This is a genomic window from Pseudoclavibacter sp. 8L, assembly GCF_902506465.1.
Taxonomy (GTDB): Bacteria; Actinomycetota; Actinomycetes; order Actinomycetales; family Microbacteriaceae; genus Pseudoclavibacter.
Genome location: NZ_LR733185.1, coordinates 1,379,595 through 1,434,840 on the forward strand (window position 1 = coordinate 1,379,595; position 55,246 = coordinate 1,434,840).

General features: G+C 68.1%; 47 protein-coding genes and 1 tRNA gene (1 of these 48 running past the window's edge). 31 read left to right on the plus strand and 17 right to left on the minus strand.

All coding sequences use genetic code 11. The annotated features are described in order from the left end of the window. Positions 1-14: the final stretch of a hypothetical protein gene (locus GV007_RS06495; protein WP_160071470.1), read on the plus strand. It extends 514 nt beyond the left edge of the window; the window shows 14 of its 528 coding nt (coding positions 515-528); its start codon lies off the left edge, out of view; it ends in the stop codon at positions 12-14. A gap of 246 nt (positions 15-260) precedes the next feature. Here GV007_RS06495 and GV007_RS06500 read toward each other — a convergent pair whose 3' ends face one another. Genes GV007_RS06500 through GV007_RS06520 form a run of 5 tightly spaced genes read right to left on the minus strand, consistent with a single transcriptional unit; the run spans position 261 to position 5,879 of the window. Next, positions 261-1,568 carry a DUF58 domain-containing protein gene (locus tag GV007_RS06500; RefSeq protein WP_160071471.1) on the minus strand — a complete coding sequence of 436 codons (1,308 nt, stop codon included), beginning with the start codon at positions 1,566-1,568 and terminating at the stop codon, positions 261-263. Positions 1,569-1,626: 58 nt separating this feature from the next. After that, the gene (locus GV007_RS06505; RefSeq protein ID WP_104240388.1) at positions 1,627-2,580 is read right to left on the minus strand and encodes an AAA family ATPase; all 954 of its coding nucleotides are present in this window, start codon (positions 2,578-2,580) and stop codon (positions 1,627-1,629) included. Continuing rightward, positions 2,570-3,868, minus strand: a complete 1,299-nt coding sequence (locus GV007_RS06510; RefSeq protein ID WP_160071472.1) for a DUF4350 domain-containing protein — start codon at positions 3,866-3,868, stop codon at positions 2,570-2,572. Before GV007_RS06510 ends, GV007_RS06505 begins: the two co-directional genes overlap by 11 nt. Further along, on the minus strand, positions 3,865-4,542 hold the full coding sequence (locus tag GV007_RS06515) for a DUF4129 domain-containing protein (RefSeq protein WP_160071473.1): 678 nt from the start codon (positions 4,540-4,542) through the stop codon (positions 3,865-3,867). Before GV007_RS06515 ends, GV007_RS06510 begins: the two co-directional genes overlap by 4 nt. Next, on the minus strand, positions 4,542-5,879 hold the full coding sequence (locus GV007_RS06520; RefSeq protein WP_160071474.1) for a glycerophosphoryl diester phosphodiesterase membrane domain-containing protein: 1,338 nt from the start codon (positions 5,877-5,879) through the stop codon (positions 4,542-4,544). The genes GV007_RS06515 and GV007_RS06520 overlap by 1 nt, the downstream gene beginning before the upstream one ends. A 118-nt stretch (positions 5,880-5,997) precedes the next feature. On the opposite strand from GV007_RS06520, the gene mtrA reads away from it, so the two are divergent. The 6 genes from mtrA to secA all read left to right on the plus strand — a co-directional run bounded on the left by mtrA (position 5,998) and on the right by secA (position 15,270). Beyond that, positions 5,998-6,687 (plus strand): MtrAB system response regulator MtrA, encoded by a 690-nt coding sequence (gene mtrA / locus GV007_RS06525; RefSeq protein WP_104240392.1) that lies wholly within the window; start codon positions 5,998-6,000, stop codon positions 6,685-6,687. A 1-nt stretch (position 6,688) separates the two neighbouring features. Continuing rightward, positions 6,689-8,812 (plus strand): MtrAB system histidine kinase MtrB, encoded by a 2,124-nt coding sequence (gene mtrB / locus GV007_RS06530; RefSeq protein ID WP_236558361.1) that lies wholly within the window; start codon positions 6,689-6,691, stop codon positions 8,810-8,812. Continuing rightward, positions 8,809-10,527: an LpqB family beta-propeller domain-containing protein gene (locus GV007_RS06535; RefSeq protein WP_160071475.1), complete on the plus strand. Its 1,719-nt coding sequence runs from the start codon at positions 8,809-8,811 to the stop codon at positions 10,525-10,527. The genes mtrB and GV007_RS06535 overlap by 4 nt, the downstream gene beginning before the upstream one ends. Before the next feature lie 77 nt (positions 10,528-10,604). Continuing rightward, complete coding sequence (locus GV007_RS06540) at positions 10,605-11,393, plus strand: ComF family protein (RefSeq protein WP_160071476.1); 789 nt, start codon at positions 10,605-10,607, stop codon at positions 11,391-11,393. 111 nt (positions 11,394-11,504) lie between these two features. Next, the gene (gene hpf, locus GV007_RS06545; RefSeq protein WP_160071477.1) at positions 11,505-12,173 is read left to right on the plus strand and encodes a ribosome hibernation-promoting factor, HPF/YfiA family; all 669 of its coding nucleotides are present in this window, start codon (positions 11,505-11,507) and stop codon (positions 12,171-12,173) included. 142 nt (positions 12,174-12,315) lie between these two features. Continuing rightward, positions 12,316-15,270 (plus strand): preprotein translocase subunit SecA, encoded by a 2,955-nt coding sequence (secA, locus tag GV007_RS06550; RefSeq protein ID WP_160071478.1) that lies wholly within the window; start codon positions 12,316-12,318, stop codon positions 15,268-15,270. An 88-nt stretch (positions 15,271-15,358) separates the two neighbouring features. On the opposite strand, the gene GV007_RS06555 is transcribed toward secA, so the two are convergent. Further along, complete coding sequence (locus tag GV007_RS06555; RefSeq protein ID WP_160071479.1) at positions 15,359-15,826, minus strand: Rv3235 family protein; 468 nt, start codon at positions 15,824-15,826, stop codon at positions 15,359-15,361. Positions 15,827-15,964: 138 nt separating this feature from the next. On the opposite strand from GV007_RS06555, the gene GV007_RS06560 reads away from it, so the two are divergent. Next, on the plus strand, positions 15,965-16,561 hold the full coding sequence (locus tag GV007_RS06560) for a hypothetical protein (protein ID WP_160071480.1): 597 nt from the start codon (positions 15,965-15,967) through the stop codon (positions 16,559-16,561). A 72-nt stretch (positions 16,562-16,633) separates the two neighbouring features. Here the strand turns inward: GV007_RS06560 and GV007_RS19390 are convergent, their stop codons facing one another. Next, a complete protein-coding gene (locus GV007_RS19390; protein ID WP_160071481.1) occupies positions 16,634-16,966 on the minus strand; it encodes a helix-turn-helix domain-containing protein in 333 nt (110 codons plus the stop codon). Between the two features lie 125 nt (positions 16,967-17,091). Between GV007_RS19390 and GV007_RS06570 the strand changes: the two genes are divergently transcribed. From GV007_RS06570 to GV007_RS06580, 3 genes are read left to right on the plus strand one after another with little or no spacing between them, the layout of a single operon-like run. Continuing rightward, entirely contained in the window at positions 17,092-17,718 is a 627-nt protein-coding gene (locus tag GV007_RS06570) for a hypothetical protein (RefSeq protein WP_160071482.1), read from the plus strand. A gap of 1 nt (position 17,719) precedes the next feature. Further along, positions 17,720-19,237, plus strand: coding sequence for a MinD/ParA family ATP-binding protein (locus tag GV007_RS06575; RefSeq protein ID WP_160071483.1), 1,518 nt, complete (start codon positions 17,720-17,722; stop codon positions 19,235-19,237). Positions 19,238-19,246: 9 nt separating this feature from the next. Next, on the plus strand, positions 19,247-20,749 hold the full coding sequence (locus tag GV007_RS06580) for a sensor histidine kinase (RefSeq protein ID WP_104240402.1): 1,503 nt from the start codon (positions 19,247-19,249) through the stop codon (positions 20,747-20,749). 48 nt (positions 20,750-20,797) lie between these two features. Here GV007_RS06580 and GV007_RS06585 read toward each other — a convergent pair whose 3' ends face one another. Next, positions 20,798-21,046 carry a WhiB family transcriptional regulator gene (locus GV007_RS06585; RefSeq protein ID WP_068476994.1) on the minus strand — a complete coding sequence of 83 codons (249 nt, stop codon included), beginning with the start codon at positions 21,044-21,046 and terminating at the stop codon, positions 20,798-20,800. A 179-nt stretch (positions 21,047-21,225) separates the two neighbouring features. Between GV007_RS06585 and GV007_RS06590 the strand changes: the two genes are divergently transcribed. Beyond that, complete coding sequence (locus GV007_RS06590; RefSeq protein WP_160071484.1) at positions 21,226-21,642, plus strand: hypothetical protein; 417 nt, start codon at positions 21,226-21,228, stop codon at positions 21,640-21,642. A 32-nt stretch (positions 21,643-21,674) separates the two neighbouring features. Here GV007_RS06590 and bcp read toward each other — a convergent pair whose 3' ends face one another. Beyond that, positions 21,675-22,154 carry a thioredoxin-dependent thiol peroxidase gene (bcp, locus tag GV007_RS06595; protein WP_160071485.1) on the minus strand — a complete coding sequence of 160 codons (480 nt, stop codon included), beginning with the start codon at positions 22,152-22,154 and terminating at the stop codon, positions 21,675-21,677. A gap of 89 nt (positions 22,155-22,243) precedes the next feature. Between bcp and GV007_RS06600 the strand changes: the two genes are divergently transcribed. Beyond that, a tRNA-Lys gene (locus GV007_RS06600) sits at positions 22,244-22,316 on the plus strand. Between the two features lie 210 nt (positions 22,317-22,526). Then, positions 22,527-23,834, plus strand: coding sequence for a D-arabinono-1,4-lactone oxidase (locus GV007_RS06605; RefSeq protein WP_160071486.1), 1,308 nt, complete (start codon positions 22,527-22,529; stop codon positions 23,832-23,834). Positions 23,835-23,870: 36 nt separating this feature from the next. Here GV007_RS06605 and GV007_RS06610 read toward each other — a convergent pair whose 3' ends face one another. Then, positions 23,871-25,124, minus strand: coding sequence for an MFS transporter (locus tag GV007_RS06610; RefSeq protein WP_228503262.1), 1,254 nt, complete (start codon positions 25,122-25,124; stop codon positions 23,871-23,873). Positions 25,125-25,268: 144 nt separating this feature from the next. Between GV007_RS06610 and GV007_RS06615 the strand changes: the two genes are divergently transcribed. Further along, positions 25,269-26,057 carry a DsbA family protein gene (locus GV007_RS06615; RefSeq protein WP_160071488.1) on the plus strand — a complete coding sequence of 263 codons (789 nt, stop codon included), beginning with the start codon at positions 25,269-25,271 and terminating at the stop codon, positions 26,055-26,057. A gap of 12 nt (positions 26,058-26,069) precedes the next feature. Then, positions 26,070-26,717, plus strand: coding sequence for a vitamin K epoxide reductase family protein (locus GV007_RS06620; RefSeq protein ID WP_160071489.1), 648 nt, complete (start codon positions 26,070-26,072; stop codon positions 26,715-26,717). 101 nt (positions 26,718-26,818) lie between these two features. Here the strand turns inward: GV007_RS06620 and GV007_RS06625 are convergent, their stop codons facing one another. Beyond that, on the minus strand, positions 26,819-27,328 hold the full coding sequence (locus GV007_RS06625; RefSeq protein ID WP_160071490.1) for a hypothetical protein: 510 nt from the start codon (positions 27,326-27,328) through the stop codon (positions 26,819-26,821). Positions 27,329-27,581: 253 nt separating this feature from the next. Continuing rightward, complete coding sequence (locus GV007_RS06630; protein ID WP_104240410.1) at positions 27,582-27,773, minus strand: hypothetical protein; 192 nt, start codon at positions 27,771-27,773, stop codon at positions 27,582-27,584. Between the two features lie 178 nt (positions 27,774-27,951). On the opposite strand from GV007_RS06630, the gene GV007_RS06635 reads away from it, so the two are divergent. From GV007_RS06635 to GV007_RS06645, 3 genes are read left to right on the plus strand one after another with little or no spacing between them, the layout of a single operon-like run. Continuing rightward, positions 27,952-28,548 (plus strand): TetR/AcrR family transcriptional regulator, encoded by a 597-nt coding sequence (locus tag GV007_RS06635; protein WP_160071491.1) that lies wholly within the window; start codon positions 27,952-27,954, stop codon positions 28,546-28,548. 29 nt (positions 28,549-28,577) lie between these two features. Next, entirely contained in the window at positions 28,578-31,538 is a 2,961-nt protein-coding gene (locus GV007_RS06640; protein WP_160071492.1) for an MMPL family transporter, read from the plus strand. Continuing rightward, the gene (locus GV007_RS06645; RefSeq protein WP_160071493.1) at positions 31,535-33,757 is read left to right on the plus strand and encodes a YhgE/Pip domain-containing protein; all 2,223 of its coding nucleotides are present in this window, start codon (positions 31,535-31,537) and stop codon (positions 33,755-33,757) included. Before GV007_RS06640 ends, GV007_RS06645 begins: the two co-directional genes overlap by 4 nt. A gap of 174 nt (positions 33,758-33,931) precedes the next feature. On the opposite strand, the gene GV007_RS06650 is transcribed toward GV007_RS06645, so the two are convergent. The 3 genes from GV007_RS06650 to GV007_RS06660 are packed head-to-tail and all read right to left on the minus strand — an operon-like array spanning position 33,932 to position 37,211. Further along, complete coding sequence (locus tag GV007_RS06650; RefSeq protein WP_236558363.1) at positions 33,932-34,747, minus strand: sugar phosphate isomerase/epimerase family protein; 816 nt, start codon at positions 34,745-34,747, stop codon at positions 33,932-33,934. 54 nt (positions 34,748-34,801) lie between these two features. After that, entirely contained in the window at positions 34,802-35,524 is a 723-nt protein-coding gene (locus tag GV007_RS06655) for a response regulator (protein WP_160071494.1), read from the minus strand. After that, positions 35,514-37,211 carry an ATP-binding protein gene (locus GV007_RS06660; RefSeq protein ID WP_160071495.1) on the minus strand — a complete coding sequence of 566 codons (1,698 nt, stop codon included), beginning with the start codon at positions 37,209-37,211 and terminating at the stop codon, positions 35,514-35,516. The genes GV007_RS06655 and GV007_RS06660 overlap by 11 nt, the downstream gene beginning before the upstream one ends. Positions 37,212-37,372: 161 nt before the next feature. Between GV007_RS06660 and GV007_RS06665 the strand changes: the two genes are divergently transcribed. Then, complete coding sequence (locus GV007_RS06665) at positions 37,373-38,752, plus strand: cation:dicarboxylate symporter family transporter (RefSeq protein WP_160071496.1); 1,380 nt, start codon at positions 37,373-37,375, stop codon at positions 38,750-38,752. An 87-nt stretch (positions 38,753-38,839) separates the two neighbouring features. Here GV007_RS06665 and GV007_RS06670 read toward each other — a convergent pair whose 3' ends face one another. Beyond that, positions 38,840-39,805, minus strand: coding sequence for a magnesium transporter CorA family protein (locus tag GV007_RS06670; RefSeq protein ID WP_160071497.1), 966 nt, complete (start codon positions 39,803-39,805; stop codon positions 38,840-38,842). Positions 39,806-39,833: 28 nt separating this feature from the next. Beyond that, positions 39,834-41,060, minus strand: a complete 1,227-nt coding sequence (locus GV007_RS06675; RefSeq protein ID WP_160071498.1) for a DUF418 domain-containing protein — start codon at positions 41,058-41,060, stop codon at positions 39,834-39,836. 97 nt (positions 41,061-41,157) lie between these two features. On the opposite strand from GV007_RS06675, the gene GV007_RS06680 reads away from it, so the two are divergent. From GV007_RS06680 to serA, 11 genes are all read left to right on the plus strand, one after another. Further along, positions 41,158-44,235, plus strand: a complete 3,078-nt coding sequence (locus tag GV007_RS06680; RefSeq protein ID WP_160071499.1) for a Na+/H+ antiporter subunit A — start codon at positions 41,158-41,160, stop codon at positions 44,233-44,235. Next, positions 44,232-44,918 carry a Na(+)/H(+) antiporter subunit C gene (locus tag GV007_RS06685; RefSeq protein ID WP_160071500.1) on the plus strand — a complete coding sequence of 229 codons (687 nt, stop codon included), beginning with the start codon at positions 44,232-44,234 and terminating at the stop codon, positions 44,916-44,918. Before GV007_RS06680 ends, GV007_RS06685 begins: the two co-directional genes overlap by 4 nt. Continuing rightward, entirely contained in the window at positions 44,915-46,480 is a 1,566-nt protein-coding gene (locus GV007_RS06690; RefSeq protein ID WP_104240422.1) for a Na+/H+ antiporter subunit D, read from the plus strand. The genes GV007_RS06685 and GV007_RS06690 overlap by 4 nt, the downstream gene beginning before the upstream one ends. Then, positions 46,477-47,184: a Na+/H+ antiporter subunit E gene (locus GV007_RS06695; protein WP_160071501.1), complete on the plus strand. Its 708-nt coding sequence runs from the start codon at positions 46,477-46,479 to the stop codon at positions 47,182-47,184. The genes GV007_RS06690 and GV007_RS06695 overlap by 4 nt, the downstream gene beginning before the upstream one ends. Continuing rightward, positions 47,184-47,468, plus strand: a complete 285-nt coding sequence (locus GV007_RS06700) for a monovalent cation/H+ antiporter complex subunit F (RefSeq protein ID WP_104240424.1) — start codon at positions 47,184-47,186, stop codon at positions 47,466-47,468. The genes GV007_RS06695 and GV007_RS06700 overlap by 1 nt, the downstream gene beginning before the upstream one ends. After that, on the plus strand, positions 47,455-47,952 hold the full coding sequence (mnhG, locus tag GV007_RS06705; RefSeq protein ID WP_160071502.1) for a monovalent cation/H(+) antiporter subunit G: 498 nt from the start codon (positions 47,455-47,457) through the stop codon (positions 47,950-47,952). Before GV007_RS06700 ends, mnhG begins: the two co-directional genes overlap by 14 nt. A 50-nt stretch (positions 47,953-48,002) precedes the next feature. Further along, positions 48,003-49,703, plus strand: coding sequence for a dihydroxy-acid dehydratase (gene ilvD / locus GV007_RS06710; RefSeq protein ID WP_160071503.1), 1,701 nt, complete (start codon positions 48,003-48,005; stop codon positions 49,701-49,703). A gap of 63 nt (positions 49,704-49,766) precedes the next feature. Beyond that, complete coding sequence (locus tag GV007_RS06715; protein ID WP_104240427.1) at positions 49,767-51,572, plus strand: acetolactate synthase large subunit; 1,806 nt, start codon at positions 49,767-49,769, stop codon at positions 51,570-51,572. Positions 51,573-51,575: 3 nt separating this feature from the next. Beyond that, a complete protein-coding gene (gene ilvN, locus GV007_RS06720) occupies positions 51,576-52,082 on the plus strand; it encodes an acetolactate synthase small subunit (RefSeq protein WP_104240428.1) in 507 nt (168 codons plus the stop codon). Positions 52,083-52,149: 67 nt separating this feature from the next. Further along, positions 52,150-53,175 (plus strand): ketol-acid reductoisomerase, encoded by a 1,026-nt coding sequence (gene ilvC / locus GV007_RS06725; protein ID WP_160071504.1) that lies wholly within the window; start codon positions 52,150-52,152, stop codon positions 53,173-53,175. A 183-nt stretch (positions 53,176-53,358) separates the two neighbouring features. Beyond that, positions 53,359-54,951, plus strand: coding sequence for a phosphoglycerate dehydrogenase (gene serA, locus GV007_RS06730; protein ID WP_160071505.1), 1,593 nt, complete (start codon positions 53,359-53,361; stop codon positions 54,949-54,951). Positions 54,952-55,246 lie beyond the last annotated feature (295 nt).

The window sequence follows — 55,246 nt, forward strand, 5'->3', positions numbered from 1 at the left end:
ACCTCGGCCACTGACCTCACGCCCCACCACCCCACTGCTCTCAGCGCCGATGGTACTGCAGGGGGGACCCTGTGGGAGAGTAGGTCACCGCCGGACTTCTTCATAAGCCGGGGTTGGTTGTTGAGTGAGCAGAGATGCTCCTCGATGACCAACCCCGGCTTTTTTGTTGCCCAAAAACACCCGATGCCCGACGGGCAGTAGCGGATGCCCGCTAGAGCTGCGGAGACAAGCCCCCGCAGCTCTTGCGCAGGCAGAGAGGGTCAGAGGCGGCCCGTAGCCTTCAACTCGATGTAGTGGTCAGCGATCGCGGGCGGAAGTGCCGACGGCGTCCCTGTGACCGTGTCCCCGCCGAGGCGGAGAACCGTCTGGCGTACGCGCTCCTGATCCAGGAGCGCACGCTCCGCGGCCGACGCAGCATACGTCTGCTCGCGCGTCTCTCGACGCACGGCGACCTCATGCACATCCGGGTTCAGCACCGACCCGAGCACGACGACGTGCTTGCTCGCGAGCTGCGGCAATGCAGCGATGACGGGCTCGAGGGTGCCACCGGTCTCCAGCGTCGAGAGAATGACGACAAGAGAACGGTGCGTCGTCACTCCGCGCACCAGCCCGGGGATGGCCCGCCAGTCCGTCGCGATGAGCTCGGGCTCGACATCCGCGAGCGACTCGACCATGCGGCTCAGCAGCTCAGCCCCTGAAACGCCCTGGATGCGCGCCCGCACTCGACGATCCCAGGCGACGACATCCACGCGGTCACCTGCTCGTGTCGCCAGCGCCGCAAGAAGCAGTGCCGACTCGATGGCAGTGTCGAGGCGGGTCTCGTCTGCGACGCGAGCCGCCGACGTCCGCCCAGTGTCGATCACGATGACGACGCGACGGTCACGCTCAGGCCGCCAGGTCCGTACGACCAGATCCTGGCGACGAGCGGTGGCTCGCCAATCGATCGAGCGGACGTCGTCCCCCCGTACGTACTCGCGCAGCGAATCGAACTCCGTGCCCTGCCCGCGAACCATGAGGCGGGTGGCGCCGTCCAGCTCGCGGAGGCGTGCCAGACGCGAGGGCAGATGCTTCCTCGAATTGAACGGAGGGAGCACCCGCAGGACTCCGCGGTCAGCGAGGCTCACCTGTCGGGCCGCCAGCCCCATCGGGCCCCAACTGCGGAGCGTGACGAGCTCGGCACGACGATCGCCACGGCGCGAAGGAAGCAGTGGGAACTCGGCCACGCGGCGCTCGCCAGCTGGTACCTCCAGCTTTGGACGGTGCTGCGTGCCGCCGGCCGTCGGCTCCCAGCCGTCGCGCACCTGCAGACGCAGGGTGCGCGAGCCGCGGTTCGTGATGGCGACGCGGCTGACGACCTCCTCGCCGAGGCGAACCCGCGAAGGCAGGTTCCGCTCGATCTCCACCTGACGGGGCGCCCCCGCCAGGAGAGCGTCCGCGATGGACGTGAGGAGCACGAAGAGCAACCAGATCGCCAACGTCACATACGCCGATTCAGCGGTCTGCCCGAAGAGCACCACGGGTACCGCGCCGACGGCGGTCAGCAGTACGAGGCGTCCACTCACGACCATGCGCTCACGCTTTCCTTCCAGCTCTCGACTTCAACGGTGACTCCGCGACCTGCATCGGTCAGATCGGAACCTGCACCTGCGCGAGCACGGAGCGGAGGATCGCATCGGCGCCGACACCTTCCAGCTCGGCTTCCGGCCGCAGCTGGAGGCGGTGGCGGAGAACGGGAAGCGCCATCGCCTGCACGTGATCCGGAGTCACCGCCTGGTAGCCGCTCAGGTAGGCGAACGCCTTGCTCGCCGACATGAGGGCCGTCGCCCCGCGGGGAGAGACGCCCATTCGCACGGACGGAGACTGCCTGGTCGCGCGGGCGATGTCGACGATGTACGCCAGGACATCCGCTCGCACCTCGACGGCCGCAGCTTCGGCCTGCGCTCGGCGCAGCTCCTCGGCAGAGAGCGCACTCCGCACCCCGGCAGCCCGCAGGTCACGCGGCGAGAAGCCGGCGGCATGCCTCCGCAGCACCTCGAATTCCGCATCCCGAGACGGCAGCTCGAGGACGAGCTTCAGCAGGAAGCGGTCGAGCTGCGCCTCTGGCAGCGTGTACGTGCCCTCGTACTCGATGGGGTTCATCGTCGCTGCCACGAGGAAGGGAGCGGGGAGGGCGCGGGTCACGCCATCGGCGGAAACCTGCCGCTCCTCCATTGCCTCGAGCAGCGCCGACTGCGTCTTCGGCGGCGTGCGGTTGATCTCGTCGGCGAGAAGGATGTTCGTGAAGACGGGGCCCTCGCGGAACTCGAACTCGCCAGCTGCGGAGTCGTAGACGAGCGACCCGGTGATGTCGCCTGGCATGAGGTCCGGCGTGAACTGGACCCGCTTCGTGTCGAGCGACAGGGTCTCGCTCAAGGTCCGCACGAGGAGCGTCTTGCCCACGCCGGGAACACCCTCGAGCAGCGCATGCCCTCCGGCGAGCAGGGCCACGAGAAGGCCATCGACGGCGCGCTCCTGTCCGACGACGGCCTTGGCGACCTCGCCGCGGACTCGCTGCAGTGCTTCACGGACATCAGTGCTCATAGGTGCCTCCGTTGTTCTCGGCGGTGCTGCTTGGATCAGTGGTCGTGGGGTGGGCCGAGCGAGGTCCGGCGCTGCTCGGATCGATGGCCGCTGCGACTTCGCGCTCGAGGGTCAGCAGCGCCTGGCTCAGGTCGAGGAGTTCGGCCTCGCTGCCCGGAACGGCGTCGAGCAGCGTCCACGCGACCGCGGCTCGGTTCGCTCCGAGGACCGATGCGCTCGACGTGATGATCTCCTGCACGTGGCTCGCGCGCGCCAGGCCGAGCGATCTCGCGAGACGAGTCGTCGTGCCGATGCGGAGATTGTCGAGGGCGCGGAGCCGGGCACGCTGCTGCGCGTAGAGCCGGCCGCGGCCCTGCATCGTCTCGGAAGCCTCGACGATGACCGGCAGACGCTCCTCGACGAGGGGCCCGAAGCGGCGTCCGCGCCACACCATGACCCCGAGGAGTGAGGCGAGTGCGATGAGGATGGTCGGTGTGAGCCACGGCGGGACGTAGCTGCTGAGCGACGGCTGCGCTCCGAAGACCGCCTCGGCGTCAGTGACGCCCGGCACGTACCAGACCAGCGACTGCGTCTCTCCGAGGACCGCCAGGCCCATGGCCGCGTTCGCGGCGCTGAGCACCTCGCCGTTGCTGAGGTTGTCGGTCGCGCCCAGTGCGGCAAGCTCCGTTCCGGAGGCGAGCTCCGTCTCGACATAGGCGAAGCGCCCGGACTCGGCGTAGCAGGCGCTGCCTCCGGAGGCATCGTCGCTCAGCTGATACAGCCGCGCGCCCCGCTGGGAGATGTCAGGGGCGAGATCGCCGAGCGGCGAGGTGCACTCCGCACCGGCTGCGACCGTGTCTCCATCTTCGCCGTCGGCACCGACGCCGCCCACGACGATCGCTCCGTCGAACGCCTCAAGGAGGCTTCGGCTCGGAGCGAGCAGCAGCACACGCTCCGCGTCGAGCTCAGCGACCTGAGCGGCGAGGTCATCGACGGCCAGGCCGTCACGGTCGTGGATGACCAGCGTCGTGTCGCCCTCAGCGTCCTGCAGCTGCGACCGAGCCTCGTCGAGGCTCGTCGCGGCGCTCGTCGAAACACCCTGGTTGCCGAGCACGGTGAAGACGGCCTTCGCTCCGTTGGGCCGTGCGGAGTCCACACCGAGATACGGCGAGTTCGCGTTTGCCATCCCCCCGGCGAGAAGCGCGCTGGTCACGGCGATGACGACCGCGCCTGCGGCGATGAGCAGCCACGGGCGCGCGCGTCTGAGCCGCTCCGAAACGGTCGGCGTCGCGGCCTGCGTGATGCTCACGAGCCGCGCCGAGAGAACGAGGCCAGCTTGACCGGTGCCGCCGAGTCGAGTGCGAGGTCGAGACTGCGCAGCTGGTGCCAGTCGGCCTCGGAGGCTCCGAGCCCCAGGTACCGGGCAGCATCGAAGGACTTCGCGGCGACATGCAGCGCGGGAGCGTGACCGGGGAACGAGACGCCCGTCGCTTCGGCGACCGCCGTCGCCGTCATTCCCGGGCTGAGAGAGATCACCGTGCGGTCATGCACGGCTCGAGCGAGCGCCCGGAACTGCTCAACGACGGCGGTCTCGAAGTCCCCCCGCGATGCCGCCGCGGCAGCGGAACCGCGCAGGTCGCGAGCAGATCGCTCATCGCCGTCGAAGAGATCTGAGGGCATTCCTGTCCGTCGCCTCGCCCGTTGAGCGAGGATAGGTCGGCCGATGAGCAGCGCGAGGACACCGAGGATGACAAGTGCACCCAGGATGAGCGCGATGGGAGAGAAGCCCCCCGGCACCCCCTCGATGGGCTGGAGCAGGTCGTTCACCCAGTTCCAGAAGTCGTCGATCCAGAGATCGAGCCAGGTGGGGGAGGCCTGCGTGTACTCGGCCTTCGCGAGCTCACCCTGCAGGAGATCGCGCGCCGGATCCTCGTCGATCTCGAGCGGCGGCTCCACCGAGCCGACCCACGGGCCGAGCCGCATCAGCGCACGTACCCCGGAGCCCCCGTCGGGGAGACCGGCCGCTGCACCTGCACGTCGAAGTCAGCATCGGCGATGTCGGCCCCGGCCGCGGACTGCTCTGCATATCGCTGCAGGGTGACGCCGAGCGCCTCCTTGCGCATCCGAAGGTCGAAGTACAGGATCGTCGCATTCCCGCTCGTGAGCACCAGGACGATCGCCCCGAGGAGCACCTGCAGCGCGGAGGTGATGAGCAGGATCACGGCGAACGCGACGATCGTGCCAGCATCCGGTGCGGACGCCTCGCCACTTCCGAGGGGCATGATGATGACCTGACCCAGGCTGACGGCCAGCTGCGCGACCGTCGAGACGGCGCCGGTGGCGACGTTCAGGATCACCTGGATGACGAAGACGACCCCGAGCACACGCCAGAAGTTGCCATGGGAGAGGTTCCAGCTGCGGCGGATGGCGGCGATAGGGCCGAGACCCTCGAGGACGATGGCGCTCGGGGCGAACATGATCTTGATGCCGAGCCACACCATGAGCACGACCGTCGCCCCGCCGAGGAGCAGCGTGAAGATGACGCCGAGCCCGATCGAGCCGGCGATCGTCGCCTCATCTCCGCCTGACCCCGAGAGGACGGCGAACATGATGAGCGGGATGAGGAGCCAGCCGACAGCGATGAGCACCACCGCGCCGACTCCGGCGAGCAGCGCGTACCCGATCAGTCGCCAGATGCCGCGCCACCCCGCGCGCCAGGCCTCCTTGAAGCCGAGCTTCTCTCCGATCGCGCCACGAGCGACGACCCGCACGAGGATTCCCTGCAGGAGCGCTGAGCCGACACCCGCGACGGCGAGGCCGAGGACCGCGGCGAGCGATGTCAGCGTGATGGAGGAGACCAGCATCGGCGTGATGTCCTCTTGGCTCCCCCCGTATGGGATGCGCGTGAACATGAGCATTCCGACGACGACGGGAAGCAGGCTCGCGAAGAGCGTCGTCGCTCCCATGACGATGACGGCGCTGCCGAGCGTGGTCTTGGGTGAGGTGCGGAACAGGCGGAACGTGGCGGCGAGCGCGTCGCCGAAGGCGAGCGGACGGAGAGGGAAGAGGCCGGGTGTCGGCGCCGGCATCCACTGCCCGCCCGGCTGGCCCTGTTCCTGCGGCGGGCCGTACTGCCAGCTCGCCGGGCCGGGTGCGCCGTACTGATCAGGTTGCTGCCCCTGCCATTGCTGCTGCCCCTGCCCCTGCCCCTGACCTTGCCAGTGATCGGCCTGCGGGAAGGCGCTCGGCGTCTGCGCTCCGGGCTGCGGCGGATACGCGTGGTTGGGCTCGGGTGCGTGCTCGTATGGGCCATGCGTCACGGGTCCATCGTGGCACACCGCGCGCCGCGCACTCTGGGTTGAGCCTCTGAGGGGACTATGCCCGCTACGCTGAGGGAAGCGCCCGGTCTCGGGCAGGTTCTGGAACAGGGAGGGTTCTGTGGGCGAACGCATCCTCGTGGTCGATGACGACCTCGCGCTGTCGGAGATGATCGGCATCGTTCTCAGGGCCGAAGGCTACGAACCCGAGTTCTGCGGCGACGGCGCGGCTGCCCTCGGCGAGTTCCGTCGGGTCAAGCCGGAACTGGTCCTGCTCGATGTCATGCTTCCCGGCCTGGACGGCATCCAGATCTGCCACCTGCTGCGCGCGGAATCCGGCACGCCCATCATCATGCTGACCGCGAAGTCGGACACGACCGACGTGGTCCGCGGCCTCGAAGCCGGTGCTGATGACTACATCGTCAAGCCCTTCAACCCCAAGGAGCTCGTCGCTCGCATCAAGACCCGGCTGCGCGCGAGCCAGCCAGAGGTGCAGAGCATCATTCGCGTCGGCGATCTCACGTTGAACGTCAACGCGCACGAGGTCCTGCGTGGCGAGGAGCAGATCAACCTGACTCCGCTCGAGTTCGATCTGCTGCTCACGCTCGCTGCGAAGCCGCAGAAGGTCTTCACGCGCGAGGAGCTGCTCGAGCAGGTCTGGGGCTACCAGTACAAGGCCGACACGCGTCTCGTCAACGTGCACGTGCAGCGGCTGCGCGCGAAGGTCGAGCACGACCCGGACCACCCGAAGATCGTGGCGACGGTTCGCGGCGTGGGGTACCGCGCTGGGAACACGACCGCGTTCTCCTGACGTGAGCGCAGTAGCCAGGCGCACGACCTCCTCCTCTTCTTCTCGGACTTCCGACGTCGACACGGAGGGCATCCGTGTCCCGTACCGGTGGCGTTCCGCGCACGGGGTGTGGCGGAACCTCGTCTTCCTCTGGCGGACGTCGCTTCCCTTCCGGACGATCGCGCTCTCGGTCGCGCTGACGACGGCGACGGTGCTCTCGGTCGGATTCGTCATGTCCAACTCCATCGCGAGCGACCTCTTCAACTCGAGGCTCAGGCCCCTCGTCTCCGAGACCGAGCGGGCGGTGACCGCGGCTCAGACGGTCTTCGCGTCCGGCGAGGAGACCGACAGTGCGGCCCTCGAGACCCTGCAGACGCTTGCGGTGGATGCGGCGCAGGACTCGGCGGCCAACAGTTACGGCGTCATCTTCATGCAGGGCGCGTCGGACGGCGAGGAGCAGTCCAACGAGCTGCGGGCGCTGGCAAAGGGTCCCGTCTCGGCCGAACTGGTCTCGCCGGAGTTGAAGCAGGCGGTGAGGGCGGGCGCGGAGACCGCGGCGACCGGAACGACCTCGGCGTCACCGCAGACCTACTATCAGTCGATCGCACTCGTCGACGAGTTCGGCAACGAGGTGCCCGGCATCGTCATCGGCTCGACCGTCACCGTGCAGAGCCTCGGTCAGTACGAGATGTACTTCGTGTACTCGATGGAGGAGACGCAGCAGACGCTCGACTTCGTGCAGCGCACTCTCGTGGTCGCCATGATCGTCCTGGTGCTTCTGGTCGCCGTCATCACGGGATTCGTCATGCGCGCTGTGATCCAGCCGATCCGCGAGGCCGCGAAGACGAGCAGGCGCCTCGCGGCGGGGCATCTGGAGCAGCGCGTGCCGGAGTCAGGAGAGGACGACATCGCGACGCTCGCGAGATCGTTCAACGAGATGGCGGACAGCCTGCAGGACCAGATCGAGCGCCTCGCGAACCTGTCGCAGGTGCAACAGCGCTTCGTCTCGGATGTCTCACATGAGCTGCGCACGCCCCTCACGACCATCCGTCTCGCCGGTGGGATGCTCTTCGACCGTCGCGACGACTTCGATACCGTCACGGCGCGGTCGGTCGAGCTCCTCCACGACCAGATCGAGCGGTTCGAGATCCTGCTCGCCGACCTCCTGGAGATCTCCAGGTACGACGCCGGAGCGGTCGAGATCCTGCGGGAGTCCAACAGCCTCGCGACCGTTGCCGACGATGTCATCGGTGCCATGACGCCGGTCGCGCTCGATCACGGCACACGCCTCGTGCTCAAAGCCCCCGGCGGCTATGGGGAGTCCGAGTTCGATGCTCGCCGCATCAACCGCGTCGTCAGGAACCTCCTCGGCAACGCCATCGAGCACGGGGAGGCGAAGCCGATCGTCGTGTCCGTCGACTCCAACGAGTCTGCCGTCGCGCTCTCCGTGCGCGACTACGGCATCGGCATGACCGAGGCCGAGCGCACCAGGGTCTTCGACCGCTTCTGGCGCGCCGACCCGTCGCGCAAGCGCACGATGGGTGGGTCCGGTCTCGGTCTCGCGATCTCGCTCGAGGACGTTCGCCTGCACGAGGGGCGCTTGGAGGTCTGGTCGGAATCGGGCAAGGGGACGAACTTCCGGCTCACGCTGCCGCGATTCGTCGGCGGCAAGATCATGGGCTCACCGCTCCCGCTCGAGCCGGGCGACGCAGGAGCTGCCACCATCATGATCGACGAGGAGGACGTGTCCTCCGAGGCGTTCACCGACGAAGACGTCGACACGCAGCCGATCGAGCTGCCCGACCTCGTCGGCATGCGCTCCTCCAACGCCGAACCGATTGTCTCCTCGGCGCCGACGAACTCGATGGATGTCATCGAGGTGACGTCCCTCGACGAACCGGCGCAGAGCCCCGCACCCTGGGACGATGCGGAAGCGGTTGTGGTGACCAGCTCGGCTCCCGAGTCCGTGCCGTCGCTTCCCAGCATCCGCGACCACCATGACGGTGGTCGCGACGGCGACGGCGACGGCGACAAGCACCGCATGGACGACGAGGGCAACGAGCCCGAAATGCACGACGAGGACACACAGGACGAGAACCCGCCCGCCGGGGAATCGGCAGAGCAGGGGCAGGAGGAACGGACATGAGACGAGCTGCGAATGGACGGCGCGCGACGCGGGGAGCCGCGGCCGGAATCCTGGTTATCGCGATGCTCGTGCTCGTCGGATGTGCCCGCATCCCGACCTCCGGCCAGGTCCTCGCCGGCGAGTCCGAGCAGCAGGAGAGCGACCAGTCGTACAGCTTCTTCCCCGACCCGCCGCGAGACGGCATGAGTCGCGAGGAGGTCATCGAGGGGTTCCTCGATGCAGGAACCGGAACGCAGAACGACTACGAGGTCGCTCGGGAGTATCTCGCAGAGTCGTTCCGGCAGGAGTGGGACCCGAACGCCCGCATCATCGTCACCGCCTCCGTGCCCGACGTGGTCGACGCGGGCTCCGAGCGGGTCGAGGCGAGCTACAAGTCCTCGGCCAGCGTCGATGCTGAAGGCATCTACAGCGAGCTCAAGAGCGGAACGACCGAGCGTCTCGACTTCACCCTCGCCCAGAACGCAGACGGCGAGTGGCGGATCACGGAGGCCCCGCCCGGCATCGTGCTGCTGAACCAGAACTTCCGCAGCCTCTTCAAGAGCTACACCCTCTACTTCTACGACGACACGCTCTCCCGGCTCGTGCCGGACGTCCGGTGGTTCGACGCGCAGCAGACCGCGATGACGCGCATCGCGCGCGCCCTCGTCAACGGGCCAGCGCCCTGGCTCGCCGAGGGCAACGTCGTCAGCGCCATCCCCTCCGACGTGACGCTGCTCGGCGCCGTGACCGTCGAGGGAGACGTCGCCGACGTCGACTTCTCGTCGGTCCTCTCCTCGGCCTCCCCGGAACGATATTCGCGGATGCTCCTGCAGCTCACCGAGAGCTTCGCCGACTTCGAATCGATCACGAGCGTCACCATGTCCATCACGGGTGTCCCGATCGATCAGGATCTCCCACCAGAGGACGCCGTCGTCGTGAACCGGCAGGTGACCAGCACGCCCCTCGTCTACAAGGGCGGCGAGCTCGGATTCCTGAGCGGTGTCAACGTGACGGCGTCGCCCGAGACGGCGGCCCTGCAGGGGGCGCTCGCCTCCCTCGCCCCGCAGAAGGGTGCCTACTCGAGCGCCGGCGATGTCGCGTCGTTCGTGACGCCCAACGGTGTCTTCACGACGCCTATCGCCGTCCCCGATCCGCTGCTCGTCGATGCCAGGCCTGGCCCGCTCGCGATGAGCCTCGACAGCTGGGGCTACACCTGGACGGGCAGCACGGACGGCTCAGGGCTGCGCGCCACGGATGTCGACGACCGTCAGCACAGCTGGCTGGAGCCCGCGGAGAACGTGGGCGCGACCGGGTACCGGGCGATCGCCGTCTCCCGAGACGGCGCCAGGCTCGCGGTGCTCGAGAACAGCTCCGTCGGCGTCAGGGTCGCGGTCATGGCGATCGAACGCGAGCCGAGCACCAATCGGCCGATCGGGCTCGGCAACCCGCTCATCCTGGAGCCGGGCGGCACGTCGCCGATCGACCTCGCCTGGGTCGATGAGACCTCGCTCGCGGTGCTCGCGACGGGGAGCGAGGGCACGGCCGAGGTCCGCACGCAGACCGTCGGCGGCACGGTCAGCGTCAACGGCGCCGTGCTCGATGGGCAGCAGATCACGGGAAGCAATACGCCTGCCGGCCTTCGAGTGCTCGACAAGGACCGCCACATCTACGTGCCGAAGGGCAACAGGTGGCAGCAGTCGGAGGCCGTCGTGGACTTCATCCTGACCCAGGTGTGATCGGCGGCCGATTCCGGTTCTCCACAGCGCCGAGAGAGAGGCACCGTCTCGCCCTCGTGCGTCGTCATTCTTGAACGATGCCCCTGCCCTCCGGATTCGCCGCGCAGCTCCACGATCGGGTGGCGGTACTACGTGCAGCAGCGCTCGACGCACTGGCGGTTCTCCTCCCCGTCACCTGCGCCGCTTGCGGCGGACTCGGTCGCGCGCTCTGCCGGAGCTGCGCCGAGCAGCTTGCACGGCTCGCAGCGGTGCGGGCATGTGCGGTGCGGGTCATCGCCGCTGATGGAAGCAGAGTCCCCGTCGTCGCTGCCTGCGACTACGAGGGGCCCGTGAAAGCGCTCCTCGCCTCGCTCAAGGAGCGGGGGAGAGCGGACGCGGCACGCCCTCTCAGTCTGCTCCTGCGGTCGGCGGTCTCGGCGTTCGCCGACTCGGCCAGAGGCAGTCGGCAGGCAGCGGTTCGCTCAGGACTGGACTCCGCCGCCTGGGTGCCGGTGCTCATCCCGTCGTCAGCGAGATCGATCCGCGCTCGCGGCTACGTGCACCTCGCTCTGCTCTGGGAACAGGCGCTGCCCGGAACGAGGAGTGCGCGGGCGCTCCGACTCGTCAGGAGCGTGCAGGATCAGGCCGGGCTCACGGCATCGGCTCGGGCTGACAACCTGTGGTGCGCCTTCGCCGCCGAACCGGGGCTGGCAGGTGCGCGGGTGGTGCTCATCGACGACGTCGTCACGAGCGGCGCGACGATGCGCGAAGCGGTCCGTGCCTTGGAAATGGTCGGCGCGGTCGTGGTCGGAGGCGTCGTCGTCGCCGAGACCGTGCGCAGATCTGCGCGCGGAGCACGCCCGGAAGTCGACACGCGCGGAGGGTAGGGCATGTCTGCGAAATCGCAGACAACAGCGGGTGAATTGGGGTCTACGATTGCGGCACAGCATCACGAGGCAGTGACACCTCGGCCTCGTGCAGAACGACAGGAGAGTGACATGGAAATCACGATCACCGGTCGCAACACCGAGATCCCGGACCGCTTCCGCGAGTACGCCACCGAGAAGGCGCTTGCGAAGGTCTCGCTTCTCGATGGCAAGACGCAGGCAGCGGAAATCAAGCTGACCAAGCGAACCGACAGGGCTGGAAACCTGCTCGACAAGGGCAAAGTCGAGATCACGCTCTTCGGACCCGGCCCGGTCGTCCGCGCCGAGGCCGAGGCCGGTGACAAGTACGCGGCCTTCGATCTGGCGCTGGACAAGCTCGTCGAGCGACTGCGCCGCAACAAGGACCGCAAGAAGATCCACCGCGGCCAGCACACGCCACTCCGTCTCCAGGAGGCGGCCGCCGACAACTTCGCGCAGATCGACGTCACTCCCGCCAACACGGACACGATCCGTCTCGTCGAATCCGGCGCCACGGCGTCAGAGATCGAGGCTGAGGAGGAGAACCTCGAGGAGCTCTACTCGCCCGTGGTGATCCGTGAGAAGACCTTCGCCCCCAAGCGCCTCAGCAAGGACGAAGCGGTCGACCACATGGAGCTCCTGGGGCACGACTTCTTCCTCTTCATCGAGAGCGAGTCCCTCCGCCCGAGCGTCGTCTACCGACGCCGCGGCTGGGACTACGGAGTCATCGCGCTCGACGAGAACGCGGTTCCCGTCTCCTAGTTCTGCTCTCACCCACCTCGCCCCGGTCGATGCATCCAGCATCGGACGGGGCGAGGTGCGTAGAATCAACCGATGTGCACAGCACGGGCTGTGCTTCGCCGCGCGCTCTCGCGCCACTTGCGTCAACCAGTAGGAGCAGACCTTGGCCTCAGTTCTCGAGAAGATCCTCCGCATGGGCGAAGGGCGCACCCTTCGCAAGCTGGAGAGCGTAGCCAAGCAGGTCGGTCGCCTCGAGGACGCTTTCAAGGAGTACAGCGACGACGAGCTCCGTGACATCACGGTCTCGTTCCGTGAGCGTCATGAGGCCGGGGAGTCGCTCGACGCCCTCCTCCCAGAGGCCTTCGGCGCGGTCCGCGAGGCCGCAGGACGAGTGCTGGGCCTCCGGCACTACGACGTGCAGCTCATGGGTGGGGCGGCGCTCCACCTCGGCAACATCGCCGAGATGAAGACCGGTGAGGGCAAGACCCTCGTCGCGACCCTGCCCGCCTACCTCAATGCCATCGCTGGCAAGGGTGTGCACGTCGTCACGGTCAACGACTTCCTCGCGACCTACCAGTCCGACCTCATGGGCCGCGTCTTCCGCGCCCTCGGCATGACGACCGGATGCATCGTTGCTGGGCAGTCCCCGGCCGAGCGCCGTGAGCAGTACGCCGCCGATGTCACCTACGGCACGAACAACGAGTTCGGCTTCGACTACCTGCGCGACAACATGGCCTGGCGATCCGAGGACATGGTGCAGCGCGAGCACTTCTTCGCGATCGTGGACGAGGTCGACTCCATCCTGATCGACGAGGCCCGAACGCCCCTCATCATCTCCGGGCCAGCCCAGGGGGATGCGAACCGGTGGTACTCGGAGTTCGCCTCGATCGTGCGCAAGCTCAAGGACGGCCGCGACTACGAGGTCGACGAGAAGAAGCGAACCATCGGCGTGCTCGAGCCGGGTATCGACCGAGTGGAGGACGCCCTCGGGATCGACAACCTCTACGAGTCGGCCAACACCCCGCTCATCTCCTTCCTGAACAACGCCATCAAGGCGAAGGCGCTCTTCAAGCGCGACAAGGAATACGTCGTGCAGAACGGCGAAGTCAATATCGTCGACGAGCACACCGGCCGCATCCTGAAGGGTCGACGCTACAACGAGGGTCTCCACCAGGCCATCGAGGCGAAGGAAGGGGTGCAGATCAAGGCCGAGAACCAGACGATGGCGACGGTCACGCTGCAGAACTACTTCCTCATGTACGACAAGCTCGCAGGCATGACCGGTACGGCCGAGACCGAGGCTGCCGAGTTCATGAGCACCTACAAGCTCGGCGTCGTGCCCATCCGCACGAACCGCCCCATGCAGCGCAAGGACAACCCCGACCTCGTCTACAAGAACGAGAAGGTCAAGTTCGACCAGGTCGTCGAGGACATCGTCGAGCGCCACGAGACCGGCCAGCCGGTCCTGGTCGGCACGACGAGTGTCGAGAAGAGCGAGTACCTGTCGAAGCTCCTCGCGAAGCGCGGCATCAAGCACGAAGTGCTCAACGCGAAGAACCACGCACGCGAGGCGGCGATCGTCGCCCAGGCTGGGCGTCGGGGCGCCGTCACGGTCGCGACCAACATGGCCGGCCGCGGTACCGACATCATGCTCGGCGGAAACGCCGAGTTCCTTGCCGTCGCTGAGATGACGGCGCTCGGTCTCGACCCTCAGGAGAACGCAGACGAGTACGACGAGAAGTGGCTCGAGGTCTTCGGCTCCATGAAGGAGCAGGTGAAGAGCGAAGCCGACGAGGTGGCTGAAGCAGGGGGCCTCTACGTGCTCGGCACCGAGCGCCACGAGTCCCGCCGAATCGACAACCAGCTCCGCGGTCGCTCCGGACGTCAGGGTGACCCCGGCGAGAGCCGCTTCTACCTGTCGATGACCGACGACCTCATGCGTCTCTTCAACACGGGAGCGACGCGCGCGATCATGGCCGGCGACGGAACACCCGACGACCTCGCCCTCGAGTCCCGCATCGTGTCGAGGGCCATCCGGTCCGCGCAGTCCCAGGTCGAATCTCGCAACGCCGAGATCCGCAAGAACGTGCTCAAGTACGACAACGTGCTCAACGAGCAGCGCACCGCGATCTACAGTGATCGCCGCCGCATCCTCGAGGGCGACGACATCGCTGACAAGGTGCAGAACTTCCTCACCGATGCCATCGACGACATCATCCAGGAGCACACGGGCGACGGCACGGGCGACGACTGGGAGTTCGACGCCCTGTGGACTGACCTCAAGCAGCTCTACCCGGTTGGCATCACCGAGGACGAGCTCTTCGAGGAAGCCGGTGGGCGCAGCAAGCTGACGAGGAAGATGCTCGAGGACGAGGTGCTCTCCGATGCGCGTCTCGCGTACGAGCGTCGTGAGGAGTCGATCGGCGAGGAAGCGACCCGCGAGCTCGAGCGACGCGTCGTGCTGAGTGTCATCGACCGCAAGTGGCGCGACCACCTGTACGAGATGGACAACCTGAAGGACGGCATCGGCCTGCGCGCCATGGCTCAGCGCGACCCGCTCGTGGAGTACACGCGTGAGGGCTTCGCGATGTTCCAGCAGATGCTCGGCAGCATCCGCGAGGAATCCGTCGGATTCCTCTACAACCTCGAGGTCACCGTCAAGAAGGACGAGACCCCGTCTGCGAGCGAGACCCCTGACGTGCAGATCGTCGCGAAGGGGCTGGACGAGAAGGCCCAGACCGCGTTGAGCTACTCAGCCGCGACCGACCAGGGTGAGGTCGAGGTGCGCAACGAGCGTGGCCAGCTCAACCAGCGGGCGACGGCGGACGCGAAGCGTCGTGAGCGCGATCTCGGCACCTCCTCGGCGCTCGACCAGGCTCGCGAGGAAGCCGGCGAGGAGCCCGCGGCACCCGTCGCGAAGGCCCCGCAGGGCACGCGGCCCCGCCAGCCTGTCTCTCGCTCGGGGAACCCCGCCAAGCGTCAGGCCGCGGAGCAGGGCGATCAGGCGGAGGCTGAGTCCTCAGGGCCGGCCGCAGGCAGCTCGTTCGGCAAGGGCGCTACGTCCAAACCAGGTGGGCAGCCGGCAGGCAACCGGGCTCAGCGGCGCAGAAAGAAGTAACGACGGCTGCTCGGAGCCGAGCACCGTGACCAGCGGGCGCCCCACACTGTGGGGCGCCCGCTGCGTCGTTCGAGGCGGGCGTCCGCGATCAGAGCACGTGGATCGCGGACGCCCGCCAGCGACGATCGAGACCTTCCAATCGCACGGTGACCGCGCGCACGCGCGCCCCGAAATCGAGGATGACAACCGCGTCGACGATGTTCTCGCTCGTGGTCTGCACCCGCAGGCTCAGCTCCACGAAGTGCGGGCGTCGCGTCGGTCGACGCCGCGCCTGCCGCGCTCTGTTCGCGTGCTGCGTGCGGATGAGGAGATGTCGGAAGACGTCGTCGGTGACCCACCGCGAGAGCTGCTCGATGTCGCGGACGCCCGCGATGACCTCGACGACGCTCCTAGCGAGGTTCGAGATGAGCGGGCTCGGGTCGGGGAGGTCACTCGCGGCCGTGCGGGCGCGGACGAACAGCGGATCGGCATCGATGAGCACCCCCGCCCCGGACGTGGCGGATGGATGAGTTGCATCGACGGCGCGTAGCGCCCCGATGCTGCGCGCTGGCAACATGCGGCCCCCGAGTGTTCTGCGGCGATTCCCCCCGAACCGCCTGGCGTCATGGAACCACGCGTCGGGCTCAGCTCGCGAGGTTCGAACTGCCCTGTGGATAACTCTTGCCGCTGCGGCGCCTGCCCCTACGCTGGCCGCGTGCGCTGGGACGACATGTTCGACGACCTCGCAGGTCAGCTTCAGGGCGGGATCGACGACGAGGCCGCCAGGCGCGCCATCGACGACGAACGACTTCGGGTCGGGCGGCTCTCGCTGCGAGAACGGCTCGTCGCGCTCGCGGAGAGCGGTGACGACGCCGTCTCGCTGCAGATGTCCGACGGGTCGATCGTGGCAGTGCGCCCACGGGCCTTCGGCAGCGACTGGCTCTCGGCCGAGCTCGTCGCAGAATCGGGGCGGGTTCGCGTCTGCATCGTGCCGACTGCCGGTATCGCGTCGCTGGTGCTCACCGAGGCGCAGCTGCTCGCGAGCCTGCGCGAGTCCACGGGGAACAGGCCAGGCGATCTCTCCGGCAGGCTGGGGTTGGCATTCGCACTCCGAGACCTCGGTCGGCGCCGTGCGCAGTGCGAGTTCGTCGTGACCACCGGGACGATCGTCGGCACGATCGACCGCGTCGCCCGCGACCACGTCGACGTCGCCGTGCACGAGCGAGGGGTCGCGCGTCGGTCGAGGGATGTCGTCGCCTACCGGATCATCCCGCTCGACGATCTGCGTCTCGTGATCCTCGCCGGCGACTGAGCCGGCGTCTGTCCACGAATCGATGCCCCGCATGCCCGCGGAGCGCTCTCCGGCGTCGCTGGTCGGTGAGAGTTAGAGGAGTGGTCGAAGTCGCGGAGTGGCTTGGTCCTGAGGCTCGTCCGGGGCCAGCTGATGCTCGTCAGAGGTCACGAAGTCGCCGGAGTCGGCGAACTCGGCCTGCCGGAGTGCCGCGACACGGCGCTGGTAGTCGTACTGGTCGTCGATGTACTGCTCGAGCATGCTCCGCTCGACCCGCCATTCGCCGACTCCACCGATGCGGATCGCGGGCAGCTCCGCGCTCTGCACGAGTCCCACTGCGACATCCATCGTGACGTTGAGGATCTCGCAGACCTCGGCGAGGGTCAGGAAGCGGCCAATTGACTGGGGGTCAACGGATGCGTTCATGCCGTCGATTATCGCGCGCCCTCGCTTGCTCGTCCCGCGTTGTGGATAACTTCTGCGCCGTTTCCCACCTTGCGCCACGATGTCCGAGTCGCCACGCCTGGCGACCGACGGTGGGGGAGAGACGCATGACCGTGACCAAGGCTCGGAAACCGAGACGCTGGGTTGACCCGAGGGTCGTCATCGGCGTGCTTCTCGTCGCCGTGTCGGTGCTGGGGGTCGTGGGGGTGCTCGTCGTCGGCAACCGCACATCGATCGCCTACTCGGCCGCATCGCCGATCGCGCCGGGCGCGGTGCTGACGGTCGACGACCTCGTCCCGGTCGAGGTCGGTCTCGGGGCGAGCTCCGGGGCGTACCTCGACGCCGAGACCGTCCCGAAGGGCGAGTTCGTCGTGACGCAGGCAGTGCAGTCGGGCGAGCTCGTCCCAAGATCACTGATCGGAGTCGCAGACCCCAGCCGCACCTCGATCGTCGTGGAGATCGCGGGCGGCCTCCCGACGGAGCTGGCCGCGGGCGCTGCGGTGGAGCTCTGGTCGAGCCAGGAGAGCAGCCCGGGAACCTACGGTGCGCCAGTCCTCATCTCGGCGAGCGCGGTCGTCGCGAAGATCCTCCCCCGGGAAGGGGCGCTCTCGCGCAGCCAGGCTGATCGAGTCGAACTGCTCCTCCCGAAGAGCGAGATACCGACGCTGCTCGCTGTCATCAGCAACGACGCGCGCGTCGCGCTTGTCCCCGTGTATCTCGAGGCGGATCGCTGAGATGGCACGCATCCTGATGGCCATCGACTTCGAGATCGAGGCCCGCCTCCTGGAAGGCATCATCGCGGCCGGGCACGACATCGTCGACCGGGTCTCCGGCGGGCTCGCCGCCGCAACCGCAGTCGAGCGTCTTCGCCCCGAGATCGTCCTGCTGCAGGGCGCTCCGGAGACGCTGACGGCGCGGAGCCTTGCCGCCTGCACCCGGTTCGGGGCGCGTTTCATCGTCGTGGTGGCAAGCGACCTCGAGCGCCGCAACGCGGAGACGCTCTCTGCGAGGGAGATCGTGGAAGCCGCGGCGAGCTGGAGCGAGATCGAGATGGTGATCGGGTCCGCGCCAGACGCTGTCGGAGATGTCGCGACGGGACCGATCCCGCAGCAGTCTCCATCGTTCGCGAGGCCTCCTGCGGCCGCGTCTCGAACGGTGGATGCGGGGCCTGTTGGGGCGAGCCACGATTCGGAGAACGCTCCGGTGCTCGAGGGCAGCCGGTCCGCGACCAGGCGTGCAGGGCGAGCCCGTGCCCACGCGGCGACTGGGGCGACGAGAGCGCCGGGTGCCGCGGAGGCACCACGCCCGGTGCGAAGGCGCGACCAGGGAGGCAGAGGCGACCTGCTCGCCGTCTGGGGCTCGCACGGGGCGCCGGGAGCATCGACGGTCGCTGCCGCGGTCGCCGCCAGTGCGGCCGCAGCAGGTCGGAGGGTGCTCCTCATCGATGCCGACAGCTACGGGGGATCGCTCGCCGCCATGCTCGGCATCACCGACGAGGCCCCTGGCTTCGCAGCCGCGTGCCGACTCGCGGGGGCGGCCCGGCTGACGCTCGCCGAGCTCCAACGCATCGCAGCTCCCTATGCAGTCGGTCGAGACGAGCTGCTCGTGCTCACGGGCATCGCCAACCCCGCCAGATGGCCGGAGCTCAGCCGGGAGCGCGTCCTCACCGTGCTCGAGAGATGCCGGGAGATCGCCGACCTCGTCGTCGTCGACGTGGGATTCAGCCTCGAGAGCGACGACGAGATCGCGAGCGACGCCTTCTCCCCTCGTCGATCGGCGGCGACTCTCACCGCCCTCGGCGCCGCAGACCGGATCCTGGCCGTCGCAGACGGGCAGGCGGTCGGCCTGCAGCGGTTCCTGCGAGCGAGGGTGAACCTCATCGAGATCGTCGGGGAGACGCCCGTGGACGTGATCGTCAACCGAGTGCGGGGGGAGGCGGTCGGACTTGGCGCCGCGGGGCAGATCAAGCACGTGCTCTCGCGTTTCGCCGGTCTGCAGGCGAGCGCCCTCATCCCGCTCGACCAGTCGGCGTGCGACCGTGCGTTCCTGTCTGGCGAGCCCGTGACCTACGCGAGTCCCCGCTCCGGATTCGCGCGCGCGATCTCCAGCTACGTTGCAGACACACTGCTGGCGGAGGCGGAGACGGACGCCACGGCGGCTGCAGGCGTCCACCCCGGCAAGCGGACGGCAGGAAGTGCCCCATTTCGTCGATTCTGGCGCGGTCGTGGCGAACTGCAAGGTCAGAACTCCTAAGCTGACCGAGTGTCCAGTCTCTCCTCGCAACTCCAGCGCCGCGGAACCCTCAGTGAAGCTGAGCAGTCGTGGATACTCCAGCTGAGCGCCGACTGGCAGCTCCTCACCGACCTCTCGTGCGCCGACGTGGTTCTCTGGGTCCACACCAAGGACGACGACTTCGTGGCGGTCGCGCAGGGTCGCCCATCGAGCGCCCCGACGCTGTTCTACCGCGACCTCATCGGGCAGCCCGTCCGCGAGCAGTGGGCGGTTGCCGTTCGCCGCGCCTACGAAGAGGGCACCACCGTGCGCTCGACAGAGCCCGACTGGTTCGACGAGATCCCGACACAGCTTCTCGTCACGCCCGTCTTCTGCCGTCTCCCCGGCGAGGGCGTGAGCCAGCACCCCATCGCCGTCATCACACGGCACACCAACCTCGGCAGCACCCGTTCCATCACGCGGCAGGAAGAGACCTTCCGTGACTGCGCGGACGAGATCTTCGCCATGATCGAAGAAGGCGCCTTCCCCGACCCGGAAGCCCCGCAGATCTCGCGCCGGGGCGCGCCTCGGGCCTCAGACGGACTCATCCGGCTCGACCGCGATGGGGTTGTCACGTTCGCGAGCGCAAACGCGCTGAGCGCGATGAACAAGCTCGGCTTCGGCGGCGAGCTCGAAGGCGAGGTGCTCTCGGAAGTCGCTTCCGCCCTGGTCCACGACAAGAGCCGCGTCACGGTCGACGAGGCGCTTCCGCTCGTCGTCACCGGTCGTGCACCCTGGATGACCGACGTGGAGGCACGAGACATCACCGTCACCCTCCGTGCACTCCCGCTGCGGGCGCACGGAGAGCGCACGGGCGCGATCGTGCTCTGTCGCGACACCACCGACGTCAGGCACCAGCAGCAGGAGCTCATCACCAAGGACGCCACGATCCGCGAGATCCATCACCGGGTCAAGAACAACCTCCAGACGGTCGCGGCCCTCCTGCGCATCCAGGCCCGGCGGTCCCGCAGCGACGAAGCGAGGGAGTCGCTCACCCAGGCGATGCGGCGCGTCTCCTCCATCGCGGTCGTGCACGACACGCTCTCCGGAGGCTTCTCGCAGACCGTCGACTTCGACGAGGTGTTCCTCCGCGTGATGAAACTCATCACCGAAGTGTCCTCGACCTCCAACACGGTCGTCAGACCAGTCGTCAGCGGTCGCTTCGGCACGCTGCCGAGCGAGTACGCCACGCCCCTCGCCTTGGCGCTCACCGAGCTCGTCACGAACTCCGTCGAGCACGGCCTCGCCGGTCAGGAAGGCGAGGTGACGGTCACCGCCGAGCAGACGCCAGGAGGCCTCTCCGTCACGGTCGCCGACACCGGCTCCGGATTCGTCGCTGGGCGAATCGGGGCTGGTCTCGGAACGCAGATCGTGCGCACGCTCGTCGAGGGCGAACTCGGAGGCTCGATCGAATGGCACTCGGAACCAGGCGAGGGCACGCAGGTGAAGCTGCGCATCCCGAGCCGCTGGAAACGCGAAACGGGCGGCGCGTGAGCGCCGCCCGTCAGGCGATCCGCGGCCAGGCCACGGAATGTTCGGTTGCTAAGAAGCTCGTCGAGCCCTCGCTGCGCGGCGCTTGAGCGCGCGGCGCTCGTCCTCCGAGAGGCCTCCCCAGACGCCGGAATCCTGACCGGTGTCGAGTGCGTACTGGAGGCACACCTCGGTGACCTTGCACGAGGCGCAGACGGCCTTCGCAGCATCGATCTGGTCTACAGCTGGGCCGGTGTTCCCGACGGGGAAGAAAAGCTCGGGATCTGCGTCCAAGCAGGCGGCAGTGTCGCGCCAATCCATCAGTGGTGCTCCTTATCGAGTGCGCCTCGCGCACAAAAACGCTCCGCTGGGAGCGAAGTTCTGGAACCCGGGATGCGGTGACTGGCCTATAGACTTGGCCTCGATTTTGCATTCCTCCGGGTATCTCTACCTAGAGAAAGATTTTGCCACAGCGTGATTTTCCAGGCAAGGGGTAATTCGTGAGCACCGGCACGACCAAGCGACCGAAGACCGTCCTGCTGCTCGCCGGAGTCCTCGGGCTGGAGGCTGCGATCCTCGCCGCCGCGACGGTGTTCCTCGTCATCGAGACGGCTGCGCAGGAGGCCGAGTTCCTCGCGTCATCCCTTGCGCTCGCTGGTCTGTCGCTGCTTGGAGCAGTCCTGCTGGCGCTCGTCACCGTGTCAACGCTCCGCCTGCGCTCCTGGGTCCGCGGGGCCGCCATCACCTGGCAGATCATGCAGCTGGCAGTCGCCTGGGTGTTCCTCCAGGGCGATATCGCCGTCTGGGTCGGCTGGGCGCTGACCGCGGTCAGCATCGTCGGCATCGTCGCGGCCGTGCATCCGGCTACCGGCCGTGCACTGCACCGCGACGACGACGAGCTGCCCGAGTCTCGCTAGGCATCCAGTCGCTTCTCGAACTCGAGGAGCGGCTAGACCTCGAGCAGCTTGAGGATGCGGGCGACGTGGCCCGCCGCTCGAACGTTGTACAGCGCGTGCACGATGCGTCCCTCCTCGTCGATCACGAAGGTGGAGCGGATGGAGCCGACTGCGACGCGCCCGTACTTGTTGCGCTCGCCGTACGCGCCGTAGGCGGTCTGAACCGCGTGATCGGCGTCGCTCAGGAGCGTGAAGTCGAGGTGCTCCGCTTCGCGGAACTCAGCCAGCTTCTCCGGGTCGTCCGAGGAGATGCCGAGGATCGTGTAGCCGGCGGCGCGCAGGGGAGCGTCGCTCTCGCGGAAGTCGCAGGCCTCAGCCGTGCATCCGGGAGTGAACGCCTCCGGGTACGTGTAGAGGATGACCCGCTTGCCGCGGAAGTCGGCGAGGGAGACGGTGCTGCCGTCCTGGTCGGTGAGAGTGAAGTCCGGGGCGCTGGCGCCCGGCTCGAGGCGGGCCGGAGTTGATGTCGTCATGCCCTCAATCGTGGCATGTTGCGGGCGATTGGACTTCGAGTTCAAAACAGTGCTATGCTCTCTCGGTCGCCACGGAAACGGAACGACATGCACCTCTAGCTCAATTGGCAGAGCAATTGACTCTTAATCAATGGGTTCTCGGTTCAAGTCCGAGGGGGTGTACGAGATAGGCCCGGTAGCTCTCGCCAGCTACCGGGCCTTCTTGCATCTGTGTGCAGGGTCTGGCATCTGTCTGCAGGCCCTGGCACCGGTCCGCATCGCTCCTCGTCGACCACCCCTTCGCCAGTCTGCCGTTCTTGGAGGCTGGGTGCTGGCAGAATGGGCATGCACTGGCTTGGCGCGGAATGCGCCGACGACGAGGAGGCGGATTCCGTGACGAATGCACCCGGTGAACTTTGGGCGAACTGGCCGCGAACCGCACGGGCGAACCCCTCGAGCATCGTTGCTCCGCGGGTCGCCGCGGACGTGCAGCAGATCGTCGCGGACGCCTACGCGAGTGGCAGGCATGTTCGACCGGTCGGCGCGAGCCACACCTCGAACGCCCTCGCGGCAGCGCCTGATGTCCTGCTCGACGCGCGCGGGCTGCGCGGCCTGAACTGGATCGACCTCGACAGCCACGAGGCCGCATTCGGCGCGGGCACCACGATCGCCGAGGCGGGGGCACTCCTCGAGTCCTACGGCTGGCAACTCGAGAACATCCCGAACAACCCGGCCGTGACGCTCGGCGGCGCCGTCGCCACGGGCAGCCACGGCACGGGGGCGCGCTTCGCGAGCCTCTCATCCCAGCTCGTCTCGGCCACGCTCGTGTCGGGCACGGGCGAGCTGGTCACGGTCAGCGCCCACCAGGATCTCGAGCTGTGGCCGTCGGTCAAGCTCAGCCTCGGCGCGCTCGGCGTCTTCACGGAGCTCGTGTTCCGCATCGTCCCCGGCTACCGCATCCGCACCTCCGCCGAGGAGATGCGCATGAGCGCGCTCGTCGACGAGTTCGAGGTCCTCGCCTCTGGGGCCGACCACTTCTCCGCGAGCTGGCGGCCGCACACCGACGAGGTGTTCGTCACGCAGGGGTTCCGCGAGTCAGGTGAGATCGCGGACGAGCCGACGCCGTCGCGACGTTCGGCGTCGTTCGGTGCGCTTGGCGAAGTGCTCGCGATCGGACTCTCGAAGTCGCTGCCACTGCTGACTCCCGCCGTGAACAGGCTCGCGAACCGCGTGCATCCGGTGGGTGAGTCGACGCTCGGCCCAATGCGGGCGCTCGCGGAGCCCGCCCCGGTGCGGTTCGCTTCGCTCGAGTACTCGTTCCCCATCGCCGAGACGCCTGAGGTGCTTCGCGCGCTCGACGAGACCATCGAGCGCGCCCACCTGAACCTCCCATACGCCGTGCGCATCTCGACGACTGCCGCCGACGACGCGTGCCTGTCGAATGCCTACCGCCGGGCCGTCGGCAATATCGCCGTCCGAGTCCCGTCGACGCTCGACGCCCGACCAATCTTCAGTGCCGCCGAGGACCTGTTCCTCCGCCTTGGTGGTCTGCCGCACTGGGGGAGCTTCCACACGGTGCGGGCCGAGGAGTTCAAGCACGTCATCACGCGCTTCGGCGACTTCCACACCGCGCGGGAACGCCTCGACCCTGCAGGCGTGTTCGACAACGCCCACCTCACGAGGGTCCTCGGGGCGCACTAGCGGCCCACGCGGCCCTGCGGGGCGTGCTCAGGGCACTCAGAGCGGTTCGTCGGCTCGAGGGTCGTTCAACTGACGCCAGGGCCTGTCGCGCCACCTGAACGCTCCGGCCCGGTGCAGGATCCAGGCGGCGAGCAGGGCTCCCACGGCTCCGGATGCCCCGCCCACGAGCAGGGCTGCTCGCGGCCCGAACAGCTCGACGATCCAGCCCACCACGGGCGCGCCGATCGGAGTTCCGCCGAGGAAGATCGCCATGTACAGCGAGAGCACTCGTCCTCGCATGGATGGCTCGACGCTGCCCTGCACGAGCGCGTTCGCGGTCGTGATGGCGCTCAGCGAGGTGAAGCCGATCGGGATGAGCGCCAGCGCGAAGAGCCAGAAGGTCGGCGCGAGCGCCGCCGCGAGGCAGCTGAGCGCGAAGAACCCGCTTGAGGAGAGCAGCACACGGAACCGGGCGCGTTCCCGTTTCGCGGCGAGCAGCGCACCGCCGAGCGAGCCGATGGCCAGGATCGAGGAGAGCAGCCCGAAGCTGTCGGCGCCGCCCTGGAACTCCATGGTCGTCATCGTCGCGGTGTAGATAGGGAAGTTGAGGCCGAAGGTGCCGAGGAGGAACACCAGCACGAGCACGGCGACGATGTCGGGGCGGTTCGCGACGTAGCGGATGCCCTCCCGGATCTGGCCGCGGCCTCGCTTCGACGGGGGAGACGGCAGCAGCTCCGAGGTGCGCATGGCCAGGAGCGCGGCGATCGTGGCGACGTAGGTGAGCGCGTTGACGAGGATCACGGGGCCCGCGCCGATGAACACGGTGAGGACTCCGGCGACCGCTGGGCCGATCATCCTGGCACCATTGAACGAGGCTGAGTTGAGGGCTACGGCGTTCGAGAGCAGCTTGAGTCCGACGACCTCGGAGACGAAGGCTTGGCGCGCCGGGGCGTCAAGGGACGCCGCACAGCCGAGCAGCAGGGCGAAGACGTACACGTGCCAGAGCTCGGCGACCCCTGCCGTGACGATGGCGCCGAGCGCGAGCGCGAGCACGGCCATGACGGACTGCGTCCAGATGAGGACCTTCCGCTTCGACACGCGGTCGGCGATGACCCCCGCGTAGGGGGCGAGTAGCAGCTGGGGGCCGAACTGCAGGGCCATGACGACGCCGAGCGCGGTCGCGTCGTTGTCGGTGAGCTCGGTCAGCACGATCCACGCCTGGGCGGTGCGCTGCATCCACGTTCCGACGTTGGATGTCAGCGATCCGGCGAACCAGATGCGGTAGTTCCGTTCACGGAGCGAGCGGAACATCGAACTCACGGCAGCTGCTCCCTGGGGGTGGTCTTGGTCTCGGGGGTGCACAATGTAATGGTTGTGGCCGCAAGTATTTATGTGAAGGTCACAAAATGATCTCACGTACAATGACGCCGGTCGTCGAACCCGAGGAGAGCCGCAATGGCAGACAAGAACCGCGAACACATCCAGAAGCTTCGCGAGGAGGCCAACGCCATCCGCAAGCAGGAGGAAGCGCGCGCCAAGCGCACGCGCGTGCTGACGCAGGTCGGCATCATCGTCGGCGCCGTCGTCGTGCTGGGCGCAATCGTGCTGCTCGCCGTGTTCGGCTCGACCTGGTTCGGCAAGAAGATCGAGATCTCGGCTGAAGGAAACGTCGCCGTCGCACGCCTCGACGGCTCGACCGTCGAGCAGCCCATCGAGGTGGTCGACAACTCGGCGATCGTCGTCGGCGCTGCGGATGCTCCGGTCAAGATCGACTACTACTTCGACTACTCGTGCCCCCACTGCGTGGACTACCACGAGCAGACCGGGGCCGTGTACAACGACCTCGTCGCAGCTGGCGAGATCCAGGTCACCTACCACGCGATCAACATCGTCGCACCGTATGGCGCCGAGGCCGCAGCGGCCATCGCCTCGACCGTGGCCTACGAGCCCTCCGCCTTCTTCGCGGTGCACGACGGGCTCTTCGGAATCCCCGCACAGACGCAGACCAGCTGGGGCCCCGCGGACTACTCCTCGGCGCTCAGCCAGCTTGGCGTCACGAACCCGGAAGCGCTCGCAGCTGCGACGAACGGCGAGTTCTCGGGCTGGGCGGCCTCGAACACGACCGCCTCGCGTGAGGCTGGCGTCTCCGGCACCCCGAGCATCTTCGTGGACGGCGAGCTGCAGGAGACTCCTCCGGACGTCGAGACGCTGATGGCGCTTTCCGGCGCGAACGCCGGCGAGTAGCGGGCACGCGAGATGGCGAGCTCTCCCGAACTGGCAGAGGCCATCGAGGACGAGCAGGGCGGCGCATCCAAGCTGCCCTGGCTCGTCCGAACGCCCGGGAACGTGGCGTGGGCGCTCGTCGTCTTCGGCGGCGTGGGGCTGCTTGCGAGCTTCTTCCTGACCGTCGAGTACATCCACAAGCTGCAGGAACCGACTGAGGCGCTCATCTGCGACCTGAACGTCTTCGTCACGTGCGGACCTGCCATGCAGTCATCCGCCGGGGCGATCCTCGGCTTCCCGAACATCATCATCGGTCTCGTCACCTTCGCGGTCACGGTCGCGATCGGCGCGGGCATCCTCGCCGGCGCGAGCTACCGCCGCTGGTTCTGGGTCGCGTTCCAGGTCGGGCTCGTGGGTGCCGCAGCGCTCGTCAGCTACCTCCAGTGGTACAGCGCCTTCGAGCTCGCCCGCCTGTGCCTCTGGTGCATGATCATCTGGGCCGCGACGATTCCCCTCGTCTCGACCGGCACCATCTTCAATCTGGCGCACGGGCACCTCGGTGCTGGCGCCAAGCGCGTGGGGGAGAAGCTCGCCCCGTTCCTGCTGACGATCATCATCGTCTGGTATCTCGTGGTCGCCGCCGTGATCTTCACGGGGCTGCTGCCCTACCTCGCCTTCTAGGCGCGCAGCGCGCACGCAAGAACCCCGGTCCGAACTTCGGACCGGGGTTCTTTGCTGTGCGGCTCAGCTGGAGGGTCGGTGACGACTCAGCCGGTGAAGTCTCAGGCGATCTTCCGCTCTGCGGACATGGATGCCCGAGCGGCGATGTCGGCGGGGCGAGGGGTGACCGTCTCGACGAGGTCTTCGAGCGACTCCTCTGGCTTCAGAAACGTCTCGATGGCCCGCTGGCGTTCCTGCTCGCTCACGGGGGTCAGCCGGGCCGGAGCGGCATCGCCGGCTTCGAGCGCGGCAACCGTTCCGAGCGTGTTCTGGATGCGTCGGACGAGGTCGGCGACCATGATCTCGGAGAACATGGCGTCGTCGCCTGGCTCGCGGTCCGGGCGCCACTCGAGCCGGTAGCGGCCCTCTGCCCCGAACATGTCGTCGAGGAGGAGCGTGAGCTCCTCGCGTGCCTCATCGCTCATGATGGCGCTCGGCTCGAGCAGGCGCGGAGGCTCCAGCTCGCTGCCGGGACGCTCGAGCCCCGAGAAGTTCGGGTGCCCGCCGAGCGGCATGGCCGGACGTGCGGACGGCGCCGAGACTGCAGGGATCGGCGCAGGAATCGCGCTCATCGGCTGCTGGGGAAGAACGGGGGGAGTAGGGGCTCCCTGCTGGGGGGTGGACTGTGTCGAGTCTGTCGTCGACATGGCGTCACCCTCGGGGTGTCGCCGCTTGCGGAACCAACCGAACACGGAGTCCCCTTTCTGCACCGGGAATATGGGCTCTTCTTCCGGGTACAGGTCATCTGGGCCCGGAATGAGACGGCACTAGTCTCGCGGCCTTCGTGCGGCGAGTCGAGAGACACGCCGCACGCTGCCGGGATTGTTAGTCGAGCTCGAGCTTGCGCTGGTTGGCATCGTCCATGACGGCGCTGATAGCAAGGGCCGTCGAGATGCCCCAGGCGAGCCAGACGAGCACCGCGCGCCAGCGCTTGGTCTCCATCGAGGTCTGTCGGAAGACGCCGACGATGCCGAAGATCGAGGACAGGATCGCTCCGTTGGTGAGGAATTTGCGCATGGCTTCCGCTCCCTGCTTGTGCCGGGGGTCGCGTCGTTGTGATCGCGCCGACGTTCTGGTGGACGTGGTCAGGTTAGCGGTGCCGTCTGTCTGCTTCTTGGAGAGTGCCGTGAAGCGCCATGCCGCGTTTCCTGACCGATCGGTTGAAGTCTGACCGTTCGGTCAATAGACTCTGCGGGTGACCGAGATTCCCCCAGCCGAGAAGGCCCAGGCTGAAGCGCCCCACGCGGGGCAGCGCAAGCACCCGACCGACCTCCTCAAGCAAGCCGCACTCGTCGAGTTCGCCGCGCACGGCTACGAAGGGGCCTCACTGCAGGAGATCGCGAGCAAGGCCGGGTACACGAAGGCCAACCTCCTCTACCACTTCGGCTCGAAGCAGGGGCTCTTCGAGCAGGCGGTGCTCGAAGCCCTCGGCGCTTTCGAGGAGCTCGTCGACTCGCTGCAGCACCTCGACATCGGCACGGAGGACGAGCGCCTCGTCGGCCCCTTCGTCGACTTCCTGCTGCAGCACCGTCTCGCCGTGCACATGTTCGTGAACCACCGCAGCACCGGGGCCGGCGAGTTCATCGCCACCCGAGTCGACCCCATCATCGAGCGGCTCGTCGTCGCCCTCTCGGACGACGACCCGGACCGCGCGCTGCGCATCGCGATCGGCCTCGCGGGAGTCGCCTACTGCCTCGCCAACGAGAACATCCCAGGCGAGGCCAACAAGCCGGAGCCGACACGCGACGAGCTCGTCGCCGCGCTCACCTTCATCTCGGCCACGCGCCGGTAGTCGACCGACGACAGTCAGGCAAAGAACTCATGGCTCTGCTCCTCTTCCGAATCGCCCGCGGCTCCTACCGCCACCCGTGGCGTGTCCTGTCCGCCTGGATCCTGCTGCTCGCCGTGCTGCTCGGCGTGGGCGTCGCTGCCGGGGGTGCGCTGAAGGAGTCGTTCGCGATTCCCGGCACCCAGTCGCAGGCGGCGCTCGACCGACTCGGCGAGGTGTTTCCCGAGGCTGCAGGCGCGAGCGCGAGCATCGTCGTCGTCACACCAGCCGGAGACTCCGTCGAGGACGAGCCGTACCGGGGCGCCATCGACGATGCGGCAGACCGGCTCGGCGAGCTCGACGGGGTCAGCCAGGCAGTGTCGCCGTTCTCCGAGTTCGCGACCGACGCGATCTCCGACGATGCCGAAGCCGGCATCATCCGCGTGCAGTTCGACGGCACCAGCGAGGACATCAGTGAGGCGACGATCGACGACGTCACCGAGATCGGCACCTCGCTCGAGGGGTCCGGCCTGCAGGTCGGCTTCGACGGTCAGATCTTCCAGAACCTCGAGTACGGTCTCACCCCGACCGAAGTCATCGGCGTGGTGTTCGCGGCCATCGTGCTGTTCGTGGCCTTCGGGTCGGTGCTCGCCGCAGGTCTCCCGCTCGCATCCGCGATCGTCGGAGTCGGCGTGACGATGGGCGGGATCCTCTTCGCCGCGAAGTTCGTGGTCGTCTCGAGCGCCACCCCGCTGCTCGCCGTCATGATCGGCCTCGCCGTCGGCATCGACTACGCGCTCTTCGTCGTCTCCCGCCACCGCACGCAGCTTGCCACCGGCATGGACCCGGAGGAGTCCACGGCAACGGCCGTCGGCACCGCGGGCAACGCCGTCGTCTTCGCGGGCGTGACCGTCATGATCGCCCTGCTCGGCCTGGTGATCGTCGGCATCCCCTTCCTGAGCGTCATGGGCGTCGCCGCTGCCGCCGCGGTGTTCGCGGCGATGGCCGCAGTCATCACCCTCGTGCCAGCCCTCCTCGGATTCGCGGGCGAGCGGATGCGGCCCAAGGCTGGGTCGCGCGCCTTCCGCCGCGAGACCGGGGCGAACGCCAAGCCCACGATGGGCAGAAGGTGGGTGCGGCTCGTCATGCGGGCGCCCCTCGCCTTCGCGCTCGCGGTCGTCGCCATCCTCGGCACGCTCGCCATCCCCGCCCTCGACCTCAAGCTCGCGCTGCCCTCCGGAGCCTCCGAGCCGGAGGACAGCGTCGCGCACATCGGCTACGACCTCGTCTCCGAGCACTTCGGGCCGGGAGCCAACGGGCCGCTCATCGTGATGGTCGACATCACGCAGGGCGACAACGACACGCTGCTCGACGACCTGCAGCTCATCGCCGACCGCGTAGCGCAGGTCGACGGCATCGATACCGTCGGCGACCCGCTGCCGAACCTCACCGTCGACTCCGCGATCATCCAGGTCGTCCCCTCGACCGGACCGGACGACGACGAGACGCTGCGGGTCGTCGGCGAGATCCGCGACCTCGGCGACGAGCTCGAAGCCGAGACCGGCATGAAGACCTCGGTGACCGGTGCGACCGCCATCGCGCTCGACATCTCCGATCGCCTCAACCAGGCGCTCCTGCCGTTCGCTGCCGTCGTCGTCGGGCTCAGCTTCTTCCTGCTCATGATGGTGTTCCGGTCGATCCTCGTTCCCCTCAAGGCGGCGCTGAGCTTCCTGCTGAGCGTCTTCGCCGCCTTCGGGGTGGTCGTCGCGATCTTCCAGTGGGGGTGGTTCGCCGACGCCCTGCACGTCGTGCCAGGACCCATCATCAGCTTCATGCCCATCCTGCTCATGGCCATCATCTTCGGGCTGGCCATGGACTACGAGGTCTTCCTCGTCTCCGGGATGCGCGAGGCGTACGTTCGCGGCGGAAACGCCAAGGAGGCCGTCGAGACCGGCTTCGCGAACGGCGCGCGCGTCGTCACGGCTGCCGCGCTCATCATGTTCTTCGTGTTCGCCGCCTTCGTGCCAGAGGGAGCCGGCGTCATCAAAGCCATCGCCCTCGGCCTCGCGGCCGGGATCTTCTTCGACGCGTTCCTCGTGCGCATGACGCTCGTTCCCGCCATCATGGCGATGCTCGGCAAGCGGGCGTGGGCCCTGCCCGCCTGGCTCGAGCGCATCCTCCCCGACCTCGATGTGGAGGGCGAGCACCTTCGGCACTACCGCCAGAACGCGGAATGGATGCGGGACCAGCCAGATGGCATCGCCATGGAAGCGCTCATCGCCGGTTCCGACTCGGCGGCGACACGACCCGTGACGGGTGGCATCGAGCGCGGCGGCGTGCTGCTCGTCGAAGGGCAGCTCGCCGAACGGCGGCTGCTCGCCGCGACGCTCGCAGGCCGCATCGCCCCCGTGAGCGGGCACGCCCACGCCCACGGGCACCTCACTCCGGGAGACGAGAGCGCGCTCATGCAGCGAGTCGCCGTCGTCGACGCGTCGACGCTCGACGCCAGATCCGCGGAGCTCACCGTCGGGGCGCTCCTCGAGGAACGCCTCCGCCTCGGACGCGGCGCCGCCGGGGGAGCTGTGCCCTCGGCGCTCATCGAGCAGGGAGTGTCCGAGATCTCGGCCGCCACGGCGCGCCTGCGCGACGGCTCCCCGCGCGTCAGCGCCGAGACGAGCCTCGGCGAGCTGCGGCCAGCATCCAGAGGCGTCGCGCTCGCCCGCATCGCGCTCGCCGAAGGGCCGGAAGTGCTTGTCCTCGACCTCGGGCCCGGAGCCGAACCAGACGTCACGACGCGCCTGGCCGCCGCTGTGCTCGCCGAAGCGAGCTCGCTCGCCGCGCCGAACACGACGATCGTGCTCGGGCTCCCCAGCGGACTCGACCCCGCCGCCATTCTCGGAGAGGTCCGCCGCCCCGCCGGGCGCATCCGCCTCGATGCCCAGCCGAGCGCATCCACCGGCACCCCAGCATCCACCCAAGCAGCAACCAGCACGCACAAGGGAGCACTCGCATGAGCGCCGCCGTCCTCCACGCCGTCACGGCCGACCGCGGGGCCCTGCGCCAGAGGCGCCTGCGCAACCTGCTCGTCGCCATTCTCGTGCCGCTCGTCGTCGCGGGTGCCTACTTCGCCGGCCTCGCCGGCGCGGAGGCACGCACCTCGGCGATCCCCGCGATGATCGTCAACAACGACCAGCTGCAGACCCAGACGGCGCCAGACGGCACGGAGACGACCGTCATCGCCGGGCGCCTCGTCGTCAGCGCCCTCACCGATCCCGACACCGCGACGGGCTTCGACTGGCAGCTCGCCAACGCCGACACCGCCAAGGCCGCGCTGGAAGACGGCTCGGCGTACGTCGTGGTCACCATCCCGGAGGACTTCTCCGCGCGCATCACGGGCATCGCCGACGAGGGCGCGCAACCCGCAACGATCGACGTGACCACCGACGAGTCGCACGACTACCTCTCCCCGGCCATCGCCAACGGACTCGCAGACGCCCTCACCGCCGAGTTCGGCACGCAGGTGACGGAGATGGTCGCCGTGCAGCTCTTCGACGGCATCGGCCAGACGGCAACCTCGCTGCGCGACGCGGCAGACGGCGCCTCGCAGCTCGCCGACGGCGGCACGCAGCTCGGCTCCGGGCTCGCCCAGTTCGCCGACGGGCAGGACGAGCTCTCGGCCGGACTCGTCCAGAGCGCGGACGGTGCAGGCGAGCTCTCCACCGGCGTCACCACCTACGTGTCAGGAGTCGGCGAGCTCTCGAGCGGCATCACCCAGTACACGGCGGGCGTCGACCAGCTCTCAGCGGGCGTCACGCAGTACACCGGCGGCGCCGACCAGCTCGCGGCCGGCATCGGCCAGCTCGCCGTGCAGACGCCAGGGCTCCGTGAAGGCGGCCAGCAGCTGCAGGATGCCGGCACTCAGCTCGAGGGATACTCGACCGCCGTCACGCAAGGCACTGCGACCTATCAGGAGCAGATCAGGCCAGCGCTCGTCGCCCTGAACGACTCAACAGACGGTCTCGTCGCCTGGTGCGCCGCGCTCGCCGACCCGACCCTCAAATCCGAATGCGAGACGCAGCTGAAGGACCTCGTCGGCACGACCGGTGGCGTCGACGGACTCGTCGAGACCCTCGACAGTGCGACGGGCGAGCTCACCGCCGTGACCGAGGGCGCATCCGAGCTGCCCACCCTCGGCGCCGGCCTCGTCCAGCTCGCCGACGGCATCGACCAGCTCAACACCGGGGCCACGCAGCTCTCCGCCAGCTCCAGCAGCCTCACCACGGGAGCCTCCGACCTCGCGACGGCAGGCGACGAACTCGAAAGCGGCGCGTCCCAGCTCGTGACCGGCGGCACCCAGCTCGAGACGGGTGCCAGCGCACTCGCCACCGGGCTCGGGCAGCTCCGCGACGGACAGCAGCTGCTCGTCGACGGCGTCGCGCCCATCCAGGACGGCGTCGGAGAGCTCACCTCAGGGGCAAGCCAGCTCTCGACGGGCCTGAGCGACGGCGCCGCGCAGGCCGAGAACGCCGTCGGCGACCCCGACGCGCTCGCCGAAGTGGTTGCCAACCCCGTGCAGGCGAACCAGACCATGCAGCACGAAGTGAGCTTCGGCGAGATCCTCACCACCCTCATCCTGCCGCTCGCCCTCTGGCTCACGGCCCTGGCGACCACCCTCATGCGGCGCCTCGTGCCGACCGAGGCCTACGCCTCCATGGCCTCGAACGGGCGCATCCTGCTCGACGCGACCAGGCGCATGCTCCTGCCGCTCGGCGCGGTGCTCTTCGCCGTCATGGTCATCGCCCACGGCTTCGTGGGGGTTCCCGTCACGGCCGCGTTCGCGACGCTCGGACTTGGGGCGCTCTGCGCGCTCGCCCTCATCGGGGTGCACCTGCTCTTCACGACGCTCTGGGGCAGGCGTGCCGCAGCCGTGGCATCCATGGGCCTGCTGAGCATCCAGGTGCTCGCCATGCGCGGACTCGTGCCGCTCGAGCTGAAATCACCCTTCGTCGAGATGCTGTCGGGGCTGCTCCCCGGCACCCACCTCGCCGCTGGGCTGCAGCTCGCCTACTCGGGAGGCACCGCATCCGGAGTCGTCATGGCCGCTCTCGGCATGCTCATCATCGCTGCCGTCGCCTTCGGGGCCGCCAGCCTGGTCATCGGCCGCCGACGACGCTCGAAGCCGTCGCTTGTCGCTGGGCTCACGGCGGGCCGACGCGAGCCCGTCGCCGCGTAGCCCCGGCCCGGGATTTCGTCGACATCCCGGGTCCCACAGCCACCCCAGGCCCGTCCGTCTGTCTCGGGATGGAGAAGTCACTTCGTTGCGGGAAACTTCCCGCAACGAAGTGACATTGCCAGCCCGAGTCGGGAGCCAGGGGTGGACCTGCGAGGGGAGGACCGAGCCGGCGAGTCAGACGGAGTCGGTGACGGGGCGGCCGAGCTGCAGATGCTCGTGGGCGAACGCGACCGTCTCGCGCAGCATGCGCAGGCGGTCTGGCTCGTTCTTCGCCTTGCGCGTGTTCACCTCGGCGACCACGTGGCCAGCCCAGCCGATGGACGCGAGGTACTGGAGGGTCTCGGCCACAGGCTGCCCGCCCTCGCCGGGCGCGAGGTGCTCGTCGAAGAGCTTGTCGTTCGCCTCGGGCGCCTGCCCGTCGCAGAGGTGGATGTGCCGCAGCCGGTCGCCGGCCGCCTTCGCCATCTGCAGGGAGTCGCGGCCGGAGAGCGCGGCGTGCGAGAAGTCGAGTGTGATGGCGTCGCAGTCCATGTCTACGGGGTCGATGCCCGGCTTGTATGCCTGCAGCGCTCGGCCGGACACCTTCCACGGGAACATGTTCTCGACGGCGATCTCGGTGCCGGTGTCTTCGTTGATCTCGCGGACGATGCCGAGGAAGTTCTCCGCGTATCCCGACTGCCACCGGAACGGCGGGTGGACGACAACCGTGGAGGCGCCGATGTCGCGGGCGAGCTCGGCAGAGCGCTGGAGCTTCGTGCGCTGGTCGCGGCCCCACACGAACTGCGTGAAGAGCAGCACCGGCGCGTGCACGGCCAGCACCGGGAGCTGATACTTGTCGATGAGCCGCTTCAGCGCATCCACGCTTCGTGACGTCTGGTCGGTCGAGATCATGATCTCCATACCGTCGAAGCCCGCGTCGCGAGCTATCTGGAACGAGGTCTCGACAGACTTCGGGAACGTGCAGGAGGTGCTCATGCCGACGGTGATCATTTTCCGGAGATTACTCCTCCCGTCTGTCCGAAAGGTGACGGAGCCCGGCCCGGCTCAGGAGAGCCGGTACTCGAGTTCTGGTCGACCGGGCGTGCCGTACCTGGGGGTGCGTTCGGCGGCTGCCGTGTCGACGAGGTGCTCCAGGTAGCGGCGTGCCGTGACCCGGGAGAGGGCGAGTTGCTCGGAGAGCTCCTTGGCCGAGATGCCGCTGCCGGCGTCGAGCCCGCGGAGGGCCGCGATGACGCCCGTGAGGGTCTCGCTGGTCAGCCCCTTGGGGAGGCTCGACTGGGGTGAGGCGTGTCGGAGGGCTGCGAGGGTCTGGTCGACCTCGTCCTGGCTCGAGACGACGTGGTCGAAGAGGCCAGCACGGTATTCGCGGAGCGCCTCGAGCTTCTCCGCGAAGGTCTGGAAGGTGAAGGGCTTCAGCAGGTAGTGGGCGATGCCGAGCGACACCGCCTGCTTGACGGTCGCGGCCTCGCGGACGGCGGTGACCGCGATGATGTCGACGTCATGCCCCTCGGCCCGAAGCTTGCGGGCGACGTCGATGCCGGTCGCATCCGGCATGTTGATGTCGAGCAGGACCACGTCGATGCGAGCCGCCTCGCCGTGGCCCGACGCTCGGACGGCGAGGATCGCGGCGGACGCCGTGCCGACGACGCCGACCGTCGTGAAGCCGGCGAGCCGGTCGACGTAGGAGGCGTGCGCTCGCGCGGTCATGGGCTCGTCGTCGACGACGAGCACATGCAGGTCGCGCGGCGAGTGTTCGTCAGCGGTCATCCGATGCTCCTCCACTGCGTGAGGGGGTGCCTCGCGTGCCCGCTGGCGCGTGGATGCGCGGCACGCCGTGCCCGGTCTCGGTCACTGCGTCGTCTCCTCGGACGTCGGGCCGCCCGCGCAGTGGCAGGCAGACCGTGAACGCGGACCCGTCGACGTCGATGCTTCCCCCGGACCTGCGCACGGCCTGGCGGACGAGCGCGAGCCCGACGCCTCGGCCCTTGCCGGGTTTGCCCGAGACACCGAAGTCGAAGATGCGGCTGAGGAAGTCCGGGTCTGGTCCCTCTCCGCTGTCGCTCACCTCGATGAGCACCTCCCCGTCGAGCTCCTCGACGAGCACCCGCACGGCAGGGGAGGGCGTCGTCCGGGCCGCCTCGAGCGCGTTGTCGACGAGGTTGCCGACGATCGTGATGAGGTCGCGAGCGGAGGCGCTCGCGGGGACCCGCTCCGGCAGGTGCAGCTCGAAGCGCACGTCCATCTCGTCGGCCTGCGCTGACTTGCCGAGGAGCAGGGCGACGAGCACCGGGTCCTCGACGGCGCGCACGAGGCGGTCGGCCAGCTCCTGGCTGACTCCGAGGGTCGAGCTGGCGAGACGCATAGCCTCCTCAGGCTGCCCGAGCTCGATGAGGGCGATGATGGTGTGGAGTCGATTCGCGAACTCGTGCGCCTGCGAGCGGAGCGCCGCGGCGAGGGTCTGGGAGGTCTCGAGCTCGCCGCTCAGCTCCTCGATGCGGGAATGGTCGCGCAGCGTGACGACGGTGCCCGCGAATCGGGGAGCGTCGTGGCCGGGGCCGCGCGTCACGACCGCCTCGCAGTTCACGACGAGCACGTGGCGCTGCGTGACCACGATCTCGTCGACGACGGCCTCGCCGCGCAGCATGACCTCGCGGAGGATCTCGGGAGCGTCCAGGTCGCGCACCGGGACCGGCGCGGCTTGCTCGTCGAAGGGCGGCAGGCCGAGGTACTCGGCGGCCTTCACGTTCGTGAGCGCGATCCGGCCCTTCGTGTCGATGAGGACGAGGCCCTCGTCGATGGAGCGCAGCACCCCCTCGTAGTAGGCGAACATCCGCGCGAGGTCCTCCGGGCCGCGATTGTCGGTCACGCGGCGAAGGTAGCGGCTGAGCGCCCAGGCGCCAGCGCCGCCGATGAGCAGCGCGCCGAGCGCAGACCAGAGAATGAGCGCGATGCGGGATCCGGTCGCGACGTGCGCGTTCGACACGGTGACGCCCGCGGAGACGAGGGCGACGACCTCGCCGTCGTCCCAGATGGGGGCGACGGCCCGCACGGAGGGTCCGAGGGTGCCCGTGTAGGTCTCAGTGAAGGTGGAGCCGCCGAGCGCAGAGTCGATGTTGCCCTGGAACGGACGGCCGATCTCCTCCGGGTTGCGGTGCGTGATGCGCACCCCGTCCGTGTCCATGATCGTGATGAAGTCGACGCCGGTGGAGTCGGAGATGGAGATCGCGTACGGCTGCAGGCTGCTGCTCGGGGCGGCCGTCTCGAGCTGCTCCACGACGAACGGGTCGTGGGCGATGGTCTCGGCCACGGCGAGGCTGCGCAGCGCGGCGTCGTCTTCGGCTTCGCGTCTGGCATCCGCCCACACGATCGCCACGCCGATGCCGGTGAGCACGAGGATGGCGAGGAACTGCAGCACGAAGAGGCGCGTCGCGACGCTCCAGCTTGCGAATCGCATGGCGCTCCTCCTCACGGTCGTCGCATCTCCCGGCGCTGCACTGCACCGTCGGCGATGAGAACAGTATGAACGCAAGTCGCGGCGGCCATGTGGGGGAGCGGATGCTCGATCCATCGTTCCCGACGCAGCTCGCGTCGGATCTCAAAGGAGAGAAGACAGCAATGGCGCTCACATCTCAGGACCAGAAGGCTCCGCGCAAGCGCGGCATCGACAAGACGCACTGGCTCTACATCGCCGTCATCATCGCGGTGCTCGCTGGCATCACGGTCGGACTTGTCCTCCCGGAGTTCGGGAAGGCGCTCAAGCCCGTCGGGGAGGCGTTCGTCGCCCTCATCAAGATGATGATCGCCCCGATCATCTTCTGCACGATCGTGCTCGGCGTCGGCTCCATCGCGAAGGCCGCGACGGTCGGCAAGGTGGGTGGGCTCGCGCTCCTCTACTTCATCACGATGTCGACCTTCGCCCTCGGCATCGGCATGGTCGTCGGCAACTTCATCCACCCGGGTGAGGGCCTCAACATCGCCAGCGCGTCCTACGAGGCGGATGCGGCGAAGAGCGAGGGAACGGCCGACTTCCTCCTCGGCATCATCCCGACGTCGCTGTTCTCATCGCTGACGGACGGCAGCATCCTGCAGGTGCTGTTCGTGGCGCTGCTGCTCGGCTTCGGCCTGCAGAAGATGGGCACGAAGGCGGCACCCATCATCGACGCGATCGCGCAGATCCAGGCACTCGTCTTCCGCGTGCTCGGCATGATCATGTGGGTCGCTCCGGTCGGCGCGTTCGGCGCCATCGCCGCGGTCGTGGGGGCGACGGGTATCGACGCGGTCATCGCGCTCGGCACGCTCATGATCGCCTTCTACATCACGTGCGCGCTGTTCATCGTCGTGGTGCTCGGCTCGCTGCTGTGGCTCGTGGCCCGCGTCAACATCTTCAAGCTCATGAAGTTCCTCGGCCGCGAGTACCTCCTCATCGTGTCGACGTCGTCGAGCGAGGTCGCGCTGCCCCGCCTCATCGCGAAGATGGAGCATGTGGGCGTCTCGAAGTCGGTTGCCGGCATCACGATCCCGACCGGCTACTCCTTCAACCTGGACGGCACGGCCATCTACCTGACGATGGCGTCGCTGTTCATCGCCAGCGCGATGGGCACGCCGCTCTCGATCGGCGAGCAGGTGTCGCTGCTGGTCTTCATGATGATCGCCTCGAAGGGTGCCGCCGGTGTGACCGGTGCTGGCCTCGCTACGCTCGCCGGTGGTCTGCAGGCTCATCGCCCCGACCTGGTGGATGGAGTCGGCGTGATCGTCGGCATCGACCGCTTCATGTCTGAGGCGCGTGCCCTCACGAACTTCACTGGCAACGCCGTCGCGACGGTGCTCGTCGGAACGTGGACGAAGGAGATCGACAAGCAGCGCGTCGACCTCGTGCTCAGCGGAGGCGCCCCCTTCGACGAGGCGACCATGAACGAGGACGTGCACGGCTCGACCGACCACGCGCGTGACGCGAAGAGCGCGCAGGTCATCGAGCAGGAGCGCGCGACCGCGTAGGCCGCTCGGCGCGGTCGGCCTTCGCACGCAGACCAGTGGGGTGTGCATCCGTTTCGCGAGAACCGGATGCGCACCCCACAGGTCTGCCTACAGCCAGTCGCGCCTCTTGAACACGATGTAGAGCACGACCGAGGAGCCGATGACGAGGGTGATGGACGCGATGAGGCCCTCGACCTGGTCGTGGCCGGGGAAGTCGACGTTCATGCCGAAGAAGCCCGTGATGGCCGTCGGGACGGCGATGATCGCCGCCCAGCCCGTGACCTTCTTCATGATCTCGTTCATCTTGTTGCCCTGCAGGGCGATGCTCGTCTCGATGGCCGTCGAGATGTGGTCGGCGAGCGTCTCCGACCAGTCGGCGGCAAGGCCAGCGTGGTCTCCGACGTCGGCGAAGTAGGGGTGCAGCTCCGGCGCCACCTTCTCCTCTCCCTGGTGGATGAGCAGGGTGATCACCTCCTTGAGGGGGAGTGTCGCGTGACGCAGCTTCGAGACGCTGCGGCGCAGGGTGAACGCGCGCCGCTGCACCTCGCTGGTGTCGGGCCGTTCGCTGAAGAGGCCGTCACTGAGCGCCTCGATGACCTCGTCGAGCCGCTCGACCGAGTCGGTGTGGCTGTCGACCACGATGTCGAGCAGTGCCCACACGAGCCACGGGACCCCGTAGGTGGAGAGCTCCTCGTTGTCGTCGAGCCGCTTCGCGACCGCGTCGATGGGGAAGCGCTCCTCGTGCACGGTGACGAGGATGCCGGGCAGGATGAATGCCGTCAGTCGCGAGATCTCGACGGTGCCCTCCTCGTCGCACTCCGACGCCGAGAGCGTCAGCAGGAGGTGCGAATCGAATCGGGCGAGCCGAGGCCGCTCGAGGTGGGACCGCGCATCCTCGACCGCGAGCTGGTGCAGGTCGAGGAGCGTCGCCAGCTCGTCGAGGGCACCCTCTTCGTCGAGCGTCAGGTCGACCCAGACGGTGCAGTTCGCGGATGCTCGGTGCTCGGCGAGGGCCGTCAGCGAATGCTCACCCTCGACTCGCTTTCCTTCGCGGTAGAGCCTCTTCGTCTGCATGCGGCTCATCGTACGACCGCGGCTGGCGTCAGCTGTGCGGGTGCTGTGCGGCGCTCGCGGGAGGCTTGCCGTAGCTGAGTCTGCGGATGGCCCACTCGGCCGGTCCCGGCTTGCCAGCCCGCTCGAGCAGGACGGCGCCGAGGAGCGTCACGAGCCACGCGCCGGTCCCGATGAGGAACGCGCCACCGGTGCCGACCGTGCCTCCCAGGCCCAGCGACCAGGCGGGCATGAGCAGCAGGAAGATGACGGACTGCGCCAGGTAGCCGGACATGGAGCGGCGCCCGAGAGCGGTCAGTGCCCCGACGATGGGGCCGGGCGCTGTCCCTGCCTGCTGGCTGCGGGCGACGATGAGCGCGAAGAGCGCCGCATAGCCGGCCCCGGCCAGGATGCCGGTGGCCGAGTGCAGCGACCCGGCCAGGAACCAGACCGGGCCAGGCTCGAAGCCGAACGCAAGCCCCAGGGCGAACGGGATCCCGCCGATGACGGCCGCCGCGACGCCGGCCATCGCGATGAGACGCACGGTGCGAGCGTGCTCCCACGGGCGCTCGAGCAGCTGGTGCCTCGCCATGATGAGGCCGAGCATCATGGGTGGGAGGACCCCGAGCACCGTGAGCGGCGCGAACGCCAGGAACGGCAGGAACTCGCCCACCCGCGCGGCCTGCGCATCCAGGAATGTCTCGCTCAGGACCGACGGCATCTGGACGATCGCCCCCGTCTCCATCTCGCTGAGCCCGGACGCGGCAGCGCCGTCGCCGCTGCCGAACGCGATGGCAAGCGGGGCCGTGATGCCGAAGACGAGCCAGAGCACCCAGCTCGGTGAGCGCATCAGCAGAATGAGGACGAAGCCTGCGAGGGCGTACGTGTGCATGATGTCGCCCATGAAGAGGAGGAGCCCGTGGAGGGCGCCGAACACGAACAGCCACGTGTTGCGCTTCGCGAGGAGTCCGCGCACCACGGGCCACGGCGTGCCCCTGCGCTCCTCGCGGGTCACGAGCTGATGTATGCCGTACGCGAACAGCAGAGAGAAGAGGGGGAAGCTGCGGTTGTCGATGAAGAGCGCACCGAGGACATCGGCGATGCGGTCGCCGACGCCAGGGTCCAGCGGGCGGAACAGAATGCCCTGTTCCCTGCCGTACAGGTACACGGTGAGGTTCGCGATCGCGATGAAGAGGAGGGCGAAACCTCGAGCCGCATCCGGCGCGAGAGCCCGCGCCTGAGTCGCCGTGGGCTGGAGTCCTGGCGCTGAGAGCTGCATGGTCACACGCTATCGAGAACGGCATTCGGCACACACGCAGTCAACTGCCAGGTAAAATAAATCTGTCCACACCGCTGCATGAGCTCCAGGAGGCCGAATGATCGCGTTCCTGGCTATCTTCCTCGGCGCGAGCATCCTCATTCCGGTGCTCCACAGGTGGCTTCGGAACGTGACGTTCCTCGTCGCCGCCGCCGTCCCCGCCGTCGCCTTCGTCTGGACCGCGCTGCTCGGTCCGCGCATCCTGAGCGGCGAGGTGCTCGTCGAGAGCATCCCCTGGATCCCGCAGATCGACATCGCCATCGCCATGCGGATGGACGTGCTCGCCTGGGTCATGACGCTCATCGTCACTGGCATCGGCTCGCTGGTGCTCGTCTACTGCGGACGCTACTTCAAGCCGGACGAGCCCGACATCGGCCGCTTCGCCGCAGTGCTGCTCGCCTTCGCCGGCGTGATGTTCGGCCTCGTGCTCGCCGACGACATCTACCTCCTCTTCATCTTCTGGGAAGCGACGAGCGTGCTCTCGTTCCTGCTCATCGGGCACTACTCGTCGAAGCGCGCGAGCCGCGGTGCCGCCATGCAGGCGCTGCTCGTCACGACGCTCGGTGGCCTCGCCATGCTCGTCGGCCTCGTCATGCTGCACGCCTCGACCGGCACGTCGCTGCTGTCCGGGATCATCGCGAACCCGCCCGAGTTCGACGGCTTCACCATCACGGCCATCATGCTCGTGCTCGCGGGTGCCGTCACGAAGTCGGCCCTCGCGCCGTTCCACTTCTGGCTCCCCGCCGCCATGGCCGCGCCCACCCCGGTGAGCGCGTACCTGCACGCCGCGGCGATGGTGAAGGCCGGTATCTACCTCATCGCCCGACTCGCACCCGGCTATGCGGAGATGCCCGGCTGGCGCGAGGTGCTCGTCACGATCGGCATCGCGACGATGCTCATCGGCGGGTGGCGTTCGCTACGCCAGCACGACCTCAAGCTGATCCTCGCCTACGGCACCGTCAGCCAGCTCGGCTTCATGACCATCGTCGTCGCCTTCGGCACGCGGGACGCGGCGCTCGCGGGCCTCGCCATGGTCATCGCCCACGCGTGCTTCAAGGCCGCGCTGTTCCTCATCGTCGGCATGATCGACCACCGCACGGGAACCCGTGACATCCGCAAGCTCTCCGGCCTCGCGAAGGCCGCGCCCGTGCTGTTCTGGATGACGGCGCTGGCGATCGCCGCCATGGCCGGTGTCCCCCCGATGTTCACGTTCGTCGCCAAGGAGGCCATCCTCACGGCGCTCCTCGAGGCGGGCGAAGCAGGCAACATGTGGGGCTGGGTCGCGCTTGTCGGCGTCATCATCGGCACCGTGTTCACGGTCGCCTACTCGGCCCGCTTCCTCTACGGCGCCTTCGCGTCGAAGCCCGAGGTCGAGCGCGTCCGCTACGTGCCAGAGCACCTCGACTTCATGTTCTCCCCGCTCATCCTCGTCGCGGCCTCGCTCGGCCTCGGCTTCGCCTCCGGCCTCGTCGACCCCGTGCTCGCGATGTACGCGGACACGCTGCCGGAGATGCCCGGCGCCAAGCCGTACTACCTGGCCCTGTGGCACGGATTCGAACCCGCGCTGTTCATCACGATCGGCACCTTCATCCTCGGTGGCCTGCTCTTCCTCTGGCGGGCGCCGGTCGCCCGCGCCCAGGCGAAGGTGCCACCGCTCATCGAGTCGTCGCGCGGCTACTGGACCACGATGCGCGTCGTCGACGTCATCGCTGCCCGCACCACCGCGACCACCCAGCGCGGCTCGCTGCCCTTCTACCTCGCGTCGATCTTCATCATGTTCGTCGTCGCCTCCGTCTTCACGCTCGTCACGATGGACACCCCGGTGCCCGCGTTCGAGACCGAGATCCGCTGGCAGGAGATCGCGATCATCCTGATCATGATCCTCGCCGCGTTCTTCGTGACGAGCTCGGAGAAGCGCTTCCAGGGCGTCATCCTCGTGGGCGTCACCGGCTACGGCATGGCGGGGCTCTTCGCGCTCTCCGGCGCCCCGGACCTCGCGATCACGCAGGCGCTCATCGAGACCATCACGCTCGTCGTGTTCGTGCTCGTGCTGCGCCGTCTCCCGGCACGCCACGGCAAGGCGCTCAAGAACCCGCCGTCGTGGCTGCGCTGGCTCATCGGCGGCTCCGTCGGAACCGTCATGGCCATCGTCGCCTGGATCGCGCTCGCCTCCCGCCAGGCATCCCCCGACTCGCTGTTCTTCCCCGAGTTCGCGTTCAAGGGCGGGCACGGCTCGAACATCGTCAACGTCACACTGGTCGACATCCGCGGCTGGGACACGATGGGGGAGCTCTCCGTCCTCATCGCCGCCGCCACCGGCGTCGCGAGCCTCGTCTACCTCAACAACCGTGGCCGCTCCCGCGTGGACGCCGCCCGCGGCCCGCGCTTCCTGCGCGCCTCCCGCCCCGTCACCGAGCCCATCGACCTCGCGGCAGTGAGCGCCGCTGGTCAGAAGCTCGGCAAGGCAGACAAGCTGCAGGGGGAGCGCCGCAAGGTCTGGCTCATCGCCGGGAAGTCGCTCGCCCCGAACAACCGCTCGATCATCCTCGAGGTCGTCGTGCGGCTCGTGTTCCACGCGCTGCTCATCGCATCCCTCTTCCTCCTCTTCACCGGCCACAACACCCCAGGTGGCGGATTCGCGGGCGGTGCCGTCGCGAGCCTCGCGCTCGCCGCGCGCTACCTTGCCGGCGGCAGGGCCGAGCTCGATGAGGCCGTGAAGGTGGATGCGGGTCGACTGCTCGGCATCGGATTCCTGCTCGCGACGCTCACGGCGCTCGTGCCGATCTTCTTCGGCCAGGCGCCCTTCACCTCCTCGTGGATCGACCAGGACATCCCCGGCATCGGCCAGTTCGTCTTCGTCACGTCCACCGTCTTCGACATCGGCGTCTACCTCATCGTCATCGCGCTGGTCATCGACATCCTGCGCTCCCTCGGTTCGGAGATCGACCTGCAGATCGAACAGGATGCGTCCCCCGACTCCGACTCGGCTGCCGAGCACGACGGCCTCCAGGGCGAGACCCCGGAGGGTGGCGAGACGGGCTACAACACGGGGGCGCTCGCCCGCGTCAACGAAGAGGTCGAAGCAGTTCAGTCAGACATCGAACCCGTCGAATCCGAGGAGGTGACCCGCTCATGACCCTGTCCCTCGTGCTCCTCGTCGGCATGGCCGCGCTCTACACGTGCGGCGTCTACCTGCTCCTCGAGCGCAGCCTCACGCGCATGCTCCTCGGGATCCTGCTCGTCGGCAACGCCACGAACATCCTGCTGTTCTTCATGTCGGGCAGCTTCGGCCTCGCCCCCATCTACGACCCGGACGTCGCGCCGGAGGACTACTCCGACCCGATCCCGCAGGCGTTCATCCTCACGGCCATCGTCATCACCTTCGGCGTGACGGCCTTCATGCTCGCCCTCATCTACCGCTCGTGGCGCCTGGCGCAGGCCGACACCGTGAGCGACGACGAAGAGGACATCGCGATGCGCACGGCCGACCTGTCTCAGGACGACGAGGAGTTCGACGAGGACGACTCCGGTGACACGGAGTTCGGGGAGTACGCGGAAGCGGCGGTCTCGACCGCCCGCATCAACATGGGCGAGGGGCCGAAACCCGGCTCGGGCAAGGACAGCTTCGCCGAGGCATCGCTCAAGGCCACCGAGCCGAGCAACCGGCACGAGGAGCTCGAGGAGTTCCGAGCCGGTGAGCAGGATGCGGAAGCCGAACAGGGCTCGCAGCCTGACGGAGCTCGCGAGGTCGGACTCGACTCGGGTGCCGACGACCACACCGATCCGCACGACGACGCAGGGAAGGGGGACCGCTCATGACCTGGCTCGTTCCCCTCATCGTGCTCGTGCCGCTCATCGGAGCGGCCCTCACGCTGACCGCGGCTCGCGCGGCACGCCTGCAGATCTTCCTTGCCCAGGCGACGCTCGTGCTCGCACTCGTCGTGAGCATCGGCCTGCTCGTGGCCGTCAACACCTCGGGTGAGGCGCTCGTCGTGCAGGGCGGCGGCTGGCTCGCCCCCTTCGGCATCTCGCTGGTCGTCGACCAGCTGTCAGCGATGCTCGTGCTCGTCACGAGCATCGTGCTGCTCGCCGTCATGGCGTTCTCCATCGGACAGGGTGCAGCGGACGGCGACGACGAGACACCCGTCTCGATCTTCTACCCCACCTACCTCGTGCTGGCGGCTGGCGTCTACAACGCGTTCATCGCCGGCGACCTCTTCAACATGTTCGTGGGCTTCGAGATCCTCCTCGTGTCGAGCTTCGTGCTCATCACGCTCGGCGGGACGACGGAGCGCATCAAGGCGGGCGTGACGTACATCGTCGTCAGCCTCGTGTCCTCGTTCATCTTCCTCGGCTCGATCGCGCTCATCTACGGCGCGGTCGGCACCGTGAACTTCGCGGAGATCGCCGTGCGCATGGCCGAGCTGCCGCAGGACGTCCAGCTCATGCTGCACATGCCGCTCCTCATCGCGTTCGCCATCAAGGCGGCGCTGTTCCCACTGTCCTTCTGGCTGCCGGACTCGTACCCGTCGGCGCCAGCACCGGTGACGGCCGTGTTCGCGGGCCTGCTCACCAAGGTGGGCGTGTACGCCATCCTGCGCACCGAGACGCTGCTGTTCTGGGACAACGACATCTCGGTGCTGCTCATGGTCATAGCGCTGCTGACGATGGTCGTCGGCATCCTCGGCGCCGTGGCGCAGGCCGGCATCCGACGAATGCTGTCGTTCACGCTCGTCAGCCACATCGGCTACATGATCTTCGGCGTGGCGCTCGGCACGGAGCTCGGTGACGCCGCGACGGTGTTCTACATCGTCCACCACATCATCGTGCAGACGGCGCTGTTCCTCGTCACGGGTCTCATCGAGCGCATCGCGGGCTCGTCCTCGCTCACGCACCTGGGCGGGATGCTCAAGCGCGCGCCGTTCGTGGCCGTGCTGTTCTTCATCCCGATGCTCAACCTCGGCGGCATCCCGCCGTTCTCCGGCTTCATCGGCAAGGTCGGCCTCTTCACAGCTGGCGCGGCGGAGGGCAGCGTGCTCAGCTACGTGCTCATCGGCGCGGGTGCCGTGACGAGCCTCCTGACGCTCTACGCCCTCATCCGCGTCTGGAACCTCGGCTTCTGGCGCACGCAGGAGCAGGTCGTCGACTTCTCGTCGCCCATGACGGAGCGCATCTCCGACACCCCCGAGTCCGCCGTCGTGACCGAGACGAAGTCCTCGTCGCGGCTCATGACGATCGCGACGACCACCATGGTCGCCGTGAGCGTCGCCATCACGGTCTTCGCCGGCCCCATCTACGAATGGTCCGAGACCGCCGCGTTCGACCTGGTACCCGCCGAGTACATCAGCTCGGTCTCCAACGGGGAGGTGCTCAAGCCATGAAGGTGAAAGACGTCAGCGCCCGCAAGCCGAGGCGCCACGCCATCCTCGTCCAGCTGCCGCTGCTGCTCGCGCTCGTCGCGTTCTGGCTGGTGCTGTGGGGGCACGTCGACGTCATCAGCGTCGTCACCGGGATCATCTTCTCGGTCATCATCGTCGAGGTCTTCTACCTGCCGGCGGTCGACCTCTCGGGTCGCATCAACCTGTGGTGGACGCTCGTCTTCTTCGTGAAGTTCCTCTACCGCCTGGTGAGCGCATCCCTCATCGTCGCGTGGCTGGCGTTCCGGCCCGCGAAGCCGCCACTCGGCTCCGTGGTCTCGGTGCAGCTGCGCACACGCAGCGACTTCGTGCTCACCCTCACGGCCGAGGTGAACATGCTCATCCCCGGCTCCATGGTCGTCGAGGTCGACCGGATGCACTCCGTGCTGTACCTGCACGTGCTCGATGCCTCCACCGACGAGGCCGTCGAGTCCGTCAAGGCGCTCGCGCTCGACGTCGAGGAGGGCCTCGCGCTCGCCCTGGGCACACGCGACGACCTCTGGCGAGTCAACCGAGACCGGGTGCGCCGCGGCCTCGGCCCCATCGGCCAGTCGCCAGCGCAGAAGAAGCACGAGGGCATCCGCGACAAGCAGTTCGCGCACGACATGCCCGTCTTCATCGAGGGCGCGGCAGGCAGTCGCTCAACCGCTCCGGAGGGGAACAAGTGATGGTCGTCGACGTGCTCGTCTGGATCTTCGGCACGATGTTCGCGGTCGCCGCGCTGCTCGCGGTGATCCGCATCATCCGCGGCCCCTCCATCATCGACCGCATGGTCGCGTCCGACGCGCTCCTCACGATCCTCATCTGCGTGCTCGTCGCCGACATGATCATCCGCGGCCACACGGACACCCTCCCGCTGGTCCTCGCGCTCGCGATGACCGCATTCATCGCCTCGGTCGCAGTGGCCAGGCACGTCACCAGGCAGGAGGCGAACGCCAGTGAGCGCTTCTGACACGCTTCTCGCATCCGGGGGGCTCCTCACCGAGGGCCCGCTCGGGGTCCTCGACGTCATCTCCCTCATCTGCCTTGGCCTCGGCGCGCTGCTGTCGCTCGCTGCGGGCGTCGGCCTCATGCGCTTCTCCGACGTGCTCATGCGCATGCACGCGCAGACGAAGCCGCAGATTGCCGGGCTCATGTTCCTGCTCATCGGCCTCGCCGTCCAGCAGACGCACCTGCCGACGATCCTGTTCCTCATCCCGATCATGTTCTTCCAGATGCTGACGACTCCGGCAGGTGCGACAATGCTCGCGCGAGCCGGCTACCGCAGCAGGCAGTTCGACAACGTGCCCCTGTATGCCGATGAGCTCGCGGCCGCCGTCGAGAGCGCGCAGCGCCGCACGGACGACGAACTGACTCGGGCGCACGCCGTCCGGACCGGCCAGCCGGAACGCGAGCCGGCACCCGAGCACGAGGGCCTTGGGCACGGCGAGAAGTAGCCCGCCGCAACGGCACTGCCCGGCCGTCGCCGCGGCGTAGAATGGCGGGCATGCCTGAGCCAGAAATCGACATCAAGCCACGCAGTCGGGTCGTCACCGACGGCATCGAAGCCACCACGTCGCGCGGCATGCTCCGCGCCGTGGGCATGGGCGACGAGGACTGGGACAAGCCGCAGATCGGCATCGCGTCCTCGTGGAACGAGATCACCCCCTGCAACCTCTCCCTCAACCGCCTCGCGCAGGGCGCGAAGGAGGGTGTGCACTCCGGCGGCGGCTACCCGCTGCAGTTCGGCACCGTCTCCGTCTCCGACGGCATCTCGATGGGCCACGAGGGCATGCACTTCTCGCTCGTCTCGCGCGAGGTCATCGCCGACTCCGTCGAGACCGTCGTCATGGCCGAGCGCCTCGACGGCACGGTCCTGCTCGCGGGATGCGACAAGTCGATCCCCGGAATGCTCATGGCTTCCGCACGCCTGGACCTCTCGAGCGTCTTCCTCTACGCGGGGTCCATCGCGCCGGGCTGGGTGAAGCTCTCGGACGGCACCGAGAAGGACATCACAATCATCGACTCCTTCGAGGCGGTCGGAGCCACGAAGGCCGGCAAGATGTCCGAGTCCGACCTGAAGCGCATCGAATGCGCCTTCGCTCCAGGCGAGGGTGCCTGCGGTGGCATGTACACGGCCAACACGATGGCCTCCGTCGCCGAGGCCCTCGGCCTCAGCCTGCCGGGCTCGGCGGCTCCCGCATCGGCCGACCGCCGCCGGGACGCGTTCGCGCACCGTTCCGGCGAGGCCGTGGTCAACCTGCTCCGCCAGGGCATCACGACGGGCGACATCCTCACGAAGGAGGCCTTCGAGAACGCGATCGCGATCGCGATGGCACTCGGCGGATCGACCAACGTCGTGCTCCACCTCCTCGCGATCGCCCGCGAGGCGCAGGTCGACGTCACCCTGCACGACTTCAACCGCATCGGCGACAAGGTTCCCCACATCGCCGACATGAAGCCCTTCGGCAAGTACGTCATGAACGACGTCGACCGCCACGGCGGCATCCCCGTCGTCATGAAGGCGCTCCTCGACGAGGGCCTCATGCACGGCGACGCGCTCACCGTGACGGGCAAGACGCTCGCCGAGAACCTCCGCGACCTCAACCCCGACCCCGTCGACGGCGACGTCGTGCACACGATCAACAACCCAATCCACGCGACCGGCGGCATCACGGTGCTGCACGGCTCCCTCGCTCCCGAGGGCGCGGTCGTCAAGACGGCCGGCTTCGACGCCGACGTCTTCGAGGGCCCAGCGCGTGTCTTCGAGCGCGAACGCGGCGCGATGGATGCGCTCACGAACGGCGAGATCGAAGCGGGCGACGTCATCGTCATCCGCTACGAGGGCCCGAAGGGCGGACCGGGCATGCGCGAGATGCTCGCCATCACGGCGGCCATCAAGGGCGCAGGTCTCGGCAAGGATGTACTACTCTTGACGGACGGACGATTCTCAGGCGGCACAACCGGCCTGTGCATCGGCCACATTGCACCGGAAGCGGTCGACCAAGGTCCTATCGCTTTCGTCCGCAGTGGAGATCTGATTCGGGTCGACATCGCGGCTCGCTCGATCGACCTACTCGTCGACGAAGCTGAGCTCGCCTCCCGCCGAGAAGGCTGGGAACCGCTCCCTCCGAAGTTCACGCGCGGCGTGCTTGCGAAATACTCGAAGCTCGTTCGCAGCGCGTCCGAGGGCGCGACCACGGGCTAGCCCTCGGGACTACGCCCTCATCGACCGCGCTCGACTCATCGAGTACGAAGAAGAACGGATCTCATGACGCAGGAAACTGCCGCCCGCATCGCCGCGGCGTCACCACCCTCCGCTGGGCACGAGCCCGAGATGCTGACCGGAGCCCAGGCTGTTGTCCGCACCCTCGAGAACCTCGGGGTCACGGACGTCTTCGGACTGCCAGGTGGCGCCATCATCGAGGTGTACGACCCACTCCTCGACAGCACCAAGCTCCGCCACATCCTGGTTCGCCACGAGCAGGGTGCCGGCCACGCCGCCGAGGGCTACGCCTCGGCGAGCGGCCGGACCGGCGTCTGCATCGCGACGAGCGGCCCAGGCGCCACGAACCTCGTCACCGCGATCGCCGATGCCTACATGGACTCGGTGCCGCTGCTCGCCATCACCGGCCAGGTGTTCTCGCACCTCATGGGAACGGACGCCTTCCAGGAGGCCGACATCATCGGCATCACCATGCCGGTGACGAAGCACAGCATTCTCGTCCGCACGCCGGAGGAGATCCCGGCTGCAATCGCCGCGGCGTACCACATCGCGTCGACCGGCCGCCCTGGCCCTGTGCTCGTCGACATCACGAAGGACGCGCAGCAGAAGAAGGCGCCGTACGTCTGGCCGGTGAAGCTCGACCTGCCCGGCTACCGCCCGGTCCTGAAGGCGCACGGCAAGCAGATCCTCGCCGCGGCGCAGCTCATCGCGCAGGCCAAGAAGCCCGTCTTCTACCTCGGCGGCGGCATCGTCCGCTCCGGTGCATCCGCCGAAGTGCAGCGCCTCGTCGAGAAGACCGGTGCGCCGGCCGTCACGACGCTCATGGCACGCGGCGCGTTCCCCGACTCGCACCCGCAGATGCTCGGCATGCCCGGCATGCACGGCACGGTGCCCGCCGTCCTCTCGCTGCAGGAAGCCGACCTGCTCATCACGATCGGTGCGCGCTTCGACGACCGAGTGACCGGCAAGTCGGCGCTCTTCGCGCCCAACGCGAAGGTCATCCACGTCGACATCGACCCCGCCGAGATCTCCAAGATCCGCACGGCCGACGTGCCGATCGTTGGCGACGCGCGCGAGGTCGCCATCGACCTCCTCGCCGCCGTCACCGACCACGCTCCCGCGGAGGCCTCGCGCCTCGAAGAGTGGTGGACCTACCTCAACGGCCTCAAGGCGGAGTTCCCGCTCGGGTTCACCGAGCCGAGCGACGGCCTCCTCTCGCCGCAGCGCATCATCCAGCGCATCAGCGAGCTCACCGGGCCCGAAGCGATCTACGCGGCGGGCGTCGGCCAGCACCAGATGTGGGCGGCGCAGTTCGTCAAGTACGAGCGCCCCAACGCGTGGCTCAACTCCGGCGGCGCCGGCACCATGGGCTACGCCATCCCAGCAGCGATGGGCGCCAAGGTCGCCGAACCGCACCGCACGGTGTGGGCGATCGACGGCGACGGATGCTTCCAGATGACCAATCAGGAACTCGCGACCTGCGCGATCAACGACATCCCCATCAAGGTCGCGATCATCAACAACTCGTCGCTCGGCATGGTGCGTCAGTGGCAGACGCTCTTCTACGACGGACGCCACTCGAACACCGACCTCAACACGGGGCACGAGACGGTCCGCATCCCCGACTTCGTGAAGCTCGCCGACGCCTACGGGGCGCTCGGCATCCGCGTCACGAAGGAGGAGGAGATCGACGCCGCCATCAAGCTCGCACTCGAGACCAACGACCGCAGCGTCGTCATCGACTTCGTCGTGAGCGCCGACGCCATGGTGTGGCCGATGGTGCCGCAGGGCGTCTCGAACAGCTTCGTCCAGTACGCCAAGGAACACAGCCCGACCTTCGAGGGGGAGTAGAACATGTCGAAGCACGTACTTTCCCTCCTCGTCGAGGACAAGCCAGGCCTCCTGACGCGCGTCGCCGGGCTGTTCGCCCGCCGAGGGTTCAACATCGAGTCGCTTGCCGTCGGCACGAGCGAGGTCGAGGGGCTCTCGCGCATCACGGTCGTCGTGGACGTCGAGGAGTTCCCGCTCGAGCAGGTGACCAAGCAGCTCAACAAGCTCATCAACGTCATCAAGATCGTCGAGCTCGAATACGACGCCTCCGTGCAGCGTGAGCACCTCCTCGTCAAGGTCAAGGTCGACGCGACGACGCGCTCGCAGGTCATCGAAGCCGTCAACCTGTTCCGAGCCCGCGTCGTCGACGTGGCCACGGACGCGCTTGTCATCGAGACCACGGGCGACACGGGCAAGGTGCAGGCATTCCTGCGCGTGCTCGAGCCGTACGGCATCCGCGAGATCGTCCAGTCGGGCCTCGTCGCCGTCGGGCGCGGCGCCAAATCCATGACCGAGCGGGTCGCGCGCTGACCCGCGTCGCGCGCACCCGCTCAGCACCACCCAAACGCCAGAACGCCAACAATCAAGGAGCACACAAGTGGCTGAAATCCTGTATGACACCGACGCAGACCTGAGCATCATCCAGAGCAAGAAGGTAGCCATCGTCGGCTACGGCTCGCAGGGCCACGCCCACGCGCAGAACCTTCGCGACTCCGGCGTCGAGGTCAAGATCGGCCTGAAGGACGGCTCCAAGTCGGCCCCCAAGGCTCAGGAAGATGGCTTCGAGGTCCTCAACGTTGCGGATGCAGCCGAGTGGGCCGACGTCATCATGATCCTCGCCCCCGACCAGCACCAGCGCTCCATCTACACGGACAGCGTCAAGGACAAGCTCACCGAGGGCAAGACGCTCGCGTTCGCCCACGGCTTCAACATCCGCTTCGGCTACATCGACGCCCCCGAGGGCGTCGACGTGATCCTCGTCGCCCCGAAGGCCCCCGGCCACACGGTGCGTCGCGAGTTCGTCGCAGGCCGCGGCATCCCGGACATCATCGCCGTCGAGAACGACGCGTCCGGCACCGCCTGGGCGACCGCGCTCTCCTACGCCGCCGCCATCGGCGGAACCCGTGCAGGCGTCATCAAGACGACCTTCACGGAGGAGACCGAGACCGACCTCTTCGGCGAGCAGGCTGTGCTCTGCGGCGGCACGTCGCAGCTGATCCAGTACGGCTTCGAGACGCTCACCGAGGCCGGCTACCAGCCCGAGATCGCCTACTTCGAGGTGCTCCACGAGCTGAAGCTCATCGTCGACCTCATCTGGGAGGGCGGCATCGCCAAGCAGCGCTGGTCGGTCTCCGACACGGCGGAGTTCGGCGACTACGTCTCCGGCCCGCGCGTCATCGACCCGAGCGTCAAGGAGAACATGCAGGCCGTTCTCGCCGACATCCAGTCCGGCGCCTTCGCGAAGCGCTTCATCGACGACCAGGACAACGGCGGCGTCGAGTTCGCCGAGTTCCGCAAGAAGGGCGAGTCGCACCCCATCGAGAAGACCGGCCAGGAGCTGCGCAAGCTCTTCGCCTGGAAGCAGACCGACAGTGACTACGTCGACGGACAGGTCGCACGCTAAGCGTCACCAGCCGTTCGCAGTCCTGAACTGCACGGGGCCGGCCCGGAGCATCTGCTCGGGGCCGGCCCTTCTGCGTATGCCGGGGCCGCGTGTTACGGCGGCGCGGGCCGCTGGCGCGCCCCGCGATAGGATCGGTTCGGCCTGCGCCCGCAGACTCCCTGTCTCCACTGGAGGATTCTTCACGTGTCAAAGCCCGTCGTTCTGCTTGCCGAGCAGCTTTCCCCCGCAACCGTGGATGCGCTCGGTCCCGACTTCGAAGTCCGCCAGGTCGACGGTACCGACCGTCCCGCGCTCCTCGAGGCACTCGCCGAGGCCAACGCCATCCTGGTGCGCAGCGCGACCCAGGTCGACGCCGAGGCGATCGCCGCAGCCCCGAACCTGAAGATCATCGCGCGCGCCGGCGTCGGCCTCGACAACGTCGACACACCAGCCGCCACGAAGGCCGGCGTCATGGTCGTCAACGCGCCCACCTCGAACATCACGTCGGCCGCGGAGCTCGCGGTCGGCCACATCATCTCGCTCGCTCGCCACATCCCGAACGCCAACGCGTCGATGAAGGCCGGCGACTGGAAGCGCTCGAAGTACACGGGTGTCGAGCTGTTCGAGAAGACCGTCGGCATCGTCGGCCTCGGCCGCATCGGCACGCTCGTCGTCGACCGCCTCAAGGGCTTCGGCGTGACGCTCGTCGCCTACGACCCCTACGTGACGCCGGCCCGCGCCTCGCAGTTGGGCGTGCAGCTCCTCAGCCTCGAAGAGCTCATGGCGCAGTCCGACTTCATCACCATCCACATCCCGCGCACCCCCGAGACGACGGGGCTCATCGGCGATGCGGAGTTCGCGCTCGCCAAGCCCGAGCTGCGCATCGTGAACTGCTCGCGCGGCGGCATCATCGACGAGAACGCGCTCCGCGACGCCCTCGAGTCGGGCAAGATCGCCGGCGCCGCCCTCGACGTGTTCGTCACCGAGCCGCCGTCGAACCGCGACCTCCTCGACCAGCCGAACCTGCAGCTCACGCCGCACCTGGGCGCATCCACCGACGAGGCCCAGGAAAAGGCCGGCGTCTCGGTTGCACGCTCCGTGCGCCTGGCGCTCGCCGGCGAGCTCGTGCCTGACGCGGTGAATGTCGCCGGCGGCGTCATCGACGAGTACGTGCGCCCCGGCATCCCGCTCATGGAGAAGCTCGGCCAGTTCCTGCAGGGCCTCATCGGCGCCTCCCCGGTGGCGTTCGACATCGAGGTGCACGGCGAGCTCGCACGCTACGAGATCAAGGCGCTGCGTCTCGCTGCGCTCAAGGGCTTCTTCACCAACATGGTGACCGAGCAGGTCTCCTACGTGAACGCGCCGCTCCTCGCGGAGGAGCGCGGCCTCGAGGTCCGCATGAACGCGGATGAGGACAGTGACGAGTACCGCAACGTGCTCACGCTGCGCGCGACGCTCAGCGACGGCAAGACCGTCTCCGTGTCCGGCACCCTCACCGGCCCGAAGCAGATCGAGAAGCTCGTCGGCATCAACGGGTACAGCATCGAGGTGCCGCTCGCGAACCACCACCTCGTGATGATCTACAGCGACCGCCCCGGCGTGGTCGCCGTCTACGGTGCCGCGCTCGGCGACGCCGGTGTGAACATCGCCGGCATGCAGATCGCCCGCGATGAAGAGGGCGGCCAGGCCCTCTCCGTGCTCACGATCGACGAGCCCGCCAGTGACGAGCTGCTCGCGAAGCTGCGCGACGCGATCGGAGCTTCAGAGCTGCACGAGATCGACATCATCGAGAGCTAGCACTTCCATCGGCGGCCTGCCGCCTCGGCGAACGCTGCCTGCGTCTTCACCCCCTGCGAGAGCTCGCAGCGGGTGAAGACGCAGGCAGCGTTTTTGGTCAGTGGCTGTTGCGGCCAGCTTGCGGGATGGATGCGGGATGAATGCGGGCCGGTGGGGCCTGGCGGACGTGCCGCGGTGTATCCGTCACGGAAGCTGGCCGACGTCCGGGCGGGTGGAGAGTCTCGACGGGGCGTGGCGTCCGGCTCGTGGGCCTGGCCACTTTCGGGGCCCCGACCCGCCCTGCGCTGCCCTGCCC

Bases quoted from the DNA above. Each gene is read 5' to 3' on its own strand.
- GV007_RS06500 (WP_160071471.1), bottom strand. From the start codon at position 1,568: ATGGTCGTGAGTGGACGCCTCGTACTGCTGACCGCCGTCGGCGCGGTA.
- GV007_RS06505 (WP_104240388.1), bottom strand. From the start codon at position 2,580: ATGAGCACTGATGTCCGTGAAGCACTGCAGCGAGTCCGCGGCGAGGTC.
- GV007_RS06515 (WP_160071473.1), bottom strand. From the start codon at position 4,542: ATGCGGCTCGGCCCGTGGGTCGGCTCGGTGGAGCCGCCGCTCGAGATC.
- GV007_RS06535 (WP_160071475.1), top strand. From the start codon at position 8,809: ATGAGACGAGCTGCGAATGGACGGCGCGCGACGCGGGGAGCCGCGGCC.
- GV007_RS06540 (WP_160071476.1), top strand. From the start codon at position 10,605: ATGCCCCTGCCCTCCGGATTCGCCGCGCAGCTCCACGATCGGGTGGCG.
- hpf (WP_160071477.1), top strand. From the start codon at position 11,505: ATGGAAATCACGATCACCGGTCGCAACACCGAGATCCCGGACCGCTTC.
- GV007_RS06555 (WP_160071479.1), bottom strand. From the start codon at position 15,826: ATGTTGCCAGCGCGCAGCATCGGGGCGCTACGCGCCGTCGATGCAACT.
- GV007_RS19390 (WP_160071481.1), bottom strand. From the start codon at position 16,966: ATGAACGCATCCGTTGACCCCCAGTCAATTGGCCGCTTCCTGACCCTC.
- GV007_RS06570 (WP_160071482.1), top strand. From the start codon at position 17,092: ATGACCGTGACCAAGGCTCGGAAACCGAGACGCTGGGTTGACCCGAGG.
- GV007_RS06575 (WP_160071483.1), top strand. From the start codon at position 17,720: ATGGCACGCATCCTGATGGCCATCGACTTCGAGATCGAGGCCCGCCTC.
- GV007_RS06585 (WP_068476994.1), bottom strand. From the start codon at position 21,046: ATGGATTGGCGCGACACTGCCGCCTGCTTGGACGCAGATCCCGAGCTT.
- bcp (WP_160071485.1), bottom strand. From the start codon at position 22,154: ATGACGACATCAACTCCGGCCCGCCTCGAGCCGGGCGCCAGCGCCCCG.
- GV007_RS06610 (WP_228503262.1), bottom strand. From the start codon at position 25,124: ATGTTCCGCTCGCTCCGTGAACGGAACTACCGCATCTGGTTCGCCGGA.
- GV007_RS06615 (WP_160071488.1), top strand. From the start codon at position 25,269: ATGGCAGACAAGAACCGCGAACACATCCAGAAGCTTCGCGAGGAGGCC.
- GV007_RS06620 (WP_160071489.1), top strand. From the start codon at position 26,070: ATGGCGAGCTCTCCCGAACTGGCAGAGGCCATCGAGGACGAGCAGGGC.
- GV007_RS06625 (WP_160071490.1), bottom strand. From the start codon at position 27,328: ATGAGCGCGATTCCTGCGCCGATCCCTGCAGTCTCGGCGCCGTCCGCA.
- GV007_RS06630 (WP_104240410.1), bottom strand. From the start codon at position 27,773: ATGCGCAAATTCCTCACCAACGGAGCGATCCTGTCCTCGATCTTCGGC.
- GV007_RS06640 (WP_160071492.1), top strand. From the start codon at position 28,578: ATGGCTCTGCTCCTCTTCCGAATCGCCCGCGGCTCCTACCGCCACCCG.
- GV007_RS06645 (WP_160071493.1), top strand. From the start codon at position 31,535: ATGAGCGCCGCCGTCCTCCACGCCGTCACGGCCGACCGCGGGGCCCTG.
- GV007_RS06650 (WP_236558363.1), bottom strand. From the start codon at position 34,747: ATGATCACCGTCGGCATGAGCACCTCCTGCACGTTCCCGAAGTCTGTC.
- GV007_RS06655 (WP_160071494.1), bottom strand. From the start codon at position 35,524: ATGACCGCTGACGAACACTCGCCGCGCGACCTGCATGTGCTCGTCGTC.
- GV007_RS06660 (WP_160071495.1), bottom strand. From the start codon at position 37,211: ATGCGATTCGCAAGCTGGAGCGTCGCGACGCGCCTCTTCGTGCTGCAG.
- GV007_RS06665 (WP_160071496.1), top strand. From the start codon at position 37,373: ATGGCGCTCACATCTCAGGACCAGAAGGCTCCGCGCAAGCGCGGCATC.
- GV007_RS06670 (WP_160071497.1), bottom strand. From the start codon at position 39,805: ATGCAGACGAAGAGGCTCTACCGCGAAGGAAAGCGAGTCGAGGGTGAG.
- GV007_RS06675 (WP_160071498.1), bottom strand. From the start codon at position 41,060: ATGCAGCTCTCAGCGCCAGGACTCCAGCCCACGGCGACTCAGGCGCGG.
- GV007_RS06680 (WP_160071499.1), top strand. From the start codon at position 41,158: ATGATCGCGTTCCTGGCTATCTTCCTCGGCGCGAGCATCCTCATTCCG.
- GV007_RS06685 (WP_160071500.1), top strand. From the start codon at position 44,232: ATGACCCTGTCCCTCGTGCTCCTCGTCGGCATGGCCGCGCTCTACACG.
- GV007_RS06690 (WP_104240422.1), top strand. From the start codon at position 44,915: ATGACCTGGCTCGTTCCCCTCATCGTGCTCGTGCCGCTCATCGGAGCG.
- GV007_RS06695 (WP_160071501.1), top strand. From the start codon at position 46,477: ATGAAGGTGAAAGACGTCAGCGCCCGCAAGCCGAGGCGCCACGCCATC.
- GV007_RS06700 (WP_104240424.1), top strand. From the start codon at position 47,184: ATGGTCGTCGACGTGCTCGTCTGGATCTTCGGCACGATGTTCGCGGTC.
- ilvD (WP_160071503.1), top strand. From the start codon at position 48,003: ATGCCTGAGCCAGAAATCGACATCAAGCCACGCAGTCGGGTCGTCACC.
- GV007_RS06715 (WP_104240427.1), top strand. From the start codon at position 49,767: ATGACGCAGGAAACTGCCGCCCGCATCGCCGCGGCGTCACCACCCTCC.
- ilvN (WP_104240428.1), top strand. From the start codon at position 51,576: ATGTCGAAGCACGTACTTTCCCTCCTCGTCGAGGACAAGCCAGGCCTC.